Origin of the sequence: Ramlibacter sp., from assembly GCF_035655895.1 — a bacterium.
In the GTDB taxonomy this organism is placed as follows: Bacteria; Pseudomonadota; Gammaproteobacteria; order Burkholderiales; family Burkholderiaceae_C; genus Ramlibacter.
Genome location: NZ_DASRTN010000006.1, coordinates 55002 through 108481, shown reverse-complemented (window position 1 = coordinate 108481; position 53480 = coordinate 55002). Strand labels below are relative to the sequence as shown.

The window sequence follows — 53480 nt, the reverse complement described above, 5'->3', positions numbered from 1 at the left end:
CCGCGACCCGGTCCTGGGACTTGCACAGCTGCCAGGCATCGACCTTGGCTTGCCACGCGGCCTTGGCGGCAGTCTCGGCGGCCTTGGCCTTGGCGGCATCGTCCAGCGGTGCCAGCTTGGCCGACGCGAGGGAGCCGAACGCGGCAAGGATCAGCAGGGAAAGGAGGCGCTTGTTCATGGCGAATCTCTTGTCTCAGGCGGTGCGGACCGGCTCGGCCGTGATGGCCGCGCCCGCCGGCGTGCTGCGCTGGGCGGGGATCTTGCCCGATTGGATGTCGTCGTACCAGTAGGCGTGATGCTCGCGGGCCCAGGTCTCGTCCACGTAGCCGGTGCGCATGGCGCTGTAGGCGCCCTGCATGCCGATCGTGCCGATGTAGATGTGGCCGAGGAACATGGCCATCATCAGCACGGTGGCCGCGGCGTGGACCATGTGCGCGACCTGCATGGTGGCGCGCTCGTAGACCAGGCCCGGCAGCAGCTTGTCGAGCACCAGGCCCGAGGCGACCACCACGATGCCGAGCGCGAACACGCCTCCCCAGAAGACCAGCTTCTCGCCCGCATTGAAGCGGTTCGACGGCGGTTCGTGGCCACCCTTGCCGAACAGGCCGCCGGCGCGCAGCAGCCACTGCAGGTCGCCCTTCTGCGGCCAGTTGTCGCGCACGAAGGCCAGGAACACGATGGCCAGCGACACGACGAACAGCGGGCCGACGAAGTTGTGCACGTTCTTCAGCGCGTAGGTCAGCCAGCCGAACAGCGTCAGCCCCAGCACCGGCTGCAGGAAGAACTTGCCGAACGCCATCACCAGGCCCGACAGCATCAGGGCGACGAAGGCGATCGCATTGGCCCAGTGCGCCGAACGCTCGAACGGCGTGAAGCGCTCGATCTTGCGGCCGGTGTCGGGGCCGTGCTGGGTGATGGCGCCGCGCGTGAAGTAGAAGATCGCGATCGCGCCCAGCACGATGAGCAGCAGCGAACCACCGTAGGGGATCAGCCAGTTGTTGCGCACCTGGCGCCAGGCTTCGCCGGCATTGGTGTGCCGCGATCCGGGGTAGGTCACGAAGGGCTGGACCAGGACGCCGGCCTCGGGCGCCTGGCTGCGGGGCAGGCTGGAGTAGCCCTGCGCGCCGGAGCCGACGGCGCGCCAGAACGGCGCGTTGTTGCCCGGCTGGACCTGGGCCCGTTCGCCGTTGCTCTGCTTGGCGTAGTTGGGATCTGCCGGCGCGTCCGGCTTGACCTCCGGCTTGACGTCCAGGATGTTCTGGCCCTGGATGCCCGGCATGGCCGTGGCGGGGGCGGCCAGTGGTTCATCGTGCCGCTGCGCCTGCGGGGCCTGGGCCCAGGCGCCGCAGGCGGCGGCCAGCGAAAGCGACAACAGCAGCGAGCGGAGCATGGCGACCTCAGTTGACCTTGGTGTAGTCGTTCTGGCCCATCTGGGCACGCGTCCTGAGCTGCTGCTCCCAGCTGGTGCGGTCGCCGGCCTTCCACCCGGCGGCCGAGAACGGCATCGCGGTGCCGGTGCCGCTGTACAGGGCGGCGTCGCTCTTGACGCCGCTGGCGGTCTGCGGCTTTTCGCCGCACGCGGCCAGCGCGGCGGCGGCAGCCAGGAGGAGGACGACACGCATCACGACTTGGCTCCGTTCGGTTGGCCGGCCTGCTTGGAGCCGTAGGCGGTGCCCCAGCCCCAGGCTTCGGCGCCCTTGCCGCGCTTGACCACGCGGTTGCGGAAGATGTCGGCCACGACGTCGCCGTCGCCGGCGAGCAGCGCCTTGGTGGAGCACATCTCGGCGCAGGCGGGCAGCTTGCCTTCGGCCAGGCGGTTGCGGCCGTACTTCTCGAACTCGGCCTGCGAGCCGTGGTCCTCGGGACCGCCGGCGCAGAAGGTGCACTTGTCCATCTTGCCGCGCACGCCGAACGTGCCGGAGGCCGGAAACTGCGGCGCGCCGAACGGGCAGGCGTAGCTGCAGTAGCCGCAGCCGATGCAGACGTCCTTGTCGTGCAGCACCACGCCCTCTTCGGTGCGGTAGAAGCAGTTGACCGGGCACACCGCCATGCAGGGTGCGTCGGAGCAGTGCATGCAGGCCACCGAGATCGACTTCTCGCCGGGCACGCCGTCATTGAGGGTCACCACCCGGCGGCGGTTGACGCCCCAGGGCACTTCGTGCTCGTTCTTGCACGCCGTGACGCAGCCGTTGCACTCGATGCAGCGCTCCGCGTCGCAGATGAATTTCATTCTTGCCATGTCAGTCTCCTACGTCCGCAGCGCCAGGCGGCCCCAGGCGCGGACAGTCCCCTCGGCGGGCACCGAAATACATGAAGTGAGAAGCGTGGGCGCCATGGCGTCAGGCGCGCTCGATGTTGCAGACCGTGGTCTTGGTCTCCTGCATCATCGTCACGCTGTCGTAGCCATACGTGGTCGCGGTGTTGACCGCCTCGCCGCGCACCACCGGCGCGGCGCCGTTCGGGTAATAGGCCAGCATGTCGGCGCCCTGCCACCGGCCGGAGAAGTGGAACGGCATCCAGACCGTGTCGGCCGCCACGCGCTCGGTGACCAGCGCCTGCACGTTCAGGCGCGCGCCGGTCGGGCTGACCAGCCAGACCCGCTCGCCGTTGCGGATGCCGCGGTCGGCGGCCGCCTTCGGGTTGATCTCCACGAAGGCTTCCTGCTGCAGTTCGGCCAGCCACGGGTTGGACCGGGTCTCCTCGCCGCCGCCCTCGTACTCGACCAGGCGGCCCGAGGTGAGGATCAGCGGGAACTTCTCGGCGACCTTGTCGACGAGGTTCTTCTCCTGCACCGTCTTGTACAGCGTTGGCAGGCGCCAGAAGGCCTTCTTGTCGTCGTGCGAGGGGTACTTGGCCACCAGGTCGGGCCGGGTGCTGTACAGGGGCTCGCGGTGCTGCGGGATGGCGTCGGGGAAGTTCCACACCACGGCGCGCGCCTTGGCGTTGCCGAAGGGATGGCAGCCATGGTTCTTCATGACCACGCGGATGATGCCGCCCGAGTTGTCGGTCTTCCAGTTCTTGCCTTCGGCGAGCACCTTCTCGGCGTCGGTCAGCTCGTCCCACCAGCCCAGCTTCTTGAGCAGCACGTGGTCGAACTCGGGGTAGCCGGTGGTGATGTCGGCGCCCATCGAATGCGAGCCATCCTCGGCCAGCAGGTTGACGCCGTCCTTCTCGACGCCGAAGTTGGCGCGGAAGTTGCCGCCGCCGTCCATCACGTGGCGTGTGGTGTCGTACAGGTTGGGCGAGCCCGGGTGCTTGAGGTCCGGCGCGCCCATGCAGGGCCACGGCAGGCCGAAGTAGTCGCCGGCGATGTCGTAGCCCGACTCCTTGTCCTTCCAGCTGCCCTTGGCCTTGAGCGTCTTGACGTCGAACATGTGCATCGCGCGCATGTGGGCCTTCAGGCGCTCCGGGCTCTGGCCGGTGTAGCCGATGGTCCAGACGCTCTTGTTGATCTCGCGCAGGATGTCCTCGGGCACCGGCTCGTCCATGCCGCGGACCTTCTGCATCTTGTAGCCCTTGACCAGTTCCTTGCCGAAGCCGAGCTTCTCGGCCAGCTGGTACATGATCATGTGGTCGGTGCGGCTCTCCCAGAGCGGCTCGATCACCTTCTCGCGCCACTGGAGCGAGCGGTTGGATGCCGTGACCGACCCGCTGGTCTCGAACTGGGTGGCCGCCGGCAGCAGGTAGACGGCGCGGTTCGGGTTGCGGTCTTCCGGCCGGCCCGGCATCGCGGCCATCGCGGCGGTGGCCGACGGATAGGGATCGATCACGACCAGCAGGTCGAGCTTGTCCATCGCCCGCTTCATCTCGACGCCGCGGGTCTGCGAGTTGGGCGCATGGCCCCAGAACACCACGCCCTTGAGGTTGGGGTCCTGGTCGATGTTCTCGTTCTTCTCCAGCACGCCGTCGATCCAGCGCGAGACCGTGATGCCGGGCTTGGTCATCATGCCGGGCGCGGCGAAGCGGCCCTTGAGCCACTCGTAGTCGACACCCCACACCTTGGCGAAATGCCGCCACGAGCCTTCGACGATGCCGTAGTAGCCGGGCAGCGAATCCGGGTTCGGGCCGACGTCGGTGGCGCCCTGCACGTTGTCGTGGCCGCGGAAGATGTTCGCGCCGCCGCCGGACACGCCGATGTTGCCCAGCGCCAGCTGCAGGATGCAGGAGGCGCGGACCATGGCGTTGCCAATGGTGTGCTGGGTCTGGCCCATGCACCACACGATGGTGCCCGGGCGGTTCTCGGCCATCTGCTTGGCCACGCCGAAGACGGTGGCCTCGTCGACGCCGCAGGCCTCCTGGACCTTGTCGGGCGTCCACTTGGCCAGGACTTCCTCGCGCACCTTCTCCATGCCGAACACGCGGTCGTGGAGGTACTTCTTGTCTTCCCAGCCGTTCTTGAAGATGTGGTGCAGCACGCCGAACAGGAACGGGATGTCCGAGCCGGAGCGGATGCGCACGTGCTGGTCGGCCTTGGCGGCGGTGCGGGTGAAGCGCGGGTCGACGACGATGAACTTGGCGCCGTTCTCCTTGGCGTGCAGCATGTGCAGCATCGAGACCGGGTGCGCCTCGGCCGCGTTCGAGCCGATGTACAACGCCAGCTTGGTGTTCTGCATGTCGTTGTACGAATTCGTCATCGCGCCGTAGCCCCAGGTGTTGGCCACACCCGCGACGGTCGTCGAATGGCAGATCCGCGCCTGGTGGTCGCAGTTGTTGCTGCCCCAGTAGCTGACGAACTTGCGCATCAGGTACGCCTGCTCGTTGTTGTGCTTGGACGAGCCCACCCAGTACACCGAATCGGGACCGCTCGCCTTGCGCAGCTCCAGCATCCGGGCGCTGATCTCGTTGAGCGCCTGGTCCCAGCTGATGCGCTGGTACTTGCCGTCCACCAGCTTCATCGGATAGCGCAGCCGGTACTCGCCATGGCCGTGCTCGCGCAGGGCGGCGCCCTTGGCGCAGTGCGCCCCCAGGTTGATCGGCGAGTCGAACACCGGCTCCTGGCGCACCCACACGCCGTTCTCGACCACCGCGTCGACGGCGCAGCCCACCGAGCAGTGCGAGCAGACGGTGCGCTTGACCTCGATGGTGCCCTTGCCGATCGCCGGACCCTCACCGGAGGCCGCGCGGGCCTTCTTCACCAGGGTCAGGCTGCCGGCGGCGATGCCCACGCCCACACCCAGGCCGGAGCGGCGCAGGAACGCGCGGCGATCCATCGTGGGCAGCGCATTGGACAGGCCGCGTTGCAGGCTGTGGACGAAAGGCGAGCGCAAGCCGTCGGCGCGCCCGCGCGCGGCCTGGCCGGCCGCCGGTTTCTTGGTCAGCAACATGATGGTCTCCGGCGTCGGAGTTAAAGGCGGGTGGTCTTGTAGTACTGCTTCACGTGCTCGGAGAGCGCGTAGCCGCCGCCGCGCTCGGGCGGGGCCTTGGGCGTGGGCGCTGCCGCCGTCTGGGCGGCTTCACGGGCGCCGGGCACGAGACTTGCCGCAGCCGCCAGGGCACCGACCGTGCCGGCGCCCGCGAAAAGGGTGCGCCGCGAGAGCTTGTCTTGGGGCTTGCTCATGCTGTCTCCTGCGTACTGCTGCGAACTGGACGTTGGAAGTCACGGCGGAGCATAGTCGTGTGAAAGCGTCCGTGTGAAAGGGAAAACGCGTACCGAACGGCACGCTCGGTTGTAAGGGCCAGGTAAGCTCAGCAGCACCCCCGGTGTTGGCATGCCAACACCGGCACGGCATCACGCCAGCAGGTCGAATCCCTGCTGTTCGATGCTGAAGAACGCGTGGCTGAAATTCGCCAGGGCGGCGTAGAAGCGGGCCGCCGGGTGCGCGGCGACGGCGTCGCACATCGGCAACACCCAGGGCTGCAGGTGGCGGGCGAAGAACTCGCGCTGGCGCGTGAGGTTGGAGACCGCCACATCGTCGCCGGCGATCAGGTAGCGCATCACCTCGCACAGGTAGGAGACGTGGTCCTCGGTCTCCGGCATCGCCTCGTCGCGGCCCAGTCCCAGGGCGGCCAGGTCCTCACGCAACGCGGCCAGCGGCTTCTCGTTCAGGAACCCGGACAGGTAGTGCGACCCGAAGAGGTAGACGTCCGGCTTGCCGACGCCCCCGAACAGCGCGTCGAACTCGGCGGCGATCTGCGCATCGCCCAGGCTGCGGGTGATGCCGACAAAGGCGCGCCAGGGCTCCTCCAGGAAGCCACCCGCGGCCGGTGCCTCGGTGACCGCGACCCGCAGCGACCCCAGCAGGTCGGGCGACGGCGGTGCGTAGTACAGCTGCGCGAGCAGGCCGTAGACCTCCGCGCGCGCGGTCTCCTCGTCCAGGGCGGTGGAGCTCAGCTCAGACATCGGTGATCCTGGTTTCGTTCTGCGCCGAGTAGATGTCGATCACGCGGCAGTCACCGCACATCTTCAGGCGCTCGAGCGCCTCGCCCTGGAACATGGAGTGACCGGCCAGCTTGCCGAGCATCGCTTCCACCGCCTTGAGCGTGCCGAACGCCTTGCCGCAACGCACGCAGCCATAGGGCTGGGTCTCGTTGAGGACGCGCGCCTCGCGCCGCTGCGGCGTGAGGAGCAGCCGCGGCTGCAGCGTGATCGCGTCCTCGGGGCAGGTGGTGGCGCACAGGCCGCACTGGACGCAGTTCTTCTCCAGGAAGCGCAGTTGCGGCAGCTGGGGGTTGTCCTGCAGCGCGTTCGCCGGACAGGCGCTGACGCAGCTCATGCACAGCGTGCAGCGGTCCTTGTCGACCGCGATGGTGCCGAAAGGCGCCCCCTGCGGCGGCAGTTCGATCGCATCGGGCGCGGCCGGGGCAAACGCCACCAGGTGGTCGAGCGCCAGCTCCAGCGTGGTCCGCTTCTCGGCCGCGACGGCAAAGCGCGCGACCTCCTTGGGGCCCTGCTGCCGCGTCTGGCCGAGCGACTGCAGCGCCGCGTCGAGGGCCGGGGCGGACGCGGCGCGCACCAGCTCGAAGTGCGTGCCGGTGTAGCCCAGTCCGCGCAGGATCGCCTGCGCCACCGCCATCTGGGCCTTCAGGCCTTCCAGGTACTGCGGCGCCTCCTCGTCGGTGACCAGCACGACGACCTGCGTGGCGCCGAAGGCGATCGCCGACAGCCACAGGTCCACGCCGGTGCTGGCCGTGTGCCACAGCGCCACGGGAATGACGTGGGCCGGCACCCCCTGCAGCTGCCGCAGCCGTGCGGCCCGGCCCAGGTCTTCGACCAGCAGCTGGCCGTGCTGCTGGCTGTGCAGCAGCAGGGTCGGCGCGCGGCCGCCGCTGCGCAGGTAGGTGGCCAGCAGCGTGCGCAGCTTCAGCCCCTGCTCGCCGGCGCGGGGATACGCATAGGTGAGCGCACCCGTGGGGCACACCGTGGTGCAGGCACCGCAGCCGACGCACAGGTTGGGGTTGACCTTGATCTGCTGGCGGGCGCGCTCGCTGCTGATGGCCGCGGCGGAGCAGATGTCGATGCAGGCGTCGCAGCCGACCTTCTCGTTGCGGCTGTGGGCGCAGAGCTTCTGCTTGTAGACGAAGAACTTGGGCTTCTCGAATTCGCCCACCAGCTCGCGCAGCTTGAGCAGCGTGGGCAGGTCCTGCCCGTCCCAGCGCACATAGCCCTGGGGCGGCGCATGCTGCGGGAAGGCCGGCTCGGCGCGCAGGTCGAGCACCAGATCGAAGCTCTCGGTCTGCGCCTCGGGCGGCCGGCTGAAATCGATGGCGCCGGCGGCCTCGCAGGCCCTGACGCACGCGCGGTGGCCGGTGCAGCGGGCCAGGTCGATCTGGTAGTCCAGGCCGATCGCGCCCTCCGGGCAGGCCGCCACGCAGGCGTTGCAGCGGGTGCACAGGTCCAGGTCGATCGGGTTGGTGGCCGTCCAGGTGAACTGGAAGGCACCGAGCCAGCCGGTCAGCGCGTCGATGCGGCCGCCGAGCACCGGGTAGCGACGCTCCTGCGCGCCCGGCCCGCCGGTGGTGAACAGGGTGACATCCAGCACGTCCTCGAGCATCGCCGCCGCGCGCTCGGCGGCGTCGAGGCGGCCGATCACCAGCACCCGGCCGGCGCTCTTGTAGGTGACGGTGGGCACCGGTTCCGGCTCGGGCAGGCGGGCCGCCGCGAGCAGGGCCGCGATCTTCGGCATGGCCTGGGCCGCGTCGCGGCTCCAGCCGCCGGTCTCGCGGATGTTGACGAAGTGCACGGGCGCCACGGCCCCTTCGGTCTGGGAGCCGACCTCGGCGAACAGCTTCTTCTCCTGCGTGCAGGCGACCACCACCGGCTCGTTGCCGCGGATCGCCTGCTGGAAGGCGCCGGCTTCGCGCCGGCACAGGCTGCTGTGCAGCGTCAGCGACTCATCCAGTGCTGCGCCCAGGCTCTTGGCCTGGAGCGGCATCGTCTTGTTGCAGTCGCAGATCAGGGTGGACATCGGGATCGGGTGCGGCGCTCGCCGCGGCAGGGGTGTCGGATTCGGGCGCGCCAGACTGTGCCACGGATTCGCCCACGAGCTCGTCCGTGGGCCCGGCAGGCCCCAACTGCTGCTCGTCTTTGCGCTCTTCTTCACGGAAGAGTCCGAGGAAGCGCGCACTGGCGAGTTGCTTGAGCATCGACTCGGGAATCGGGTCGGGCTGGGTGTAGTCGCCGATGTAGATGTCCAGGCCGTCCTGCACGTTGAAGCGCGGGTCGGCGAACAGCTTCTTCATGGCGGCGTTCTTCACCTCGGGGGCCACCCCGCGCGCGGCGAAGCGGCGGAAGTCGGATTCCGGGGTGAGCGCCTTCACGTCCTCCAGGGAGGGCGGCGGCTCCGGTGCCGCCGCCGGCTGCCGGTCCGGCGCCGGCGCGGGCGTGCCAGCTCCGGCCACGGGGCTGGCCGCCGTCCCGTTGGCCGCCCCCTGGACATTGCCGGGCGCCGCCTGGGCCGCGGGCGCCGCATCAACCGCGGCGGCCGGCGGCCCGGCCGCCGGCTCGGGCGGCAGCGGCTTGCCGTCCTTCGCATCGAGCTTGCGACGCGACCAGCGGCCGAGGAAGCCGTCAGCCATGGCCGTCTCCGCCGCCCTTCCTGCCGGTCGACACCGAGGCCGGATTGCCGAAGCGGTCCTGCAGCGGACGGAAGCTCTCCGGGCGCTTGCGCTTCTTGGGCTCCGGCACGTAATGCGCCTGCGCGAACGCGTGCATCCAGCCGACCACCTCGGGTGGCGCCGGCACCTGCTCCACCGTCTCCTGGGCATCGAGCCAGCGGCCGGCGTCGTGGTAGCTGAGGCTGACCATGGCGGGGCGCGGGATGGGCTCCGGCGCGACGGTCGGCTGCTCCTCCATCCGCCACAGCACGAACCAGCAGGGCGCCGGCGTGGTGGCATTCAGGTAGTAGCCCTCCGCATCGTCGCGGAACAGTTCGACGGTGAAGCCCGGATGCAGCCAGCGCTCCTCGCGCTCGTCGTTGAAGATGCGGCGCGCCTCGGTGCCGAAGGCCTCCTGGTGCATGACCACGTCGTGCAGGCCCCACCGCCAGGGTTGCCAGCGGTTGTCGATGCGCTCTCGGCGCATGACGACGGCGACTCGGACGCTGGGGCGCTCCATGGCGCGGGCTCAGGTGGTCTTGGAGATCGTGATGGTGGGGAACTTCGCGCTGAAGTCCTTGGCCTTGGCGGCGATCTTGATGGCCACCTGGCGCGCGAGGTCCTTGTAGATCCCGGCGAGCTTGCCGTCCGGATCGGCCACGACGGTGGGCTTGCCGCTGTCGGCCTGCAGCCGGATGCTCATGTCCAGCGGCAGCGCGCCCAGGTAGTCGATCCGGCGCTCGGCCGCATACCGCTTGCCGCCGCCCTCGCCGAAGATGTGTTCGACGTGGCCGCAGTTGCTGCACACGTGCATCGCCATGTTCTCGACCAGCCCGAGGATCGGCACGCCGACCTTCTCGAACATCGCCACCGCCTTGCGGGCATCGAGCAGCGCGATGTCCTGCGGGGTGGTGACGATCACCGCGCCGGTCATCGGCACGCGCTGCGACAGCGTCAGCTGGATGTCGCCGGTGCCGGGCGGCAGGTCCACCACCAGGTAGTCGAGGTCGCGCCAGTTGGTCTGGCGCAGCAGCTGCTCCAGCGCCTGGGTCGCCATCGGGCCGCGCCAGATCATGGCCTCGTCCGGGTTGACCAGGAAGCCGATCGACATGACCTGCACGCCGTAGTTCTCCAGCGGGTCCATGGTCTTGCCGTCCGCGCTGTCGGGGCGGCCGTCGATGCCCATCATCATCGGCTGGCTGGGGCCGTAGATGTCGGCGTCGAGCAGGCCCACCGACGCGCCCTCGGCGGCCAGCGCGAGCGCCAGGTTCACGGCGGTGGTGCTCTTGCCCACCCCGCCCTTGCCGGAGGCCACGGCGATGATGTTCTTCACGTTGGGCATCAGCTGCACGCCGCGCTGCACGGCGTGGGGGATGACCTTGGTGACGAGGTTAACCGAGACGTTGCCCACGCCGGGCACGCCACGGGCGGCTGCCACCAGCGCCTGGCGCAGTGCGGGTGCCTGGCTGCGGGCCGGGTAGCCGAGTTCGACGTCGAACGTGACGTCCGTGCCGGTGACCTGCAGGTTCTTCAGGGCCCGGGTCGAGACGAAATCCTGGCCCGTGTTCGGGTCCTGGACGGCCGCGAGGGCGGCGAGCAGCTGGTCGGGGGTGGCCATGGTGGTGGGACGCTGACTTCGGGACAACAAGGCAGTGTACCCACCGGCGCAAGACCCCCCGCCTGCCGCGCCCTCCCCGCAGCGCTGCCGCCGCCGGAGGCGGGGCTGCCCGGCCGGGCCTGGCGGCCACCCTAGAATGCGCGGTTCCCTGCGGCTCACCTTCCCCGCGGAGCACCCTTTCCCATGGCCCAGCGCAAGCTCTTCGTCACCACCGCCCTGCCGTACGCGAACGGCAAGTTCCACATCGGCCACATCATGGAGTACATCCAGGCCGACATCTGGGTGCGCCACCAGCGCATGGGCGGCCACATGGTGCACTTCGTGGGTGCCGACGACGCGCACGGCGCGCCGATCATGATCGCGGCGGAGAAGGCGGGCAAGACGCCGCAGCAGTTTGTGGGCGAGATCGCCGCCGGCCGCAAGGAATACCTGGACGGCTTCCACATCCGCTTCGACAACTGGCACTCGACCGACAGCCCCGAGAACACCGAGCTGGCGCAGGGCATCTACCGGCGCCTGAAGGCCGGCGGCATGATCTCCACGCGGACCATCGAGCAGTTCTACGACCCGGTCAAGGGCATGTTCCTGCCCGACCGGTACATCAAGGGCGAGTGCCCGGTCTGCCACGCCAAGGACCAGTACGGCGACAGCTGCGAGGTCTGCAGCAGCGTGTACTCGCCCACCGAGCTGATCGAGCCCTACTCCACCCTCACCGGTGCCCGGCCCGAGCTGCGCAGCTCGGAGCACTTCTTCTTCAAGCTGTCCGACGAGAAGGTGGTCGACTTCCTCAAGGCCTGGACGCAGGACGGCAGGCTGCAGCCCGAGATGGCGAAGAAGGCCGGCGAATGGTTCGAGGCCGGGATGGCCGACTGGGACATCAGCCGCGAAGCACCCTACTTCGGCATCGAGATCCCCGATGCGCCGGGCAAGTACTTCTACGTCTGGCTCGACGCGCCGATCGGCTACCTGGCCAGCCTGAAGAACCACTTCGACAAGGGCCAGGCGAAGAACCACTGGCACGAGGCCTCGCGCACCAGCGTGGGCTTCGACGAGTTCGTGGCCGACCCGCAGGTCGAGCAGGTGCACTTCATCGGCAAGGACATCGTGTACTTCCACACGCTGTTCTGGCCGGCGATGCTGCAGTTCTCGGGACGCAAGACGCCCAGCCAGGTCAACGTGCACGGCTTCATCACGGTCAGCGGCGAGAAGATGAGCAAGAGCCGCGGCACCGGCATCGACCCGCTGAAATACCTGTCGCTCGGCATGAACCCCGAGTGGCTGCGCTACTACATCGCCGCCAAGCTCAATGGCCGGGTGGAGGACGTCGACTTCAATCCCGACGACTTCATCGCCCGTGTCAACGCCGACCTGGTGGGCAAGTACGTCAACATCGCCAGCCGCGCGGCCAAGTTCGTGCCGGGCGGCCAGCTGCTCGGGTCGTTCGAGGCCGGGCAGGAACGCGCCGCGCGCCTGCTGGGCGAGGTCCGCAACCTGCTCGAGGGCCGCGAGTATGGCAAGGCAGTGCGCGAGATCATGGCCTATGCCGACGAGGTCAACCTGCGCTTCGACGGCGCCGCGCCCTGGAAGCTCGCCAAGGAAGGCCGGCAGGACGAGGCGGCGCTGGTGTGCTCCGAATGCCTGGAGGCCTTCAAGGTCATGACCGCCTGCCTCAAGCCCATCCTGCCGGTGCTTGCAGCGCAGGCCGAAGCCTTCCTGCAGTGCGCGCCGCTGGACTGGAGCAATGCCGCCCGGCCGCTGGGCGCCGGTCACCGGATCGGCGACTACAAGCACCTGATGCAGCGGGTCGACGCCAAGCAGGTCGACGCCTTGTTCGAGCCGCCGGCCGAAGCGGCGCCGGCGGCCACGGTCCCGGGCGGCGAAGCGCTCGCGCCCACCATCACGATCGACGACTTCGCCAGGATCGACCTGCGCATCGCCAGGATCGTGAACTGCGAGGCCGTGGAAGGCTCGACCAAGCTGCTGCGCCTGACGCTGGATGTCGGCGAAGGCCGGATGCGCAACGTGTTCTCCGGCATCGCCTCGGCCTACAAGCCCGAGCAGCTGGTGGGCAAGCTCACCGTCATGGTCGCCAACCTGGCGCCGCGCAAGATGAAGTTCGGCGTGAGCGAGGGCATGGTGCTGGCCGCCAGCCACGCCGACGACAAGGCCGACGCCGGCATCTACGTGCTGGAGCCGTTTGCCGGGGCGCAACCGGGGATGCGCGTGCGCTGAACGCCCCCGGCACGCGCGCGCCGGGTGCCGGCATCAACACTTCCTTACCAGCGGAAGCGGATGCGGTTACACCTCATCCATAGAATCGCGACGCTCATCCGATGAGCTCCGTCGATGCCCCGTTCCCTCCCACCACCATGTCGCCGCGCCGCCACCGTGTTTCTTCTCGCAGTTTGCGCTGCATCGCTGGGCGGCTGCGCCGTCGTTGCCGCGGCGGACACCGCGGCCGGCCTCGCCGTGTCGGGCGTGGGCCTGGCGGCTGACGCCGCCATCGGCACCGTGCGCATCACCGGCAAGGTGATCGGCGCCACCGCGGACCTCGTGATTCCCGACGGCCCGTCCGACTAGCCGGGCGAGCGCCCGCATGGCAGGCGGCTCTTCGTATGATCCGCCCGATGATTTTCCAAGGAGTCGCCAACCGACCGAGCACGGTCCGGATGCGTCTGGTCGTCCTGGTGATGGCCTGCATGGTGCCCACGGTCGCGGCCGCCGTGGCCGCGATCCTCTACGTCTACCAGCAGGAGCGCAGCGGCTTCGAACGAACGCTCGCAGAGGCCGGCCGGGCACTGTCCCTGGTGGTCGACCGCGAACTGGCACGCCGCGAGGCCACGCTGCGGGCGCTGGCGGAATCGCCGGCACTGACCAAGGGCGACCTGGCCACGTTCTACGACTATGCCCGGCGCATCGCCCCGACCGGCGAGGCGGTCGTGGTGCTGGCGGACTTGAACGGGCAGCAGCTGCTGAACACCCGGCGGCCACTGGGCGGTCCTCTGCCCGGGACCGTGTTCACGGACGCGCGGCGGGAAGGCGGCGAGACGCAGACGCTGGTGTCCAACCTGTATTTCGCTCCGATCGGGCGGCAGTACAGCTTCGCCGTCCAGGTGCCGGTGGTGCGTGCCGGCAAGGTCCTGTATTACCTCAGCATGGGCAGCTACGCCAGCCAGATGCAGAAGGTGATCGCCGACCAGCGCCTGCCGGATGGCTGGATCGCCACCATCCTCGACCGCGAGGGCGCCATCGTGGCCCGCAGCGACGGGCCCGGCGAGTGGATCGGCCGCAAGCCGCCGGCGTCCACGCTGGCGCAACTCCATGCACACCAGGGCGGTGTCGTGCAAGTGCCCTCGATGACCGGCGAGCCGCTCACGGGCAGTTTCAGCCGCACACCCAACTACGGATGGGGCACCTTCATCGGCCTGCCCAAGTCGCACACCACCTCTCCCGGGCGCACGGCGGCCAGCGTGGCGGCGGTCGCCGCGCTGCTGCTCGCGGCAGCGTTCTGGTTCGCCGTGCGCGTCGGCCGCCGGCTGGTGCGCCCGATCACCACCCTGGCTGCGGCGGCCGAGACGCTCGGGCGCGGCGAGCCGGTGACGCTGGTTCCCACCGGGTTGAAGGAGACCGACCAGGTGTCGCGCGCGCTCGCGCGGGCTTCCGATTCGCTCGCGTCGGCCAAGCAGCTCATGGAGCAGCGCGTCCAGGAGGCGCTGATCGACGCCGACAAGGCGCACCGCGCGATGGTGCAGAACCAGCGGCTCGAGGCGATCGGGCAGCTGACCGGCGGCGTCGCGCACGACTTCAACAACCTGTTGATGGTCGTCAACACCAACGTGCATCTGCTGCGCACCCGCCGGCCCGAGCTGGCGGAGGACCCGCAGCTCGCCCGCATCTCCCGCTCCGTCGCGACCGGAAGCAAGCTGACCCGCCAGCTGCTCGCGTTCGCGCGGCGGCAGCCGCTGCGCCCGCGGGTGGTCGACCTCGCAGGCAGCCTGCCCGAGCTGGTCGACCTGGTGCGCCCCACCCTCAGCAGCCGGGTGACGGCGACCTGCGAGGTGGCGCCGGAGACCGGCTGCGTGGAGGTCGACCCCGCGGAACTCGAACTGGCGCTGATCAACCTCGCGGTGAACGCCCGCGATGCCATGCCGGAGGGCGGCACGCTGGCCATCCGCGCCGCCGCGCGCCTGGTGGACGGCCGCCAGATGGTGGCCATCGAGGTCAGCGACACGGGGCACGGCATCGAGCCCGAGGTGCTCGCGCGCGTGTTCGAGCCGTTCTTCACCACCAAGGAGGTCGGTCGCGGAACCGGCCTCGGGCTCAGCCAGGTCTACGGCTTCACGGTGCAGGCGAACGGCACCACCACGGTCCACAGCACGCCGGGAGCAGGCACCACCGTCACGATGCTGCTGCCGCAGGTCCGGTGCGCGCCGCCGGCGGCCGAGTCCGTCGGCGGACTGGAGCGCCTGCCGCAGGGCTGCAGCCTGCTGCTGGTCGAGGACAACGCCGAGCTGGCGCAGTCGACCCGCGAGTTGCTGGTGCAGGCCGGCTGCGCCGTGCAGCACGCGGCCAGCGCGGCCCAGGCGCTGGCGGCGCTGCGCGCCCGCGACACCTTGCCGGACGTCGTGCTCAGTGACGTCCGCATGCCCGGCGAGATGGACGGCATCGGCCTGGCACTGCATCTGCGCGAGCACCACGCGGGCTTGCCGGTGATCCTGATGACCGGGTACACCGGCGAGCTCACAGCGGCCCGGGAGGCGGGCCTGGCGGTGCTGGCCAAGCCGCTGGCGCCGCACCGCCTGCTGGCCGCCGTGGCGGCGGCAATGCGGCCGCCGGCGGCCGCATGAACGCTACTTGCCGCCCTTGATCTCCGGCGAATCGGTGTCCGGCCCGGTGGAGGAGCGCAGCACGTGCAGGTCGCGGTCGAACCAGACGGTGAAGTACATCGAGGTGTTGGGCGGCTGCATGAAGCGCCAGTCCCAGGCTTCCTCGCCCTTGAGCGGATAAGGCGTGCGCTTGGCCGGCTTGCCCAGCATGCGGCGCACCTGCTCCATCGGCATGCCGGGCTGCACCCGCGCGAACGTGACCGGGTTGAGCACCTGCCGCAGCGCGGTCATCTTGCCGGCCGGGCCGATGCTGACCATGTAGTTCTGGTGGCCCTGGGGATTGCGGTTGTATTCGAGGGTGCGGGTGCCGTCCGGCTCGTCCCAGACGTTCTCCGGCTGGCCGAACTGGGCGCGGACATCGGCCTCGGTCGAGACCCCCTCTTCCAGCTGGCTGATGCGCCGCTGGTCGCATCCGGCCAACGCGGCCAGAACGGCCAGGACACCACTGACGAGTCGCATCGACCACCCTGAGTAAAATTGCCGGCTCACCCGATCGAGTCTATGTCCAAGTTGCTCCGCATCTTCCGCCGCCCGGATTACAAATCCGACATCACGCAGTTCATCGACCAGCTGAAGGCGCAGCGTCCGGACATCGAGGCGCAGCAGCGCGCCGGCCGCGCGCTCTGGTGGGACAAGCACCTGGACCGCGAGGCGATGGGCGAATGGAAGCAGGCCCGCGTGCCGCAGAAGCCCTACGTCTACGGCAGCGGCGGCGGCAGCGAAGACTGACGTGGACGGCGACAACGAGACCACGCTGCCGGCGCCCTCCCCGTCCGAGGCGGCGGGGATGCCCGACGTGGTCGACCAGGTCGCCCTGGCCCGGCTGTATGGCGAACCGCTGTTCGCCATGCCGACCGACCTGTACATCCCGCCGGATGCGCTGGAGATCTTCCTGGAGGCCTTCGAGGGCCCGCTGGACCTGCTGCTCTACCTCATCCGCAAGCAGAACTTCAACATCCTCGACATCCCGATGGCGGCGGTGACCCGCCAGTACCTGCAGTACGTCGACGAGATCCGCAGCCGCAACCTGGAGCTGGCGGCCGAGTACCTGCTGATGGCGGCCATGCTCATCGAGATCAAGTCGCGCATGCTGCTGCCGCCCAAGAAGACGGCCGAGGGCGAGGAAGCCGAGGACCCGCGCGCCGAGCTGGTGCGCCGCCTGCTCGAGTACGAGCAGATGAAGCTGGCGGCCGCCCGCCTGAACGCGGTGCCGCAGATGGGCCGCGACGTGTTGCGCGCCCAGGTCTACATCGAGCAGTCGCTGCAGCCGCGCTTTCCCGAGGTCCACGTGGTCGACCTGCAGGAAGCCTGGCGCGACATCCTCAAGCGTGCCAAGCTCGTGCAGCACCACAAGATCACGCGCGAGGAGCTGTCCGTGCGCGAGCACATGAGCATCGTGCTGCGCAAGCTGCAGGGCCGCAAGTTCATCGAGTTCGAGAACCTGTTCGACACCAGCCGCGGCGTCCCCGTGCTCATCGTCACCTTCATCGCGATGCTGGAGCTGGCCAAGGAAACGCTGATCGAGGTGACGCAGGCCGAAGCGTTCGCGCCCATCTACGTGCGGCTGGCCTACCAGCCGGCCTGAGCCACCACCGACCGACATGCCCTCCCTCGACTTCGACGTCCTCATCGTGGGCAGCGGCCTGGCCGGCCTGTCCGCCGCACTGCACCTGGCCGCGACACACCGCGTTGCGGTGATTACCAAGCGATCCATGGCCGATGGGTCCAGCGGCTGGGCCCAGGGCGGCATCGCGGCCGTCATGGACCGCAGCGACAGCTTCGAGTCGCACGTGGACGACACGCTCGTCGCGGGCGCCGGCTTGTCCGACCCCACCGCGACGCGCTTCGTGGTCGAGCACGCCCCCGAGACCATCGACTGGCTCCGCCAGCTGGGCGTTCCCTTCACGCTGGAGCACGGCGACCTGCACCTCACCCGCGAGGGCGGCCACAGCGCGCGCCGCATCGTGCACGTGACCGACGCCACCGGCGCGGCCGTGCAGCAGACGATGATCGAGCACGTGCGGCGCACGCCCAACGTGCAGCTGTTCGAGCACCACACGCTGGTCGACCTGATCACCAGCCGCCGCCTGGGCGACCAGCCGCAGCGCTGCCTCGGCCTGTACGCGCTCGATGAGGAAACGGACGAGGTCGTCACCTTCCGTGCGGCGCAGACCATCCTGGCGACCGGCGGTGCCGGCAAGGTCTACCTCTACACCACGAACCCCGACACCGCGACGGGCGACGGCATCGCCGCCGCCTGGCGCGCGGGCTGCCGGGTGACGAACATGGAGTTCATCCAGTTCCACCCGACCTGCCTGTACCACCCGCTGGTCAAGAGCTTCCTGATCACCGAGGCGGTGCGCGGCGAAGGCGGCCGGCTGCTGCTGCCCGACGGCACCCGCTTCATGCCGCAGCACGACCCGCGGGCCGAGCTGGCGCCGCGCGACGTGGTCGCCCGGGCGATCGACTTCGAGATGAAGAAGCACGGCCTCGACTGCGTGTACCTGGACATCTCGCACCAGCCGGCCGGCTTCATCCGCGAGCACTTCCCGAACATCCACGCGCGCTGCCTGGAACTTGGGATCGACATCACCCGCCAGCCGATCCCGGTGGTGCCGGCCGCGCACTACACCTGCGGCGGCATCCACACCGACCTGGCCGGCCGCACCGACCTGCCCGGCCTGCACGCCATCGGCGAGACGGCGTATACCGGCCTGCACGGCGCCAACCGGCTGGCCAGCAACTCGCTGGTCGAATGCATGGTGTTCGCCCGGGCCGCCTCGCGCGACATCCTCGGCAACCCCCTGCCCGCGGCGCCGGAGCTTCCGGCCTGGGACGAGAGCCAGGTCACCGACGCCGACGAGGCGGTGGTGATCTCGCACAACTGGGACGAGCTGCGCCGCTTCATGTGGGACTACGTCGGCATCGTGCGCACCAACAAGCGCCTGGAGCGCGCGGCGCACCGCATCCGGCTGCTGCAGGGCGAGATCCAGGAGTTCTACGCGAACTTCCACGTCAGCCGCGACCTGCTGGAGCTGCGCAACCTGGTGACCGTCGCCGACCTGATCGTGCGGTCGGCGCAGGCCCGGCGCGAGAGCCGCGGATTGCACTTCAGCCGCGACTACCCGGCCCTGGCGCCAGACCCGAAACCCACCACCCTGGTGCCCGCGTCCTGAGGCGGGCCGCGCGGGCCTGGGACGGATCGTCAGGCTGTGGCGGTCCGGGAACTCGCCAACGGTCTTCCGCGCAGGCACCCGCCCACGGCGTGGCAACGGCGCCACTCAGGGTCCGCCCTGTACGGCGACCGCGACCCCGCCGCCTAGCATCGGCGCTCCCACAACACGAGGAGCGGAAGATGATCACATTGCAATGGACCCGGCGCCTGGCGCTCGGTGCAGCGGTTGCCGCCCTGGCAGGCTGCACGTCGCTGGGCGGCTCGGCGGGCTGGACCACGCTGGTGGGCGACGGGAGGGGCCTGGAGAACTTCAACCAGGTCGGCCAGGCGGACTGGGCGATGGTGGACGGCGTCCTGCAGGCCACGCGGGGCGGCAAGGAAGCGTCCTACCTCGTGACGCGGGTGCCGTACAAGGACTTCATGGTGCGGGCCGAGTTCTGGGCGAGCGACGACGCCAACAGCGGCCTGTACCTGCGCTGCCAGAACCCCGCGCAGATCACCGACGAGAACTGCTACGAGGCCAACATCTTCGACCAGCGGCCCGACCCCACCTACGCCACCGGCGCGCTGGTGAAGGTCGCGCCGGTGCGACAGCCCGCGCCGCGCGCCGGCGGCAAGTGGAACACCTACGAGATCACCATGCAGGGCGACCACCTGGTGCTGGTGCTCAATGGCGAGAAGACCGTGGATGTCCGCAACACCAAGCTGGCCAGCGGCCCGCTGGCCCTGCAATGGGCACGCGGCACCGTGAAGTTCCGGAAGGTCGAGATCAGGCCGCTCTGACGGGGCCGGCCGGGCCCGGCCGGCGAGCGCGTGGCCGTCGGCCGACGCGGCGGCAGCGGCCCTGCTTGTCCATCCAGTTGACCGCGTTGCCGGCCAGGACGAACTGCCGGGCACCGCGGCGCTGGTCACCCGTCGCGCATGGCCGGACGCCCGGCCCCGCGCCTACCTGCGCTCACGCACCGTCTGCGATTCGCGCTGGTACTGCTCGTGCGGGGTGTCCGCGCTTTGCATGCAACGGGCGCGCTCCTGGGCGTCCTGGAGCTTGTTGCACGCGTCGCGCTGCCACCCCCGCCCGGCCTCGTACAGCTGCTGCGACGAACAACCCTGCAGCGCCGCCAGCAAGGCGAGAACGACCAGCCCGCCACGCGGGACCAGCCCCGCGGTCCGGATCTGTTGCATCGGTTCGCTCCTGGCGAATCGGGCCGCCCTCCATTGGTTCATCGTCATCTTGCTCAGCACTTGTTCACCTTCCCGGGACTGGTCCACCTTGCGCGCCCGCGGCGTCATTCGGCAGCCGGCCTGGCGCGCTTCGGCTTGCCCTTGGCACCCGCGGCGTTGGCCGCGACGGCAGCACGGACCAGCGCCTGGAATGCCTCCCCGTCGATCTCCACGCCGTCGTGCAGGTCGATCGCGCGGCGCGTGTTGCCATCCAGGCTGGCATTGAAGAGACCCGCCGGGTCGGGCAGTGACGCCCCCTTGGGGAAGGTCAGCTTCACCTTGGCCTTGTACGTCTCGCCGGTGCAGACGATGCCGCCGTGCGACCACACCGGGACGCCCCACTTCCATTCCTCCACGATGGCCGGCTCCGCCTGCCGGATGAGCCGACGCATCCTGTCCAATGCCCGCCCGCGCCAGTCCGCGAGCTGCGCGATCGCCTGGTCGATGACGGCCGAGGCCGGCTGATCGGGGGTGGAATCCGAAGTGGTCATGGTCACTCCTGGGGGTTGCGGCAGCCCGCCTGCGCGGCCTTGCGTTCAGGTTCGGGCGTCATCCCTCGTGGAACCACTGCAGGCGCCGGTGCAGCAGGCGTTCGAGCACGAAGCACCCCTCGTGGGCCGCGCACTCGCGCGACCAGGGCTCGACCTCGTCGACACGCTGCACGTGCGTGAACCGCAGTTGCTGGCGGGCCGCGTCCAGACGGATCTGGAGCTCGCCCTGCCCTGCGACAACACCCGGCGTTCGCCCGATGAAGAGCGCGTCGCCCGCGATGCGGGGGAAGAGCGACCGCGCGTAGCGCGACGCGGCGAGGAATTCCACCAGTGTCGCCATCGGTTGCAGCGACGGCCCGTTCTCCCGGACCGCGGAGCTGTAGAACGCGACGGTGTCAGACCATGCCAGCGGCAGGGAGGAATTCGACATGAAGGTGATCTGGATTCCGGGGCAGCAGCGGGCACATGGGCCGACGGCGAGCGGCGCCACGTCACAAGGCGCTGCGCCCGTGGCACCGACGGCATGACATCCTACACGCGGGCACCGGCCCCTCGGACCCGCCAGAACAGCGTGTTGCCGAGCCGCCGCCGGTGAACCTGGATCAGTGGCCTTGCAGCGAATGGCGAGCTTTGGCATCGGCGTAGCAGACGACGCAGACGAGCGTCATGCCATTGAACGCGCGGAAGGCCTCGCTCATTCCCTCCTCCCGCTGGAACGTCTCCTCGCATGCATGACACCAAGCCTGGAGATCGTGTGGATCGTCGCAGTTCTCCACGAAGCCAACAGGCCGTGCGCTGGGGCCGATGAGGTGCTGACACACCACGGCCGACACGCGCTTGCCGTGTGGGCCGCAATCGATCATGAGTGGTTCGGTTTCTGCCATGTTCTCGGTATCACGTTCACGTCAGGCAGCAGCTTCATCTTGCGGTCTGACAATGGGGATCACGGCGGCGTGGCGTCAGCGACGCCGCCGTTCAAGATACTGTCGGACCATTCAGGCTTCACGACAAACCCACGCTCGATGTTGCCTCGAAAGCCGAGAGACTCGTACAGCCGATGTGCGTCGACGCGCTGAGCACCAGACAGCAGGACCACCTTGCAGCAATCGTCCGACCAGGCGAGATGCAACGCGTGGCGCAACACCGCGCCAGCAAAGCCTTGACCTCGGAGCGTCGAAAGCGTGACAACGTGCTCGATCAATCCGATTGGGCGGCCGCCGCTCGCAAAGTTCGGAATCAAGGCCAGCATGCAGGTCGATGCGAGTTGATCGCCATGCTCCGCCACGATGAGCTTCACCGTCTGCTGGCCGAGCAGCGCACTCCAGCGCCTTGCGGCTTCGTCGGCCGACGGTTCCGGATCATCCGGTCGCAGCTCCCTGTAGAGACGCTGCACGACCGGGAGATCTTCGACACGCGCCAATCTGGTCAGCATCTGCACACTCTCTTACTGGCTAACGTTGGAGTTGGCGGCGGGAAGCGCGTTTGCCCCGCGAGACGCTTGTTCCCCCGCATCGATTGCCGCGCAATGCCGCTGGGGGGCCGCGTTGAACAACCTGTTAGCTTGCACGCACCATCCTCACCTCGCGGAGCGTCGTTCCCGCGACGTCGATGTCCTTCACCGACCCGGCGTCCATGGTGAAGCCGGCGGCGGAGTAGAAGCCGATCGCTCGAAGGTTGCGTTCCAGCACCCATAACGTGACGGACGAGAACCCCTGCTGCTCCAGGCGATTGCGAGCGGCAAGCCACAGTTCGCGGCCGACCCCCGTCGTCCATGAGCGCGGATGCACGTACAAGGCCATGAGCTCGCCGCATCCCGGCAGCGCATCCGCGTCACGCGAAGCCCCCAGCGACGCGAAGCCAACAGTGCAAGCCCCTTCAAGCCCGACGAGCAGCTCAGAGTTTCCTTCGGCCAGAATCTGCCGCCACGATTGCTCGCGCCGATCGATGGACAGACCGCCCAGAAACGCCGGATCCAGGATGCCGGCGTACGCCGCCTGCCACGATGCGACGTGAACATCTGCCACTGCGCGGCAATCATCGAGAGATGCTGCTCGGACTTTCATGCAAGCCAAGGTCGGAGTTGACCGGCGCGTACCGGCTGGGCGCCGCGAGGCGTCAGCTCACCAGCACGCCTTGCGGCGCCCTGCCGGTACGTGTCGGTGTTGAACGACTTCTTAGGCATCCCCTTGCGTGGTCTTTAGCACTGTGGCGTCAACCTCAACCAGCTGGCCATCGTAGCCAAGCCTTGCGACCCCAAGCAGGGTCGCAGGCGGGACTCTCCCGCTGAAAAACTCCGTCACCGCACCCCAGGCTGCCGAGAGGGCCGCTTGTTCCCCGACAACATAGACGACCAGTCGCCTGACATCGGTGGTGGTGAACCCGTGAACTCCCAAGACTGTGCGCAGATTCAACAGGCATTGAGTCGTTTGGGCTTGCGGATCGCCGTGCGCAACGATGTTCCCAACCGCGTCGTGAGGCACTTGGCCCGCAACGAACAATTGGTCGCCGATCCGCTGCGCATATTGGTACTGGGGAGTCGCAGCAAGGCCGGCAGTGACTTCGGCTTCATTCATCGATCGGATGTTCCAGCGTACGACGTGATGCCTATCGTCAAGGTGACCGGCACGTTGCAGGGAGGGGCCGCACGGTGCACGATTTCCAACGGCGCCATGCGGCCCCTTGCCGCAATGTGTCCGAGCCGGCCATTCTGTTAGGCCACAGTTGCACAAACGACGAACTCATCGACGTCAGTGAACATGTAGTTCCCCACTGGCGCATAACGGGGATCATCGTGCGCGAACGGGTTTTCGCCAAGCCATTGGATCACGATGGCGCCCCGCCGAAGAACTCTGTCGGTTTCCACCCACGACAAGAATCCCTGATCAAGGCTTAAGTGCTCGTACGTGTCCCCGAGCATTACCACACGAGCCCGAGCGGTTCCACTCGGGACTGGAACGTGCACAACGTCGCCCAGCGCGACTGGAGAGCCGTCGTGATAGCGCAAAATCCCCTACGGTCTAACGTTTGACATGAGTGGCATGACCCGCTTGCCCGGGAACGTCCTCTCGATGGAAGGGTTAGGCCGCACGCTCGGCCTCGCTCAGCTGCTTCAGTGACATCAGCGCCTTTGGCCAAGCCTCATTCATGTACTCGACCCATTCACCAGGCACATCCAGTTCGATCAACAACTTCGTGCCTTCGGGAACACTGATGAAGGTGTAGTTCTCGTAAGCGGGTGCCCAGGCAAGGACGGATTCGCTTCTGGTGTCCTCGACTCCGTTGGAGATGAAACCCAGGTGCCGGATAGAGATGAACTCATCCCTCCGGTTCTGAGCGATCTCTGAGAGCATGCCGTCGCCGGCAGGAGGGGAGAGAAACTTGATCTTTGTTCCCTGCTCCCACGAGCCTTCAAAGTAAGTGCCCTCCGCGAAAGCGGCGGCCCAGTGCTTGTAGCTTTCAGGGCTGATCATTAGGCGCCAAACCGTCGAAACAGGCGCATTGATCGTGATGGCGAACTGAATTTGCTTTTTCGATGACATGCGGAACTCCGAATGTGCAGAATTGTCTGCTTCGGGCGGCCTAACGTCTGAGATGAGAGGCGCTGACCGGCTTGCCGGGCAGCGTCCTCTCAGTGGAAGGGTTAGGCGCCAGTTTCCACCCTCTCGAGGATGAAGGCCACCCGCTCTTGCACTGATGCCTTTGGAAGAAGGCAGATCTTGTAGCCAGCCTCTTCATACGCTGCCACGGTCGGCTGGTAGGAGCGCACTGCTCGTTCGAAGCTGGCATGGCGCTCTGCGTCTTGTACATAGATTTGGGGCCAAGGCTCCGCCACAAACACTGTAGAAGCGTAGCGGTACTGCATTGCAGCCGCCAAATGACGAGCTTCCAGCTTTAGGCCCGACAGCTGCAACCAAGCGAGGCATTCTGGTATGCCGCGATCGAAGAAGACTGGGCCCTCATCGTCTGAGCGGCTTGATGGTTGCTAATGTTCCTTGTCAGGACTTCTTCGAAGAATGCCGCTCGATCAACCGAAGGGAGAGCGGTACCTCCGCATTCTTGTTGCTCTCGGAGGACCGCAAGTGCCGCTTCGTGGACGGTGGAGTAACCGAGCTCGCTCAGCGCCGCCACAAGAGTGGACTTTCCGCCTCCAGATGCACCGGTGATCACATAGAAATTCGAACGAAGCAGCACGCGATTCTCTCCTGGCGCCGCACGTCGAAGTTGACCGCCACGGACCGGCAGGGCACCGCAGGGCGTAGGCTTGTCCACACGCCTTGCGGCGCCCTGCCGGTGCGTGTCCGCGGCGAACGACTTGTTAAGTCTCAGCTGCATCTCTCACCTGAATTGACGTGGACAACCCTCTTAAGTATGCGTGTAGCGCCACGAGATACGCAGCATTCACAAGCAGTCCAACCAGGCCGATGGTGCGGTCCAGCAGCGATGCGCTCTCGCCTCTTGAGATGAATCCGGCGAGACCGACGAGTCCCAGCACCAGCGCGACGTACCCGAGAACGAGAAGACCCCACCACACCCACCTCGGCCCAAAGGCACGCCCGGTTGCGAGCCCATACACAGGAACCAGTACCACGGTGGCGATCGCGACAATCATCAGAGCCGCATAAGGGTCGCGAGGGTCGTCAAGAAAACCGAACTCGACGACCAACAACACAGTGAGAGTCGCGCAGAGCGCTAAGTACGCCGCCGACAGCCGCCGAACATTGAGACTGTTCATTCTGAGACCTAACGTTGGAGTTGACCGGCACGCACCGGCATTGCGCCGCAAGACGTAGGCTTCCGCGCATGGCTTGCGGCGCAATGCCGGTGCGCCTCCGCGTCGAACGACCTGTGAGAGCTCACCGGCGCCACGCCACGTATGCCGCACATAGAACGGCAGCGTACAGCGACCAAGCTGCCACAGTCACGAACAGGTTCCGTTCGTTTCCTCTATGCGTCACGAAGAGATGTCCCAACAACCAAATGAGGCCTCTGAAGCCGAAGGCAAATCCGATGGCGGCTGCGACGCCCATGTACGCCGCATGAGTCCACAACGGAACCTCAGACAGGAACTCACGGGCTCCCCTGCGCCCCAGTAGAAGAACCAGGGTAATGAGAAGGGAAACTTCGAAGATCGGTGCAGCGATGAATGCGGCACAGAGCCTCAGCACCAGCGTCTCGCCTTCGTCAGACCCAGCTTCGGCCGAAGTTCTTTGACTTGTGTGTCGCGGCACTGACAGTGAGCTCTAACGTAGAGGTGACCGGCACGTTGCGGCAAGGCGCCGCGAGGTGCAGGATATCGAACGGCGCCTCGCGGCGCCTTGCCGCAACGTGTCCCAGTCGACCGTTCTGTTAGACCTCACCGGACCAACCCCGTCCTTGATAGAGCGGTCAGTGCTCACAAAGCGCAAGAACATTGCGGACCCTCCCATCGCCAAACACGATCTTGCAGCGGCACGCGGCCGGGCCAGGTACGCGAACGACCGTGAGACCGCCGTCCTCGTGCCGCACAAGATGCTCGCCCATTGACTTGAAGCGAGCAAGCGCTTCGTCCAGCGTGCCTCCGACCGGAATTCCTTCGCATACGCGACGAACTGCCAAATTGTTGCTCGCGCTCGAGTACTGACCCCACGCCCAAGCTGCGCACGCGAGTCCAACGACAAGGAACGCGACGACCGTGGCAATTCGTCGAATGCGCATAGTGCGGTCTAACGTCGGAGTTGACCGGCGCGCACCGGCAGTGCGCCGGACGGCATAGGCTCGTCTGCACGCCTTGCGGCGCACTGCCGGTGCGCATCCGTGTCGAACGACCTGTTAGCCCTCATACGCGCTCACCATAGCCTGCAACTTCTCCCGGTCGTCTGCTGAGATGCCAGAGGCTTGATCCACCACTAGCCCATTAACCAGGTAGTACTCCGTCTCGGTCTTAATGGATCCGCGCTTAAGAACTCTCCTGTAGCTGGCGGCGTAGCGCCTTCGCATCGCAGAAAGCGGGATGAGACCAGCCGCGACTAGCGCTTCGTCCGCCACCTTCACGCTTTCCGGCGCTAAGTCAGCAAGTTCCTCCAGAACGTCATTTACGGCCTGTCTTGTGCCTTCCAGCGCCTTGGACCGCCCGTACTCTCCAGCGATACGTTCGACGGTCGCGCGGAGTGTGGACTCTGGCGGCGGACCACTCCGTCGCCTCCGGAGGTGCACCTGATGGAACTCGAGAAACGCGAGCAGTTCGTCCAACTCTTGCTCGCGCTCGGGTGACATGCGGCGGCTCATGAGGGCTAACGTAAAGGTGACCGGCACGTTGCGGCAAGGGGCCGCACGGTGCAGGATGTCCAACGGCACTGTGCGGCCCCTTGCCGCAACGTGTCCGAGTCGACCGACCAGTTAGGCATCAGCGCACCTCCTTACGCGCGGCTGGAAATCCCCTCAGCACCCACCGTGCACACAATGCAATGCCTTCGAGTGCCAGCCACACCGCGATGGGGAAAAACAGCCCGAGTTTTAAGATCCGGAGCCAGTTCAGAACGAGGACCGGCGCGGCCTCTGGCTCCTTTTTCCAGTCAAGTTCCCAAGGTTGGCGCCCCGCAAGATTCTGCGTCAGCTTCGCCACGGAGCCGTCCGGAAGAACAACCTGGTTCTTCAGGACGTCGATCGTGGACCCGGCTGTCAAGGTGCGATAGACAAACACGCCAGTTTGCTTTCCGGACCATTCAACTGTCGCGAGCGCCAGGCAACCCACAAGCCACAACCCCGCGAGTACCAGACCGAGACGTCGCCATCCATTCAGCCCGATCATGATGTCTAACGTCGGAGTTGACCGGGATGCACCGGGAGTGCGCCACACGGCGTAGGCTTGCCAACACGCCTTGCGGCGCGCTGCCGGTGCGTGTCCGTCTCGGACGACCAGTTATGCGTTTCAACCGACATAGCGTCTCCACAGAAGAGTGGCAATGAACAGCGCAAATCCACCAATCAACAGCCTGAGTACTCCCTTGATGCTCCAAGATGTGTTCGTCGAAAGATGACCACTCGGGGCATCAGCAAACCGAACACGCTTCGCTCTCTGACTGAACGGATAGAGAAGAAAAAGGAGGCTTGTTGCCAGAAGGAATAAGCCAAGTCCGAAGTGAAAAGCGAAGGACAGTTTGGCGGCCGTTGGTGCCGAGGCCGCGTCGAAGGTGCCCAGGCCGCGACTGAACGTCCAAGCTTCCCCTTGTTCCCAGAGCAGCAGAATCGAAGCCATCATCCAAATGGTTGGTCCTAGGATCATCACGCCACAAAGGAATATCGCTGTACGGGGCCACCGCTTGCGAAAGACGAATCCAAGCCAACCAAGTAGCAGGCAGATGCCGCTGACGGCGAGCAACACGTTCATCACAGCGTATAACGTTCGACATGAGCGGCGGGAGACCGGCGTAGCCGGTTGCACGTCCGCTCGATGGAGGGGTTAGCTGCCATGTTTTTCCGACGCGACCACTTCGACCCATCGCGTAGCGTCTTATCTCGACTCGCAATCGCAGGAATCCGGCCGGAGAGTTTCCAGCTAAGGATTCCGGCAATCGGTAGCGCGACGAGGAGGACGAGACTGCCAACGAAGAATGCAACCATGCCGAAGCCATGATCCTCCGACAGGTCAAGTCGATTGACGACCCCGTGTTCCCGCATGTACCACCAAACGAACAGTTCCCCCGCAGCAAGTTCGGTGAGCGCAGCGAGCACAAGGGCGATCAGCGTTGCCGCACATGCGCGGATGGTCGCTCGTATGGCGTTCATGGCCGCTAACGTCGAAGTTGACCGGCACGCAACAACATTGCGCCGTAAGGCGTAAGCTCACCAGCACGGCTTGCGGCGCAATGCCGCTGCGTGTCCGTGTCGAACGACCTGTTAGGCCGGGCGCCTGCCTTCATTGGGAGCTCCTCGTTTTAGCTTGCCCCGCATATGACCGATTACTGCCCCCAAAGCAGCACCACCTAGAGATGAAGCCACGCAAAAGGCGACCCCGTGAGGAAGCAGCCATGCTAAGGGAACAAGGAGAGGCCAGGATAACGTCTTAGCGATGAGCCACACCAGGCCGCCCGCAATGCCCAGCGGGATCACTGCGATCCAGAGCATGGAACAAGCAGCACTATTTGCTTCCGAGCACGTGGCGCCCTTAAGCAGCTCAGGAACCAATAGTGTTGCCAAGCCCGAAGCAAGCCCAATTGCCGCGACAACGATACTCCAGAAGTACGTGTTAGTCAGGCGGCCAGGGCACACGGCAAGATTCTTGGGCATCACGGCGGGCTGCTCCGCCAGAGGCGGGGGCCCCGTACCTTCAAGCGCGGCACGAGAGGCGCTTTGCTGCTTCCCAGCGGGCTGCTCCGACAGAACCGGGGAGCCCGTTCCTTCGAGCGCCGCACGATAAGCGCTTTGCTGATTTAGCGACGAAAGTGCCGGGCACCTGCAACGTGAGCACACATTCAGCTGCGCCTCATTGCGCGCGCTGCAAGCTCCACAACGCCAGACGTAGCTTGGCATTTTTGGCCTAACGTCCGAGTTGACCGGCACGCGGCGGCATTGCGCCGCACGGCGTAGGCTCGTCCACACCACTTGCGGCGCAATGCCGCTGCGTGTCCGTGCCGAACGACCTGTTAGACCTCTCAAGCGCGAGGCTGCTCATTGGCTTTGCGCACTTGGCTTCATGATTACCACAACCGGCAGGGGTGTCGTACAGCGCATAAGGGGAACACTGCTCCGCTCGAGCATGCCTTGTCTCGGGCTCATTGACCATCGCACCTCCCCTGTCTTGTCCTGAAACGTCCAAGAGCCCCCCTGGGGCGGACCGACTTGACGAAGGTCCAACCATTTCCCGTCGAAATAGAGCATGACGATTGACGCCGAGCCCATGTGGATCACGTTCATGCGAGTTCTGAGTTCGGGCTCGCATTCCAGAGGAATAAAAGAACTCACTGGAACCTGGGGCTGCGCTTGTGCGGTGGAATCTGCAGAGATGCATAAGCCGAGGACCAGTGCCAGTGAGGCACTTGCCAGCTGTGGAGTCGCGGCGGCTTTGAAGACGGCAGTCAGCGTTCTCATGAGTTCTAACGTCGGAGTTGACCGGCGCGCACCGGCAGGACGCCGCGAGGTCTACGCTCGCCAGCAGGCTTCGCGGCGCCCTGCCGGTGCGTGTCCGTGTCGAACGACTTGTTAGCCGTCAGCTGCATGGCACAAGATGGCCTTCTGCACTGGAACAAGCAACTTCTTCTGCTCGTAACCGACAAAACCAGGGTAGGTGACCGGGTCCAATGAGAGCTCGCGTCCAATGGAAAACGGTGGTGTCGGCAAAAGCTTAGGGTGTCCCATCAGCTTAAGGTGCGCGCCAGTGAGCGACGAACCGGGAGCATCAACCCCGCTCGGCCAACCATCCGTTATGACAACATCCGCGGAAAAGTCAGCTGACTCCGTGAACGTAACGCCGTCCTTGGCTTCATGGAAGCGCGACTCGCACACATGGTGCACTGAAAGTCCGAGGACACCCGCTAGCTCATGCCACGAGCGTAGGACGTTGGTGGGTGGACCCCAAAGGCAAATACGGGCGCGCTCGATAGGCATAAGACGCGAATCGATAAAATGCGCGTCCGTTAGGACTTCGCAAGGATGCCCCTCGCTTGACATCGCGTTGACTACGGGTCGGCTCGATGCGGCAGCGAAATCGGCCAGTCGCCCATGATCTGGCTCACGAATCACATACAGGCGATAGAACGGATCTAGATAGCCAGCAAGGTCTGAGACCCGCTCTCCAGATTTGAGCAAGTCCGGAAGCTCCGTGAAAGAGAGGCCAAGTTCACGAAATGCTTGGACGAACGTGGTGCGGGTGCGGATTCCCTTGCCGTCAAACGACCAAGCCACGGTGCCTTCAAGTGCCCCTGTCGAACTGTCGACGCGACCCCAGATTGCGCGCACGTCGGCAGCATTGAGGTCTGATAGACGGAGAACGTTCATCTGAGGGCTAACGTTCGACATTAGCGGCAGGCGCCGGCTTGCCGGCGACTGTCCCCTCGATGGAGGGGTTAGGAGGCATTGTGAGTACCTTCACCAACGGCTCGCACGATAAGTCCCCGCCTAGGTAGATGATGACCGACGAAACAAAAGGGGCCACAGAATGCGCAATGCAAGGTAGACCAACGATAACGACGCGACTATTCGGGCAGCAATCTCGAGAGGAAGTTGAATGTGGTCAGGAATTGCGCCACCTATCCAATTGCCAATCTCACAGATGAGCCCACTCCTCCCACTGCACCGATCGGGAGAAAACACCACCGATTCAGCCGCTGAAAGCTGGGCAACATCGCTGCCGAACACAAGGGCAAGGGCCACGAGGATTAGAGCCGCCAACAGCCGAAACAGCGGGCGCATTTGGAAATCGTTGTTCTGTTGCGGATAGCGTCGCATACCGAGAATGATGCCTCCTAACGTTGGAGTTGACCGGCACGCACCGGCAAGGCGCCGCGAGACGTATGCTCCCGCGCACGGCTCGCGGCGCCTTGCCAGTGCGTGTCCGCGTCGAACGAGCTGTTATACGTCAGCACCCGCATCTCCACCTTTGGCCCACGACACTCGCGCCAGTTTTCCCTTGCCCTTACCAAGGTCGCGGCGGTCGATCATTTTCGCGTCGAAGCTGAAGTCTTCGGAGATCCTCACCACGAGGAGCTTGCTGAAATTGCCCGCCCTCTTCACGTGCACCTTCGGTGCCGTCTTCTCAGGGGAGATAGTCTTCACCTCGACGAAGTCGTTCCCGAGCGTTCCGTCCGAACCTTGAGTATGCGCACGGTGCCGTTTCAGGCCGAACTTCACCTCGGCGTACAGCTCCCCGAGCTCGCCCCATATCTGGAGGTACTTCCCCGTGACCATCTTGTAGTCAAGGGCCACTTCCACCAGGCGTTCGAAAACCTCTATGACTTCCGGATCAGCCTCGGGGTACTTCTGCGCAAGCTCTTGCCGGTAGATCTGCTCGTTGATCCAGTCCCAGCTAAGCCACTCTCCGTCGTCCCAAACGCCATCGGAGAACTCGGGGTATTCGCGGCCAGTCATTGAGCAACGCATAGGATCTATGACGTATAACGTCGGAGTTGACCGGCACGCAGCGGCATTGCGCCGCGAGCCGCGCGCGGGAGCATACGTCTCGCGGCGCAATGCCGCTGCGTGTCCACGTCGAACGACCTGTTAGACCGCAAGAACGCTAGGCGGCGCATTTCGGCTCCTTCCAAGAATTCCCATGCTGACTCTTGAAGCCTTCAAGCTGCGAGGGCAGCGCCGGATCTCGCTTGGCAAGTTCATCGACTACCCAGGTGCCCTTGTGCTCTCGGTAAAGGGATGAGAGCACGTATAGCTGCGAGTCGATGTCAAAGCGTATCTTCGCAAGCGTTTCCTTGGAGCATCCGCGGGCCAGTTCGGCCTCCAATTGAAGCAGCCGCTGGAGCTTGTTTAAACCGAGGTCAGCTTGCACGGACGCTAGGACAGGCCCGAACGCTTCCTTGGCATGAGCTGCTCCGACATAAAAGCCCAGCCTATAGGAACCAAAGCAAGCCACGATCGCGGCGGTGACTGAAAGGGTGAGCGCGACAGAGCGTTTCATCTGCGGTCTAATGTCGGAGTTGACCGGCGCGCTGCGGCGAGGCGCGGCGAGACGTACGCTCACCTGCACGGCTCGCCGCGCCTCGCCGCAGCGTGTCCGTGTCGAACGACCTGTTAGGCACCTGGCTCGCGACCATAGAGTACATCGGAGCGGAGGACATACTTGATCCCATCGGTTACAGCTGCACCTTCATGCCAGGTGTCATGTACGAACAGAAGCGCGGCCCCCGTCTTTGGAAGAACCTTGAACTGCCGGAAGTCCGTTTCGCCCCCGACGAACGCTTCATTGAGATAGACCAGGAAGGTAAGCCGACTGACGCACCCACGCTCGGTCCATGGACCGTCCTTGTGCATCTTGAAGCGCTGGCCACGCGAGTACTTGTAGAAGCGGAGGTCCTTTGGCAAGCCGACAGGACGCTCGCCGTCAAGCTCGGGCAATCCGGCGGTGGAGAGCCTCTTCCACAAGGTATCCACCCAATCAGGGTTCTCGAACATGGCGCGATCGTTGTTACGAATCGCAGGCATTGCCATCTGGCCTGCGGCGGTCCGTACGCTGGCAGAACTGAAGCCGACAGCTTCAGCAAGCCTTACGAGCTCCAGGCACTCCCCAGCATTCAAGAACGCAGGAATGCCAAACACACGGTCTGAGTGCGATACAAGTTTCATGCTGGTCGGCTGTTCCAGGCGCCTAACGTCGGAGTTGACCGGCGTGCACCGGCATTGCGCCGTGAGGCGTAGGCTCACCAGCACGCCTCGCGGCGCAATGCCGCTGCGTGTCCGTGTCGAACGACCTGTTAGCCCTCATCGAACCCTGGCCACGAGTCGTCCGCTTCGAGAATGAGTGAGAGCGGCCCCGCATGGAAGTGAGTGTGCCCAGTGTCACCCGCACCAGCAAGCTTCGAATACAGCCTCTCCAGGTCCTCAGGCATGGCCGTCAGCTCAAGCCAACGCTCACCCATGATCTCCAAAGCAAGTGGACCGCTCATCGCTTTGTGCACACGCAGTCCGGGCAAGAACTCTGAGTACGGCGCAGGGTCTCCAGTCAATTCGGCATTGAATTTGGCAGAACGGAGGGGGCCATCCAGAAAGGCGCGGAGTTCGAGAGCGAGCGCATGAAGGCCGACCTTGCGGTCAAGCAGCATCGGGTCCCCGTCCTCGGAATAGAAGATGCGCATGCCGTGAGGGCTAACGTCGGAGTTGACCGGCGCGCACCGGCAAGGCGCCGCAAGACGTATGCTCCCGCGCACGGCGTGCGGCGCCTTGCCGGTGCGTGTCCGCGTCGAACGACCTGTTAGGCAGCATGGCTCCGAGTGCTCATAGAGCTTTGCTGCCCCGGAACTCGTTCATGATCCCATCCACGATTGTCTTGGCCCTTTCCTCCGGGTTCTCGTCGTTCTTCCAAGCATTCAGGTGCTTACCGTGCGAGGTTGTCGTCCAAACAATTCTGCCGGTGTTGACGTCTTGTAGCTCCCATCTGACGTCATAGAACTTCCATGCACCGGAAAGCGTCATCTTGCTTGGAAACACAATGAGTCGAAGGTCCGCCGGAAACTCTCGCTCCTCCACTCGGTTGCTAGAAATGGTCTCGCCGACCGGTACCCGGACGCCTGCGTTGGTGCTGGAAAAGTATTTCCCTGGTTCACTCTCCTTGAACCTCAGAGTTCGAACTTGAACTGACTCAGCTGATAGCGCAGCAGCGAGTTGGCGGTCCACCTCATTGAGCATTTGTGGACCAAACTCTACGTCTCTGATATCGAGGAACGAGTAGACCTGCAGCCTCGCGTTCTTCAGGCTTACCCCAGACGATGCAACTTGGGTCCCCGTGAACTGGTTGGTTGCGCACGCTGTAAGAGACAGAACACTGAGCAGCACTAGGAAGCGGCGGCGAACGGGCATCGACATTGCTCCTCCTTTCGAGCAGGGAAAGGACGCTTGATGCGCCCTGCGCAGACGATAGCCGAAGGCTGCACCGCGTCTAATGCGGGAAGCTCCCTCGCGTCTCCCACAAATACGGGTTGCCGCAGCGGCGCTGCATGCTGCCTAACGTTGGAGGTGAGCGGCACGCAACTGCAGGGCGCCGCGCGGCCTTTCATTTCTTGCGAGCTTCGCGGCGCCCTGCAGTTGCGTGTCCGCCTCGACCGACTTGTTAGCTCACGCGCGCCTCTTCCACAGCTCTTCGTATGTGCCAACGAATATCGGTGACTGCTCGTTCAAGGGCTCCAAGGAAGCGGGCGCACCGCGCGCATAAACCGCGATTTCTTGAGCGAACGCGGCCTGCACTTCAGCAACCGTAGAGTGAACCGGCTGTGGCGGTTGGTAGAAAGCTACGCGAGCTCCGAACGGTTCCACTTTGAACTCGAAGAACTCCCCACGGAAATAGAGAAGGTAGCCGCTCCCTTCGAACTCAAGCTGCCCGTCCATCGGAAGAACGTAGGAACGGGAGCTTCTATCCACTGACCACCATAATCCTGGAACGAATTGGCGCTGAAGCCGTGCGAGCACATCCGGGCGAACGACGGCGTCCTCCAGAATCGCGACCACATCACCAAAGGTGGGGGGCTCGTATCGGTAGCTCATTCGTGCGCCCTAACGTGAAGGTGACCGGCACGTTGCGGCAAGGGGCCGCACGGTGAACGAATTCCCACGGCGCCGTGCGGCCCCTTGCCGCAACGTATCCGAGTCGACCGACAAGTTAGACGTCATGGCGCTCGCCTACGAACAACGCTCGCCAAGGCTACCGTGACTTGCCCCACGATTGCCAGCGGCCAGTACACAAGCCAGTGATACGGCAGGCCTGAAGGATCGCCCCGCCCCAGGAGCGGTGACATTGCTACGAAGACCAAGGCGAGCGAACAGGCGACGAAGCCGGCATGCCAAGACGCTTCCCTCAAACGAAGCCCCGGGGCAACAGCAAGCCAAAGCAGGTGAGGCGCGGCGAAGAAAAGGCCTGAGCCGATCAATTGCACGGCAACCAACTCAAGGCTAAGCGGCTCCCGCTGGAGCGACGACCCAAGTGCCCATACGGCAAGAGCGGCCGGGATTGCCAAGTGCATCGAGATCGCGCGGCGCCTATTCATGACGTCTAACGTGAAGGTGACCGGCACGTTGCGGCAAGGGGCCGCACGGTGCAGGATATCCAACAGCACTGTGCGGCCCCTTGCCGCAACGTGTCCGAGCCGACCGTTCTGTTAGATCGCATGCGACCGGACCTCCTGGACGAAATCCTCACGCCCGAAAATTTCCGCTGCACAGATGCGGCCCCGAAGTTGTCCAGGTCGACTGCGACATTGCCGGAAAGGGGCAGAGAAACGGACCCGCCGTAGCGCTGCCCGATGATGTTTTCCTCCACCACGTTCAATTCATCGGGAGGAAAAAGCTGGATCGTCAGAGCGTCTACGTCTGGATCGTACGACCAGTTTCGGAACCCGAGCAGCGGAACCTGTGCAGCCAGGTCGGGGTGACCGGCATCTGACAGCCCACGAGCGAGCTCCTGCGCCAGCTTCGGCGCGACGGCTGAAAGAAGCGTGTCTTCCATGCAATCTAGCGTTGGAGGTGACCGGCACGCATCGGCAGCGCGCCGCGAGGTGCATGATCACCCACGCGCTTCGCGGCGCGCTGCCGGTGCGTGTCCGTGTCGACCGACCTGTTAGACCGCATGACGCCACCACGCATCGGTCTTGTACCTCCCCGGAATGCCCTGATCCGAAGGATCGTCGAAGCCCTGAGCCTCCAGCTCTTCGAACCATCGCTCGCGCAAAGATGCCGGAAGCTTGGTGCCGCACCACGGACAGAAAGCGATGGCGATTGCGCTGGATCCGCCATCGTGGACGATGAGGCCGTACTCGTTGAACTTCGGCGAATAGGCCCACCAGGGCGTCGGGGCAGTCGAAAGGTGAGGCATGGTGCTCGCAGGTGAACTCCAATCGGCTGCGCATCGCGTCGCAACAGTGCTTATTCATGCGGTCTAACATAAAGGTGACCGGCACGTTGCGGCAAGGCGCCGCGAGGTGCAGGATATCCGACGACACCTCGCGGCGCCTTGCCGCAACGTGTCCGTGTCGACCGACAAGTTAGGCATCGCCCCGAGCGCCGCTTTCATCTGCGATAGCAGGCTTCACCTCGACGCCGTGCTCGTAGCGAAAGCGCCGAGATACTCTGTCGCCCCAGTTGACTGAAAACCATCCATGGCGGATGCCGTCTTTGAACGAACCCTCCCAGTCACCAACATCGAAAGTCACGCGTACCGTCCCGGTGTAGGGTCGTCCGTCTGGGTACGAAGCATGCTCAGCGAAAACGAAGTTTGGCGGGTACCTCAACTGCACGTAGCTGGGTTCGACGATGTCCATAGAGCTGCCTAACGTGAAGGTGACCCGCACCTGGCAGTAAGGCGCCGCGAGGTGCAGGATATCCAACCGCGCCTCGCGGCGCCTTGCTGCCAGGTGTCGGCGTCGACCGTTCTGTTAGATCTCACTTCCCCACCTTCGAAGTGGCCGCGGCCTTTGCTGAGGCAAGCAGGCCCTTCACTTCCGGCTCGCTCAGTGCAGACAGATCTGAATAGGCACGATCAGTGACGGAGCGAGCCCCTGTTCCTTCGCCTCCAAGGCTATAGCGGCCATTTTTTCGGAAGAAAGTGAAGTAGAACGGGGCCGCCGGACTACCAGGCGCCGAGACGAGAACAACGGTGGCATTGTCCGAGCAGGCGTATACCAGCCACGGCACCCCGCCGTACGAGCGATTCGCCGGCCCAATGCTGCAGTCCAGAGCCGCCTGGGACGACTGTGCCTGTGCGGCGAGCGCAAGGAAGCAGCACGCAGCAACGATCATGTACTTGGAGCTAAGCATAGGGCGCATGGTGAGATCTAACGCGAAGGTGACCGGCACGTAGCGGCAAGGCGCCGCGAGGTGCAGGATATCCACCGGCGCCTCGCGGCGCCTCGCCGCAACGTGTCCGAGTCGACCGTTCTGTTAGACCGCACTTCTGCCCCCTAGAGCGCCGACTCTCAAGACCCGTTGCCCTGATGTACCACGCCAAAACTGCAAGGGCAAACATCCAGTAGGTGAGGAAGCTTAGAACCAGTCCCGGCACGCGCCCAAGTCCCACTTTCGCTCCTATTACCATCGGGAACACGAGCACCAGCTCTTGCAGGCGCACTCGGACCGGTGACCACGTACCCGATGTCATCCAAGCCACTAACGCCAACGGCAGCAATGCCACAAGCGCTGATACGAGGAACACCACCACGAACTGCGCTCGGTTCACGTGAGGTCTAACGTCGGAGTTGACCGGCACGCAGCGGCATTGCGCCGCGAGACGTAAGCTCACCAGCACGGCTTGCGGCGCAATGCCGGTGCGTGTCCGTGTCGAACGACCTGTTAGGCCGCTTCTTCATTCGCTCTCTTTCACCGGCCAGCGTGCAGGCACGAACCCGTCATCTCGCAAGCCGAGTGAAGAGGATAACTGGGTCCGCAATTCCCGGGCACCTTCCGACTCGACCACTGGCGGAGCGAGATCCCAGAACGATCTAGGATTCCTTGTGAAATCGTAAGAAGCAATGTGCACACCGCGCTTGCCGGCGTGCTCCATCAGACAAACCCAGTTGTCGTGACTCTTGCTGATTGCGTAGTACGAGAGAACCGAGCCAAAGCGGTCTAACAGAAACTCTTTACGTCGCTTGGCAAGAAGAATGTTGCGCCACTCAATGATGATCCGCCGGCTGTCCGAGTCCAAATAGACCTGTCTCGAGCGCCCAGCGATAAACATCAGAGCTACCAGGGTCGTCCACCCCGCCAATGCCGCGAGTGCGGTCGCAACTGACACTACGGGCCACGCCACTGCGAGCATTCCGGCAGCAAAGAGGGCCGCAGCGCCAATTCCGATTACAGGAGTGGCGAGGCTACGCGGCTGTGACAACTGCACGAGACCCATGCGGCCTAACGTCGGAGTTGACCGGCACGCGCCGGCAGGGCGCCGCAAGGCCTACGATCACCCGCGGGCCTTGCGGCGCCCTGCCGGCGCGTGTCCGTGTCGAACGACCTGTTAGGGCGCATCTTGCACAGTCCTCTAGTGCTTCCGACGAAGCCACCCCATTCGCCAAGCTATTCCAAGGGAAATGGGTGAAGCCAACAAGAGCGAAAGGATCCCGCCCAAAAGGAGTGCTCGGCCCACAGTCTCCTGCTTATCGCGGAGGTCATAGTACCGCTTCAGGCTTGCGACGGACGGGTTTCTTCTGTCATAAGCGACTTCCAGGTTGGGTTGGGAGGTGTACCAACGAGCACCTTCTTGATCCGTGGAGGTACTCCTCGTTTCGTAGGTGACGCCGTTCACCTCGTACTTGAAGCGAACCTGGTAAGAGTCGCTCTTCTTTCCAACCTTGGTAACGCCATCCACTCTGGCCGGCGCGAAGCCCGGTGAGCTGGCGATTGACTGAAGGTTTTGCACACGCGCCTTCTCGTCCCATCCGAACAAGTAGAACATCCCGGAAAAGACGACGGCAAGGACTAGAAGGAATTTCATTTCTGGTGATGCAAGGGCTCGGGCTGTCGATGCGCTCTAACGTGAAGGTGACCGGCACGTTGCGGCAATGCGCCGCGAGGTGCAGGATATCCAAAGGCGCCTCGCGGCGCATTGCTGCAACGTGTCCGAGTCGACCGACCTGTTAGACCGCAGCTCACGGCCACGGGCAGGCACCGGCGCAGCCTTCCTCGAGGCAATTGCGACCCCGCTTCGATGCGAGAGGACATGCTTCATTCTTCTCCCCTTCGTTGGGCTTGGCGGCCGCAAGAGCCAGTGCCGCAGCGGCGCATTCTCGAAAACGACCGCGGAGCAACGCCAGGCCAGCCCTCAGACCGTGACGCGATATTGCACGGCGCCCAAACTCAGAGCAAGCGACGCGACCAGTGTGCGCCCGATACGCGCAACAGAAGCCTTTGTGCGGGGACACGTAGCGCTGGTACGTGCCGATCGCGGCGATAGCAGTTGCCCGAAACATGCGGTCTAACGTTGGAGGTGAGCCGCACACAACGGCAAGGCGCCGCGAGGCGTACGATCATCGACACGCTTCGCGGCGCCTTGCCGTTGTGTGTCGGTCTCGACCGACCTGTTATGTGGCATGCCAGCCGCACGCCACGCCGTTGATGGCGACGACAACGAATCCGGAACACTCTCGATTGGTCGCACGAATCTGCCCTTCTCCGATGTGGCTGGCGATAAACGAGGCCGCTTCCACTGTCGGAAGTTCACTTCCCAGCTTTCGGTGCACTTCCACCATGGTCTCGGCAGATCCAATGTACTCGGCCAAGAGCGCCGAGATCTCCGACACGCGCGGGCCATCGGTGTCCGCCACATTCTTCCAGGCTTTTCCCGCGACTTCCAAGGCTGGGAAGTGCTCGCGCATGAACTGGTGTACGCGACGGGAGTTCATGCCATATAACGTAAAGGTGACCGGCACGTTGCGGCAAGGCGCCGCGAGGTGCAGGATATCCAACGGCGCCTCGCGGCGGCTTGCCGCAACGTGTCCGAGTCGACCGGTCTGTTAGGACTCATAGGCTCAGAGTGAAAGGTCTGACTTGCGCAGGTACTCAGGCGTGAGTTCCTCGCTCGTTCGCTCTGAGCCGTCTGCCGCGGGCGGCAAGACAGAAATATCCAACACATAGCCCTCTTCGGGGTTCTTTGCCAGTTCGGAGAACCGCTCGCGCCAGCCCGCCGGCGCCTCGGCTAGCTTTGGCTCGGCTCTCCGAGTAACCAAGAACTTGCCGCAGTGAGGGCATTTGAAGTACTTCCGCTCTTCGTAGTCCACAAAGTAGAACACCGCGCCGGCGCCACAAAGAGGACAGTTCTGGGACAGCGTTGGTTTCACAGGCGCTCCTCGCGATGAGTTCTAACGTAGAAGTGACCGGCGGACAGTAGGCTGGCGAAAGCCAGCCGTTAGGACGTCCGCGTCGACTGCCATGTTAGACATCAGCGCGCTTCTTAGCTAGTCCAGTCACTGCGACATGTCGAAAGGCCGCGACGGCCAACGCAACTCCTGCGACGGCTTCGAACCAGATCGTCAGGTTCATAAGGAAGGTGTGCTCCGAGCACAAGGCCAACGTGTAGTGCGCCAGCCCAGCCAGACCCGAAGCGCCATAAGCGCCAAGGGCCACACCAGCGGCAACCCGCCACCCGCGCGCCAACATCAGCCCGCCCGCGATCGCGAAGGACGTGATCGCCGTCCAAGCGAGGTACACGTCCTCTCGGCTAAGCCAAGCGGGCATGTTCGGATACAGCGCGATGTACTCGGCGTTGTGCGAGAAGTGCGCCAGGCTGGCCAAGAAGTAGACAACTATCAGCCACCACAAATGGCTCGGAAGAAGGCCTGTGATCGGCACCGCGCTCATTCTGATGTCTAACGTCGGAGTTGACCGGCACGCACCGGCACGCACCGGCACGCACCGGCAAGGCGCCGCAAGACGCATGCTCTCGCGCACGGCTTGCGGCGCCTTGCCGGTGCATGTCCGCGTCGAACGACCTGTTAGATTGCATCGCGCTTCTCCTCCCACTCAAAGTAGCCGACAGGAAACAGCGTCGACAGGTCGAGTTCAGTCTCTGGGTCGAAGAAGTCTCTGGGAATGTTCTGAACAAGGCGGTACCTCAGCATATATCCATTCTTCCACCAGTTTTCACCGACTGGCGTCAGAGAATTGAGAAGGAGCAACGCCTGCTCGTGATTTGAGAGTTGCGCGCGAATGGTCTTCACGTACTGGTACTTATCGATCGACAGCTTCTGCTCGTCGACGTAGCGGATGGCCTGATACAAGTGCCGGTAATAGTGGCCCAACCGAGATTGATGTCCTTCAAACGGTACATAGGCAAGCTTCTTCTCTGCTTGAACTGTGTCCTTGGTATCGCTGCGCTCCATTTCTTCAGCAAAGGCATTTACAAAGCTTTCGTCGTACTCTGACAATGAGAGGCGCAGCATGCGCGAGGAATTCGGCCCGGTCCCGTAGAAGACACAGTAGTACGCTATGTGCGCTACTTGTTCGGGCGTTAGTTTCTGCTGCGTTGTCACGGCCGCCCGGCGCACCACTGCTGTGGCAGACCGGTACTCTCGAACGAGCACGACAAATAACTTCCGCCCGGTCACGCCCTGAACCTCCAATTCGGCGACGTTGTCGCGATGAAGACGTAGCAGCTCGAAGTACTTCCCCTCGAAGTTCAAGACTTGTGCCGACTTCCGTTGGCTTCTCAGAGTGGCGCTTAGCAGAACGACGCTAGCCAGGGCCAAGAACGTTCCCACATAACCACCCACGAAGTCGCCGAGCTGACCGGCGCTCGTCGGGTTGAGGGTATCCGTTGCGCGGAACGCTTTAGCGATGAAGACCAGGTTGATGGCTGCGAGCCCGAGAACTAGAACCAGGATCTCGACCCAGTACTCGCGCAGCCAACTTTGCTCGCGGTAGGGAAGTCCGAATTTCTCTTTGCGGTCGTGCGCCACTCGGCCTCCTGTGCAATCTAACGTAATGTCTCGAGCACACAGCGCCCGATAAGCACTGCGCTGCACGATAAAACTGTCGAGAAACCGCTCGTAGGTCCTCGCGGCTCTTGAAGAATTTCCAATTCGCTCCCCCACTCACGTTAACGCACCAGCCTCCGAACTGCGTCGCGGGCCTTTGCACGATAAAGGTGCCGGATATGACTTGTCCAGCCTACGTTGACTTGGCGCAACACCCCAATATTGCTGGTCCTGCGCGCACAACTGTTGTTTTGAACAGTATATTTCGCTGATGCAATCGAGCACGCCGCACGGAGGCCGTCCGCAGCCCCGCCTGCTGGACCAGGTGCGAGAACGCGCGCGCTATCTGCACTACAGCCTGAGCACCGAAAAAGCGTACCTGCATTGGGTTCGTTTCTTCATCCGCTGGCATGGCTTGAAGCATCCGGCAGACATGGGGGCCCGCGAAGTGGAAGCCTTCCTGTCGATGTTGGCCGCCGAGCGAAAGGTGTCCAGCTCCACCCACAACCAGGCGCTGAGCGCGCTGCTGTTTCTCTACCGGGAAGTGCTGGCCATCCAGTTGCCCTGGATGCAGGAGGTGCGGCGCCCCGCCTACTCGCGTCGCATCCCCGCTGTGTTGACGCGTGAAGAAGTGGCGCAGCTGCTGGCCGCGATGCCCACCGACATGGCGCTGGTGGCGCGGCTCTTGTACGGCACCGGCATGCGCCTGATGGAGGCACTGCGCCTGCGCGTGAAAGACGTGGATTTCGCCCGCCACGTCATCGTGGTGCGCGAAGCCAAGGGGAACAAGGACAGGGTCGTGATGCTTCCACGCAGTCTGTCGGTGACCTTGCACGCCCAGGTGCTGGCCGCCCGTCGGCAATGGGAGAGCGACCGCGGTGCCGGCCGCGGCGGCGTCGCGGTGCCGCACGCGCTGGAGGCGAAGTACCCGCACGTGGGCGCGAGCTGGGGCTGGTTCTGGATCTTCCCCTCGCCGTCCCTGGCCGTTGACCCGCGCACGGGGGTCGAGCGGCGACATCATTTGTACGAGGATCGTCTCAAGCGCGCCCTGCGCAAGGCTGTCGCCGCCGCCGGCCCGTGCGGCCGCGAGTGGTTAGGACGGCAGGCAGCTGGGGCCCAGTCCGGTCGGCCAGGACACCGAAAGCAAGCGGACCACTGTGCCGCGCCCCGCCAGCCCCGCCAACACGTCCGGCGCCTAGGCCTGGACGCGCCGCACTTCCATCACACCCTGCTGCGTCACCTGCTCGTACACGCCCGCGTTCGTGCTGGCCAGGTGCAGCAGGATGCGCGGGGCCTGCCACAGCACGCCGCGGTTCAGTACCACACCGGCCACCACCAGGGCGCCGCCCAGCCAGGTGCGGCCGGTCAGCGCCAGCGCGGCCCCCGCGCCGATGACGGGCATCACGATCACCAGCAGCATCAGTCGCTGCGCCACGAAGCGGCGCGCCAGCTTGGGGTTGACGATCACGCGGAAGCGGCCGGCCGGCAGCCCGGTGCGGAAGTCGTCGAAGGTGACATGCTCGGCCAGATTGGCGTCGTTCGGCTGGGGCATGGGTCCGGTCACTTGGCCGCCACGTCGGCGAAGGCTTCGGGCTCGGCGCTGCGTTGCAGCGCCCACATGTCCGCGTAGCGGCCGCCCCGGGCCAGCAGTTGCGGGTGGGTGCCGCGCTCGACGATGCGGCCGGCGTCCATCACCAGGATCTCGTGCGCATCGATCACCGTCGACAGCCGGTGCGCGATCAGCAGCGTGGTCTTGTTCTGCGCCGCGCTCCTGAGCTCGGCCTGGATCGCCCGTTCGTTGGCTGAATCCAGGGCCGAGGTCGCCTCGTCGAAGATCAGGATGGGCGGGTTCTTCAGCAGGGTGCGCGCAATGGCCACGCGCTGCTTCTCGCCGCCCGAGAGCTTCAGGCCGCGCTCGCCCACCATCGTCTGGTAGCCGCGCGGCGTCGAGGCGATGAAGCCGTGGATGCGCGCCGCGCGGGCGGCCTCCTCCACCTCGACGCGGCTGGCACCAGGCCGGCCGTACGCGATGTTGTATTCGACGGTGTCGTTGAACAGCACGGTGTCCTGCGGCACGATGCCGATCGCCTGCCGCACGCTGGCCTGCGCGACGTCGCGGATGTCCAGCCCGCCGATGGTGATGCGCCCCGCGTGGACGGCCGGCTCGCCCGGCACGCCCACGTCGTAGAAGCGGTACAGCAGGCGCGCGAGCGTCGACTTGCCCGAGCCGGAAGGCCCGACCACGGCCACGGTCCTGCCGGCGGGGATCTCGAAGCTCACGTCGCGCAGGATCACCCGCGAGGCCTCGTAGGCGAAGGTCACGTGCTCGAAGCGCACCGTCCAGTCCCTCACGGGCATTGCGGCGACGGGCGCCTCGGCCGCGGGCGCGGCTTCCGTGGGCCCGGGAACGGCGCGCCCCGGGATCGCCAGCACCGGCGCGCCCGGCTTGTCGGCGATCTCGCGCTCGCGCTCCATCAGCGTGAACATCTTGTCCAGATCGGTCAGGTTCTGCTTGATCTCGCGGTACAGCACGCCCAGGAAGTTGAGCGGGATGTACAGCTGGATCATGAACGCATTGACCATCACCAGGTCGCCCAGCGTCATGCGGCCGTCCACCACGCCGAGCGTGGCGCGCCACAACATGGCCACCAGGCCGACAGCGATGATCAGCTGCTGCCCGGTGTTGAGCATCGACAGCGTCGTCTGCGCCTTCAGCCGCGCCTTGCGCAGCCGCTCCAGGCTGTCGGCGTAGCGCCGTGCCTCGAAGTGCTCGTTGTTGAAGTACTTGACGGTCTCGTAATTGAGCAGCGAATCGATCGCGCGCGTGTGCGCGGCCGAGTCGTACTCGTTGGCCTCGCGGCGGAACTTGGTGCGCCACTCGGTCACCGTGACGGTGAAGGCGATGTAGACGGCCAGCGCGGCCAGCGTGATCCAGGCGAACCAGGCATCGAACTTCACCGCCAGGATGCCCAGCACCAGCCCCACCTCGACCAGGGTCGGGACGATGCTGTAGAGCGAGTACGAGATCAGCGACTCGATGCCGCGCACGCCGCGCTCGATGTCGCGCGTCATGCCGCCGGTCTGCCGCTCCAGGTGGAAGCGCAGCGACAGGGCATGCAGGTGCTCGAAGGTCTGCAGCGCGATGCTGCGCGCCGCGCCCTGTGTGGCCTTGGCGAACACCAGTTCCCGCAGTTCCGTGAAGAGCGACGTCGACAGCCGCAGCAGGCCGTAGGCCAGCAGCAGCCCGGTCGGCACGACCAGCACCGCGGTGGCCGCGCCCGGCTTGAAGCTCATGGCGTCCACCAGGTTCTTCAGCAGGATGGGCACGCCGACGTTGGCGACCTTGGCGGCCACCATGAACGCCAGGGCCGCGAGCACACGCCACTTGTAGTCCCACAGGTAGGGCAGCAGGCGCTTGAGCGTGGCCCAGTCGGCGCCGCGCTGCGCGGGCTGCGGGGCGGCGGTGTTGTGGGGGGCGTGGGAGGTGGGGGCGGCTTCGCCGGCTCGGCGCATCGGGGACAATCCAGGATCAGCGAGGAGAGATTGTGCCCATGTCGACGAGTTCAAGTTCCGGCCCCCTGGCCCCCCGGCAGCCGCCCAGCGACAAGGAGCTGGTGCTCAAGGTGATCCCGATGCCCGCCGACACCAACGGCAACGGCGACATCTTCGGCGGCTGGGTCATGGCGCAGGTCGACCTGGCCGGCTCGGTCATCCCGGCGCGCCACGTCAACGGCCGCATGGCCACGGTGGCCGTCAACCAGTTCGTGTTCAAGCAGCCGGTGCGGGTGGGCGACATCCTGTCGTTCTACGCGGTGGTCACGCGCATCGGCCGCACGTCCATCACGGTGCAGGTGGAGGTGTTCGCCGAGCGCTTCGGCGCGCAGGGCCAGTTCGTCAAGGTGACCGAAGCTTCGCTGACGTACGTCGCGATCGACGACCAGGGCAAGCCCCGCCCCATCCGCAACAACCCGACCGGCCAGGACACCTGAGGCACAGGGTCCGGCGGGCACCAGCGCCCCGGCGGACGCCGCCCGGCATCACGACAGGGGACCTGCCTACACGCACCGGATGCTAATCTCGCGCGCATGACCCAACCGCCCGATCCGCTGCGCTCCCCGGCGCTCGAACACAAGACCCTGCTGTGGCTGGTGGTCGGGTTCAGCGCCGCCTTCCTGCTGGTGCTGTGGCCGCTCGCCGGCGCCGTGCTCTGGGCGCTGTTCCTGGCACTGGTGTTCTGGCCGATGCACCTGCGCACGCGCCGCCTCGTGCGCCGTCCGTCGGTGGCGGCGCTGCTGACCGTCATGTCGATCGTGCTCATCGTGATCGTGCCGCTGTTCCTGGTCAGCGCTTCGGTGGTCGACCAGACCTCGGTGCTGGTGGAAAAGGTGCGTGGCGGCGAGATCCAGCCCACCGAATACCTGCAGCGGATGATGCACGCCCTGCCGCAGTGGGCCACCGGCATCCTGCAGCGCCTGGGCCTGGACGAACTGCCGGCCCTGCTGCAGCGCGCGAGCGAGGTGCTGCAGCGCAGCGGCCAGGCCATCACCACCGGGTTGCTGGGCATCGGCCAGTTCACGCTCGATTTCGTGGTGTCGTTCTTCATCATGCTGTACGTGCTGTTCTTCCTGCTGCGCGACGGCACCGCCCTGTCCAACACCATCGCCGACGCGGTGCCGCTGCAGCCGGCGCAGACGCGCAAGCTCCTCGGCCAGTTCGTCACGGTGGTGCGGGCCACGGTGAAGGGCAACGTGGTGGTGGCCGTGATCCAGGGCACGCTGGGCGGGTTGGCGTTCTGGGTGCTCGACGTGCCGGGGCCGGCGCTGTGGGGCGCCTTGATGGCGCTGCTGTCGCTGCTGCCGGCCGTGGGTGCGGCGCTGGTGTGGGGCCCGGTCGCGCTCTACAAGCTCTTCACCGGCGACCTGGTCGGCGGCATCGGCCTGACGGTGTGGGGCGTGCTGGTCATCGGGCTGGTCGACAACGTGCTGCGCCCGGTGCTGGTGGGCCGCGACACCCGCATGCCCGACTACCTGGTGCTGGTCGCCACGGTCGGCGGCATCAGCCTGTTCGGGCTGAACGGCTTCGTCATCGGCCCGGTGATCGCGGCCATGTTCCTGGTCTGCTGGAAGCTGCTGACCGAAGTCCGGCAGCAGCTGGGCCACAGCAGCCAGCGCGACTCAGCCGGCTGAGCCCCGGCGCAGCACCGCCAGCGCGGCCCGCAAGCCGTCCACCGGCATCTGCCCGGGCGCCGACGCCGCCTGCCCCACGGCAAAGGTCAGGGCCGAGCCGAATTCGCCACCGGCCAGCCGCGACACCGCCCCCAGCGCGCCCATCGACATCCCTGCCACCGCGATCGGCAGCTCCTCGCTGGCCTGCAGCGTGGCCTCCAGCAGGGCCAGCACGTCGCGCTTGCGGCGCGGCATCACCGCCACCTTGGCCAGGTCGGCGCCCAGCCGGTGGGCCAGGCGGAACCGCTCCAGCAGCTCGGCGGCCGGCGGCGTGCGGTCGAAGTCGTGGAACGAGAGCACCAGCCCCAGCCCCTGCGCGCGGCACGCGTCGCGGGCGGCTGCGATGTGCACGGGGTCGCTCGCCATCTCGATGTCCACCAGGTCGGCGGCACCGGCTGCGGCGACGGCGTGCACCAGCGCGAGCACCTGCGCCTCGTCCAGCGGGATCGGCTGGCCGCCCTCGCGCACCGAACGGCGGGTGAACAGCAGGGGCAGGCGGCCGGACAGGCGGCGCAGCTCGGCCGCAAGTGCCACGACCTCGGCCGTGCGGCCGATGCCGTCGAAGAAGTCGACCCGCCACTCCAGCAGGTCCGGGCCGCGGGCGCCGGCCGCGGCCGCTTCGGCACGCAGGGCGTCCGCCTGGCGCGCCACCAGCGGAATGCACACCGCGGGCATGGGCAGGGCACGACCGTGGACGTGCAGCGGGCGCATGGTCACGAGACGATGTAGGCCGCCGAGCCGGTGCTCAGCAACTTGCCGTCGGCGCCGAGGAACTCCATCCGCGTGGAGGCGACGCGCGAGCCCAGCCGCAGGACCTCGGCACGCAGCTCGAACTGCTCGCCCATGGCCGGGCGCAGGTAGTCCACGCGCAGGTCGATGGTGCCGAGCTTGGCGAAGCGCTGCAGCCGGTCGGCCGGCGGCTCGTCCAGGTGGCGCGCGCCGATCGCCGCCATGCACGCCAGCCCGCCCATCGCGTCCAGCCCGGCGGAGATGACGCCGCCGTGCAGCCGGTTGTAGGCGTAGTGGCCCACCAGCTGCGGCTTCATGGCGATGCGGCCGGACACGCCGTCGGGCCGCAGGCTGGCGATGGTCAGCCCGAGCACGCTGTTGAAGACGATGCGTTGCTCGAAGATGGCCTTCAGGCCCGCCACGAAGTCGGGCTCTAACTCGGTCAGGGCGGCCGGCGGGTTCTTGCTCATGCCGCCATTGTCCCGCAGACGGCGGCGCCCTCTTCCGACCGCCAGGCGCCCTGCCGGGCTGCCGGCTCGTTCATACTGGAACTGATCGCTGTGTGAAAGGAAGGACCGTGGCCAGGAAGACCTACAGCCAGATGCTGGCGGAGATCGAGCAGCTGAAGACGCAGGCGGAAGAGGTGCGTCGCAAGGAAGTGGAAGAGGTCATCGCACGGATCAAGTCCGCCATCGCCTTCTACGGGCTCACCGAAGAGGACCTGGGGTTCCGCAAGCGCGCCGAGAAGGCCGCACCGGCGCCGCCCGCGCCGGCCCCCGCCAAGAAGAAGAAGCGCAAGTCGCGCTACACCGAACGGCCGCTGGCGGGCCCCAAGAACTGATCAGGCATCCGCCGCGCGCTGCAGAAGCAGATCCTTCTCGCGCTGGTTGCCGGCCAGCGCGGCCGCCGCGAGGAACGCCTCGCGGGCCTCGTCCCGGCGGCCCAGCCTGGCCAGCAGGTCGCCGCGGACGCTCGGCAGCAGGTGGTAGCGCGCCAGCGCCTTGTCCTGCAACAGTCCCTCGACGATGGCGAGCCCGGCCGCAGGGCCCTCGGCCATGCCCACCGCCACGGCGCGATTGAGCTCCACCACCGGCGAGGGCGCCAGCGCTGCGAGCTCGCCGTACAGCGCGGCGATCCGCCACCACTCGGTCTCCGCTGGCGTCCGGGCCCGCGCGTGGCAGGCCGCGATGGCCGCCTGCAGCGTGTAGGGCCCGCGCCGGTCCCCCAGCGCTTCGGCCCGCTCCAGCGCCAGCAGGCCGCGGCGGATCAGCAACCGGTCCCAGCGCGAACGGTCCTGGTCGGGCAGCAGCACCGGCCGGCCCTGCGCGTCGGTGCGCGCCTTCATGCGCGAGGCCTGCAGTTCCATCAGCGCCGCCAGGCCGTGCACCTCGGCGTGCTGCGGCGCGATCTCCACCAGCATGCGCCCCAGGCGCAGGGCCTCGTCGGCGAGGGCAGGCCGCATCCAGTCCTCGCCCGCCGTCGCGGTGTAGCCCTCGTTGAACACCAGGTAGACCACCTCCAGCACCGAGGCCAGCCGCGCCTGCAGCTGCGCGCCGCGCGGTGCCTCGAAGGGTACGCCGGCGTCGCGCAGCTTCTGCTTGGCGCGCACGATGCGCTGCGCGATGGTCGGCTCGGGGACCAGGAAGGCGCGCGCGATCTCGTGGGTGCCCAGTCCACCCAGCAGCTTGAGCGTGAGCGCCACCCGGCCCTCGGTCGGAAGCACCGGGTGGCAGGCGGTGAACATCAGGCGCAGCAGGTCGTCGCCGATCTCGTCCTGGCGCGCGGCGTCGAGTGCATCGGTGAAATCGGGCACGGTCAGGGCCTCCTGCGCCTCGAGGTCGTGGCCGATCTCCTCGTGCTTGCGCGCCTGCATCTGCAGCCGCCGCAGGTGGTCCAGCGCGCGGTTCTTCGCGGTCGCCATGAGCCACGCGCCCGGCTTGTCCGGCAGCCCGTCGACCGGCCAGCGCTCCAGGGCGGCGACCAGCGCCTCCTGGGCCAGCTCCTCGGCGACCGCGACGTCGCGCACCATGCGCGCGACGGTGGCCACCACCTTGGCGGCATCGATGCGCCAGACGGCCGCGATGGCCTGGTGCGTGGCCGCGTGCATCGTGCGCTTCGCCTCAGGCCTGCGGGGCGGCGGCCGCCGGGTCCATCCACATCAGCTCCCAGATGTGGCCGTCCAGGTCTTCCAGGCTGCGCCCATACATGAAGCCGTGGTCCTGCGGCGCGCGCGGCTCCTTGCCGCCGGCGCCGACGCCGCGGGCGACCAGATCGTCGACCTCGGCGCGGCTCTCGCACGAGAGGCACACCAGCACCTCGATGCTCCTGGTCGCGTCGGCCACGGGCTTGTGGGTGAAGGTCTGGAAGAACGGCTCGACCAGCAGCATCGCGTAGATGTCCTCGGTGATCACCATGCAGGCACCCTGCTCGTTGGTGAACTGCGGGTTGAACGAGAAGCCGAGCGCCTCGAAGAAGGCGCGCGAGCGCGCCATGTCGCGGATCGGGAGATTGACGAAGATCTTGCGTGCCATGTTCCGGGTTCCTGAAGGTGGGGTGGGAGTGGTGTCGTGGGCCGGCCCTGGGCGTCACAGTGTGCCCAATTGCCGGAAGCGGTCGGGGGCGGCGAGGCCACGGTCGTCGAGATCGTCCAGTTCGTACAGCGGCCGCACCTCGATCTCGGCGGCCCGTCCTTCGCCCATCGGGTTGGGGAAGCGGCGCGCCCATTCCATGGCTTCTTCGCGGCTGCGCACCTGGATGAGGGTGTAGCCGGCGATCAGCTCCTTGCTGTCGGCGCAGGGGCCGTCCACGACCTGCTGGCCGCCGCCGCTCCAGCGCACGCGCCAGCCCCTGGCCGAGGGCTGCAGTCCGGCGGTATCGAGCAGCGCGCCGGCCCGGGCGAGCTCCTCGTGGAACGCCGCCATCTGCGCCATCAGCGTGTCCATGTTCGGGGGACAGCGGCCGGCTTCCGTGTCCGCATTGGCGCGGACCATGAGCATGAAGCGCATCGGATCCTCCTCACCGGGCACCCATGGGCAGGGGCTGCAGCATGCTGGAGCGGTTGCCCTCGGTGTCCAGGAACGCCACGTAGGCGCCGACGCCGGGGATGTCCATCGGCTCGCCCAGCACCTGGCCGCCGGCGGCGCCCACGCGTTGCATGGCAGCGCGGATGTCCTCCACCGCGATCACGATGCCCGGATGCTGCTCGGGCATCGACGGCGTGCGGGTGAAGAAGCCGCCGTTGATCGCGCCGCGCGGCCCGTCGGGGCGCGCGTCGGTCTCGGCGGTGGTCACCACCACGTAGTGGCCCATCTCGGGGCCGAGCATCTGGGTGTTCCAGCCGAACGCCTGGCGGAAGAAGCGGCTGATGCGTTCGCGGTCGTCGCAGGGCAGTTCGAAGTGGATGACGGCGTCCATGGTGGTCTCCTTGGCGATCGGGTCACATGAAGGCCCGCTGCGGGCCGGCGAGGTCGAGCTTCTTCATGCCCATGAGGGCGTCCATCACGCGTTGGCGGCGGGCGGCGTCGGGGTGCTGCAGCATGTCGAACAGCTGCTCCGGGCCGATCTGCGACGACAGGCCGAAGCGGTCCTGCAGCCAGCCGCACTGCTCGGCCTCGCGCTGCGGCGCGCCGGCCGAGTGGTGCGTGCTCGCGGTGGTGCGGGCGTCGGGGAAGACACTGACGTCCTGCCGGGCCGCTTCCTCGGCCTGGTTGTCGAACCAGAGGCAGGTGCTGGTCTGGGGCATGGCGGGTCCTTTCGTCTGCGGCCGGTGCGGCCGTCTGGAGCACGACGAAGAAGCAGACCGGGAATCGACAACGGCGAACGCCCGGGAAAACCCGGCCTCGCGGCCGCGCGCGTCCGCCGCCGGCGCCCTGCCTCGGCGCCGCTGGACGCGCGGACTAGGTGAAACAGGGCCCCAGCGACCGGACCTCGACGGTGGCCCAGGCCGCCGCCGGGCACTCCAGCGCCAGCGCGACCGCTTCGTCGCGGGTGGGGACATCCACGACGAAGAAGCCGCCGACCATTTCCTTGGCCTCCGCGAAGGGACCGTCGACGACCCGGGGGTCGCTGGCGCGCACCTGGACCCGCGCCGACTCCGGGCCGGCCGAACTGAGCGACTCGACCGCCTGCAGCACGCCTCGACGCTTGAGGTCGGCGGCATAGCGCAGCATCCGGTCGTAGACCTCGCGTCCTTGCGCTTCGCTGCGCGTGGCGCGCTGGCCGGGCTCCTCGAGGATCAGCAGCATGTAGGGCATGGCCGGATGATAGGCGGCGGCCGCGCAGATGGCACCTGCCGTCGGGCAGCCTGGGGAACCGGGTGTCCGTCCTGCCCAGGCCGGGCGCATGCTCAGGGACAGGTCGGCTGCGTGATCGGCAGCAGCGAGGCCAGCCGGCGGTCGGGTTCGGCAAGGCGCCGGCTCAGCTGCGGGGCGTCCTTGCCGAGCGGCCGTGCCAGCGCGTCGTCCAGTTCACTCACGCGCAGGCACAGCGCCTGCACCTGGTGGGCCTGCGTCATCCGCGCCGACAGGGCGCCGGCGTTGGCACGCGCGCGTTGCTGCTCCGACGGGTCGCGGTGGAAGGCGGAGGCCATCACGAACGCCGCCAGCGCGACCGGTGCGTCCTTGTCCACGCCGAGGCCGTCGCGGTACAGCACGCCCAGGCCGTTCAGCCCCGCGAGGTCGCCCATCGCATAGGCCTTGTGGAACCAGCGATACGCCTGCGCCGGGTCGCGCGGCAGGAAGTCGCCCCGGAAATAGAGCCCGCCCAGCGTCTGGGCGGCGCGTGCATCGCCGCGCTCGACCATCGAGGCATACGCCTTGACCGCGCCGGCCACATCGCCCGCCTCCCGGGCCTTGTCGGCGGCGTCGAGGCTGGCGGCCAGGCCGAAGCCGGCGCTGGGCACCTGGACCTCGAACGTGCGCAGGCGCTCTTCCGGCAGCTGGAAGCCCGGTTCGGCCCGGATGCGACCCAGCGTCTGTGCGAACTCGGCGAACTGCTCGAACCCGGGCTGTCGCGCCAGCGCGGCGATGTCGAGCGCGGGAGAGTCGTAGCGGCGCAGCGCGGCCGCGCAGCTGGCTGCATCGGGCAGCGCCCGGTGGAACATCGTGCGCAGGCTCTCCAGCATGCCGCGCGTGGACGCCTGCACCAGCGACGCGGCGACGGTGCGATGCACCCGGGCGTCGGCCGCCTGCAGGTGCTTCAGGTAGCGCTGCAGCCAGGCGTTGGAGGTGTCCAGTGCCTCGCGGTTGCGCACCCACCAGCGCTGGGCGACGGCGTCGGCGCCCTGCTCGCCTGGCGCGAACGGCCGGCATTCGTGGCGCACGACCGACAGCGCCATCGCCTGCGGAAGCACGAAGCCGACGGCCGCATTGCGCTGCTCGATGTCCGCTTGCGACAGGCCCTCGAGTGTCTGGGCGAAGGCTGGCAGGGCCGCCAGCAGCATGCCGGCAGCCAGCAGGCGGGTGGGACGGGACAGGCAGGAGATCATGGCGCGGGCAGGTGGATGGGCGAGCCGCGATCATTCCATGCGCCGCACGCCGCTCCAACCGGAACGTTGTCCGGCCGCATCAGCCCCCGGCAGGGACGGCCTGTGCACCGGCCGCTGGCAGCGGCACCCGCGCTGCCCCGGGGTGCCCCGCGGTGCACGATCAGAGCTTGGAGAAATCGGGCTTGCGCTTGTCCATGAAGGCGCCGAACGCCTCGCGCGCCGCCGGTTCGCGCAGCATGCGGCCGAAGCTCTCGGCTTCGTGGTCCATCTGCTGGTGCACCAGATCGCGCTGGCCCTTCTTCATCAGCCGCTTGGTCTCCACCAGCGAGGTGGTCGGCTTGGCGGCGAGCTTGCGCGCCTGCGCATTCGCATAGGCGTTGGCCTCGGTCGGCGGCAGGACCCGGTTGACCAGCCCGGCCTCGAGTGCGGCCTCCGCCATGAACGGCTCGCCCAGCAGCAACGCCTCGGCCGCGCGGTGGTAGCCGAACATCTGCGGCACCAGCAGGCTGGAGGCGGCTTCGG

64 protein-coding genes (2 of these 64 cut by a window edge) are annotated in these 53480 nt (G+C 66.3%); 11 read left to right on the top strand and 53 right to left on the bottom strand.

Going from position 1 to position 53480, the window contains the following annotated elements; genetic code table 11:
- From VFE82_RS03710 to apbC, 11 genes are all read right to left on the bottom strand, one after another.
- Positions 1-178, bottom strand: the 5' portion of a protein-coding gene (locus tag VFE82_RS03710) for a hypothetical protein (protein ID WP_324998892.1). 302 nt of this gene lie to the left of the window's left edge; only the first 178 of its 480 coding nucleotides appear in the window; the start codon lies at positions 176-178; the stop codon falls past the left edge of the window.
- A 15-nt stretch (positions 179-193) separates the two neighbouring features.
- Positions 194-1390 (bottom strand): formate dehydrogenase subunit gamma, encoded by a 1197-nt coding sequence (locus VFE82_RS03705; RefSeq protein ID WP_324998891.1) that lies wholly within the window; start codon positions 1388-1390, stop codon positions 194-196.
- A gap of 7 nt (positions 1391-1397) precedes the next feature.
- A complete protein-coding gene (locus VFE82_RS03700; RefSeq protein WP_324998890.1) occupies positions 1398-1622 on the bottom strand; it encodes a hypothetical protein in 225 nt (74 codons plus the stop codon).
- Positions 1622-2239, bottom strand: a complete 618-nt coding sequence (gene fdh3B / locus VFE82_RS03695; RefSeq protein ID WP_324998889.1) for a formate dehydrogenase FDH3 subunit beta — start codon at positions 2237-2239, stop codon at positions 1622-1624. The genes VFE82_RS03700 and fdh3B overlap by 1 nt, the downstream gene beginning before the upstream one ends.
- Positions 2240-2339: 100 nt before the next feature.
- On the bottom strand, positions 2340-5324 hold the full coding sequence (locus tag VFE82_RS03690; RefSeq protein WP_324998888.1) for a formate dehydrogenase subunit alpha: 2985 nt from the start codon (positions 5322-5324) through the stop codon (positions 2340-2342).
- A 20-nt stretch (positions 5325-5344) separates the two neighbouring features.
- Positions 5345-5557, bottom strand: a complete 213-nt coding sequence (locus VFE82_RS03685) for a formate dehydrogenase (protein ID WP_324998887.1) — start codon at positions 5555-5557, stop codon at positions 5345-5347.
- 171 nt (positions 5558-5728) lie between these two features.
- Entirely contained in the window at positions 5729-6340 is a 612-nt protein-coding gene (locus VFE82_RS03680) for a TorD/DmsD family molecular chaperone (RefSeq protein ID WP_324998886.1), read from the bottom strand.
- Positions 6333-8405 carry a 4Fe-4S binding protein gene (locus tag VFE82_RS03675; protein WP_324998885.1) on the bottom strand — a complete coding sequence of 691 codons (2073 nt, stop codon included), beginning with the start codon at positions 8403-8405 and terminating at the stop codon, positions 6333-6335. The genes VFE82_RS03680 and VFE82_RS03675 overlap by 8 nt, the downstream gene beginning before the upstream one ends.
- Positions 8332-9015, bottom strand: a complete 684-nt coding sequence (locus VFE82_RS03670) for a DUF3306 domain-containing protein (protein ID WP_324998884.1) — start codon at positions 9013-9015, stop codon at positions 8332-8334. The genes VFE82_RS03675 and VFE82_RS03670 overlap by 74 nt, the downstream gene beginning before the upstream one ends.
- Positions 9008-9553 (bottom strand): DUF3305 domain-containing protein, encoded by a 546-nt coding sequence (locus VFE82_RS03665; protein ID WP_324998883.1) that lies wholly within the window; start codon positions 9551-9553, stop codon positions 9008-9010. Before VFE82_RS03665 ends, VFE82_RS03670 begins: the two co-directional genes overlap by 8 nt.
- Positions 9554-9562: 9 nt before the next feature.
- Positions 9563-10651 carry an iron-sulfur cluster carrier protein ApbC gene (gene apbC, locus VFE82_RS03660; protein WP_324999898.1) on the bottom strand — a complete coding sequence of 363 codons (1089 nt, stop codon included), beginning with the start codon at positions 10649-10651 and terminating at the stop codon, positions 9563-9565.
- A gap of 183 nt (positions 10652-10834) precedes the next feature.
- Here apbC and metG point away from each other — a divergent pair, with 183 nt between their 5' ends.
- The 3 genes from metG to VFE82_RS03645 all read left to right on the top strand — a co-directional run bounded on the left by metG (position 10835) and on the right by VFE82_RS03645 (position 15498).
- The gene (gene metG, locus VFE82_RS03655) at positions 10835-12883 is read left to right on the top strand and encodes a methionine--tRNA ligase (RefSeq protein ID WP_324998882.1); all 2049 of its coding nucleotides are present in this window, start codon (positions 10835-10837) and stop codon (positions 12881-12883) included.
- Positions 12884-12997: 114 nt separating this feature from the next.
- Entirely contained in the window at positions 12998-13231 is a 234-nt protein-coding gene (locus VFE82_RS03650; protein WP_324998881.1) for a hypothetical protein, read from the top strand.
- Positions 13232-13278: 47 nt separating this feature from the next.
- Entirely contained in the window at positions 13279-15498 is a 2220-nt protein-coding gene (locus tag VFE82_RS03645; protein WP_324998880.1) for a hybrid sensor histidine kinase/response regulator, read from the top strand.
- Between the two features lie 3 nt (positions 15499-15501).
- Here the strand turns inward: VFE82_RS03645 and VFE82_RS03640 are convergent, their stop codons facing one another.
- On the bottom strand, positions 15502-15996 hold the full coding sequence (locus VFE82_RS03640) for an outer membrane protein assembly factor BamE (RefSeq protein ID WP_324998879.1): 495 nt from the start codon (positions 15994-15996) through the stop codon (positions 15502-15504).
- A gap of 42 nt (positions 15997-16038) precedes the next feature.
- On the opposite strand from VFE82_RS03640, the gene VFE82_RS03635 reads away from it, so the two are divergent.
- The 4 genes from VFE82_RS03635 (at position 16039) to VFE82_RS03620 (ending at position 19495) form a co-directional block, all read left to right on the top strand.
- Positions 16039-16266: a DUF3460 family protein gene (locus VFE82_RS03635; protein WP_324998878.1), complete on the top strand. Its 228-nt coding sequence runs from the start codon at positions 16039-16041 to the stop codon at positions 16264-16266.
- A gap of 58 nt (positions 16267-16324) precedes the next feature.
- On the top strand, positions 16325-17122 hold the full coding sequence (locus VFE82_RS03630; RefSeq protein WP_324999897.1) for a ScpA family protein: 798 nt from the start codon (positions 16325-16327) through the stop codon (positions 17120-17122).
- 16 nt (positions 17123-17138) lie between these two features.
- The gene (gene nadB, locus VFE82_RS03625) at positions 17139-18713 is read left to right on the top strand and encodes an L-aspartate oxidase (RefSeq protein WP_324998877.1); all 1575 of its coding nucleotides are present in this window, start codon (positions 17139-17141) and stop codon (positions 18711-18713) included.
- Between the two features lie 179 nt (positions 18714-18892).
- Positions 18893-19495, top strand: coding sequence for a DUF1080 domain-containing protein (locus VFE82_RS03620; protein ID WP_324998876.1), 603 nt, complete (start codon positions 18893-18895; stop codon positions 19493-19495).
- Positions 19496-19657: 162 nt separating this feature from the next.
- Here the strand turns inward: VFE82_RS03620 and VFE82_RS03615 are convergent, their stop codons facing one another.
- From VFE82_RS03615 to VFE82_RS03475, 30 genes are all read right to left on the bottom strand, one after another.
- Positions 19658-19894: a hypothetical protein gene (locus VFE82_RS03615; RefSeq protein ID WP_324998875.1), complete on the bottom strand. Its 237-nt coding sequence runs from the start codon at positions 19892-19894 to the stop codon at positions 19658-19660.
- A gap of 104 nt (positions 19895-19998) precedes the next feature.
- Positions 19999-20424 (bottom strand): DUF1801 domain-containing protein, encoded by a 426-nt coding sequence (locus tag VFE82_RS03610; RefSeq protein ID WP_324998874.1) that lies wholly within the window; start codon positions 20422-20424, stop codon positions 19999-20001.
- A 58-nt stretch (positions 20425-20482) separates the two neighbouring features.
- On the bottom strand, positions 20483-20854 hold the full coding sequence (locus VFE82_RS03605; protein ID WP_324998873.1) for a hypothetical protein: 372 nt from the start codon (positions 20852-20854) through the stop codon (positions 20483-20485).
- 172 nt (positions 20855-21026) lie between these two features.
- The gene (locus VFE82_RS03600; RefSeq protein WP_324998872.1) at positions 21027-21308 is read right to left on the bottom strand and encodes a hypothetical protein; all 282 of its coding nucleotides are present in this window, start codon (positions 21306-21308) and stop codon (positions 21027-21029) included.
- Positions 21309-21367: 59 nt separating this feature from the next.
- Positions 21368-21856 carry a GNAT family N-acetyltransferase gene (locus VFE82_RS03595; RefSeq protein WP_324998871.1) on the bottom strand — a complete coding sequence of 163 codons (489 nt, stop codon included), beginning with the start codon at positions 21854-21856 and terminating at the stop codon, positions 21368-21370.
- A gap of 124 nt (positions 21857-21980) precedes the next feature.
- Positions 21981-22487, bottom strand: coding sequence for a GNAT family N-acetyltransferase (locus VFE82_RS03590; protein ID WP_324998870.1), 507 nt, complete (start codon positions 22485-22487; stop codon positions 21981-21983).
- 111 nt (positions 22488-22598) lie between these two features.
- On the bottom strand, positions 22599-22997 hold the full coding sequence (locus VFE82_RS03585) for a RidA family protein (protein WP_324998869.1): 399 nt from the start codon (positions 22995-22997) through the stop codon (positions 22599-22601).
- 504 nt (positions 22998-23501) lie between these two features.
- Entirely contained in the window at positions 23502-23963 is a 462-nt protein-coding gene (locus VFE82_RS03580; RefSeq protein WP_324998868.1) for an SRPBCC domain-containing protein, read from the bottom strand.
- A 101-nt stretch (positions 23964-24064) separates the two neighbouring features.
- Positions 24065-24334, bottom strand: a complete 270-nt coding sequence (locus VFE82_RS03575; protein ID WP_324998867.1) for an AAA family ATPase — start codon at positions 24332-24334, stop codon at positions 24065-24067.
- Complete coding sequence (locus VFE82_RS03570) at positions 24316-24756, bottom strand: AAA family ATPase (protein WP_324998866.1); 441 nt, start codon at positions 24754-24756, stop codon at positions 24316-24318. The genes VFE82_RS03575 and VFE82_RS03570 overlap by 19 nt, the downstream gene beginning before the upstream one ends.
- Complete coding sequence (locus VFE82_RS03565; protein ID WP_324998865.1) at positions 24740-25156, bottom strand: hypothetical protein; 417 nt, start codon at positions 25154-25156, stop codon at positions 24740-24742. Before VFE82_RS03565 ends, VFE82_RS03570 begins: the two co-directional genes overlap by 17 nt.
- 1076 nt (positions 25157-26232) lie before the next feature.
- A complete protein-coding gene (locus VFE82_RS03560; RefSeq protein WP_324998864.1) occupies positions 26233-26688 on the bottom strand; it encodes a hypothetical protein in 456 nt (151 codons plus the stop codon).
- A 118-nt stretch (positions 26689-26806) separates the two neighbouring features.
- Positions 26807-27211: a hypothetical protein gene (locus tag VFE82_RS03555; RefSeq protein ID WP_324998863.1), complete on the bottom strand. Its 405-nt coding sequence runs from the start codon at positions 27209-27211 to the stop codon at positions 26807-26809.
- A gap of 120 nt (positions 27212-27331) precedes the next feature.
- Positions 27332-27790: a hypothetical protein gene (locus VFE82_RS03550; RefSeq protein WP_324998862.1), complete on the bottom strand. Its 459-nt coding sequence runs from the start codon at positions 27788-27790 to the stop codon at positions 27332-27334.
- Positions 27790-28188, bottom strand: coding sequence for a hypothetical protein (locus VFE82_RS03545; RefSeq protein WP_324998861.1), 399 nt, complete (start codon positions 28186-28188; stop codon positions 27790-27792). The genes VFE82_RS03550 and VFE82_RS03545 overlap by 1 nt, the downstream gene beginning before the upstream one ends.
- Before the next feature lie 1413 nt (positions 28189-29601).
- Positions 29602-30396: an ornithine carbamoyltransferase gene (locus VFE82_RS03540; RefSeq protein ID WP_324998860.1), complete on the bottom strand. Its 795-nt coding sequence runs from the start codon at positions 30394-30396 to the stop codon at positions 29602-29604.
- A gap of 573 nt (positions 30397-30969) precedes the next feature.
- Positions 30970-31485: a hypothetical protein gene (locus VFE82_RS03535; protein WP_324998859.1), complete on the bottom strand. Its 516-nt coding sequence runs from the start codon at positions 31483-31485 to the stop codon at positions 30970-30972.
- Positions 31486-31633: 148 nt separating this feature from the next.
- Positions 31634-32029 (bottom strand): hypothetical protein, encoded by a 396-nt coding sequence (locus VFE82_RS03530; protein WP_324998858.1) that lies wholly within the window; start codon positions 32027-32029, stop codon positions 31634-31636.
- 113 nt (positions 32030-32142) lie between these two features.
- Positions 32143-32382 carry a 2OG-Fe(II) oxygenase gene (locus VFE82_RS03525; protein WP_324999896.1) on the bottom strand — a complete coding sequence of 80 codons (240 nt, stop codon included), beginning with the start codon at positions 32380-32382 and terminating at the stop codon, positions 32143-32145.
- A 440-nt stretch (positions 32383-32822) separates the two neighbouring features.
- Positions 32823-33203, bottom strand: a complete 381-nt coding sequence (locus VFE82_RS03520) for a hypothetical protein (RefSeq protein WP_324998857.1) — start codon at positions 33201-33203, stop codon at positions 32823-32825.
- A gap of 139 nt (positions 33204-33342) precedes the next feature.
- Positions 33343-33930, bottom strand: coding sequence for a hypothetical protein (locus tag VFE82_RS03515; RefSeq protein ID WP_324998856.1), 588 nt, complete (start codon positions 33928-33930; stop codon positions 33343-33345).
- Between the two features lie 249 nt (positions 33931-34179).
- Positions 34180-34605, bottom strand: coding sequence for a hypothetical protein (locus VFE82_RS03510; protein WP_324998855.1), 426 nt, complete (start codon positions 34603-34605; stop codon positions 34180-34182).
- Between the two features lie 1069 nt (positions 34606-35674).
- Positions 35675-35929 carry a DUF6980 family protein gene (locus VFE82_RS03505; RefSeq protein WP_324998854.1) on the bottom strand — a complete coding sequence of 85 codons (255 nt, stop codon included), beginning with the start codon at positions 35927-35929 and terminating at the stop codon, positions 35675-35677.
- A gap of 566 nt (positions 35930-36495) precedes the next feature.
- Positions 36496-36945, bottom strand: a complete 450-nt coding sequence (locus VFE82_RS03500; protein WP_324998852.1) for a hypothetical protein — start codon at positions 36943-36945, stop codon at positions 36496-36498.
- A 469-nt stretch (positions 36946-37414) separates the two neighbouring features.
- Complete coding sequence (locus VFE82_RS03495) at positions 37415-37954, bottom strand: hypothetical protein (RefSeq protein WP_324998851.1); 540 nt, start codon at positions 37952-37954, stop codon at positions 37415-37417.
- A 742-nt stretch (positions 37955-38696) separates the two neighbouring features.
- Complete coding sequence (gene yidD / locus VFE82_RS20015) at positions 38697-39017, bottom strand: membrane protein insertion efficiency factor YidD (RefSeq protein ID WP_414708718.1); 321 nt, start codon at positions 39015-39017, stop codon at positions 38697-38699.
- A gap of 111 nt (positions 39018-39128) precedes the next feature.
- A complete protein-coding gene (locus VFE82_RS03490; RefSeq protein ID WP_324998850.1) occupies positions 39129-39512 on the bottom strand; it encodes a hypothetical protein in 384 nt (127 codons plus the stop codon).
- Positions 39513-39575: 63 nt separating this feature from the next.
- Positions 39576-39884: a hypothetical protein gene (locus VFE82_RS03485; RefSeq protein ID WP_324998849.1), complete on the bottom strand. Its 309-nt coding sequence runs from the start codon at positions 39882-39884 to the stop codon at positions 39576-39578.
- A gap of 94 nt (positions 39885-39978) precedes the next feature.
- Positions 39979-40404, bottom strand: coding sequence for a hypothetical protein (locus VFE82_RS03480; protein ID WP_324998848.1), 426 nt, complete (start codon positions 40402-40404; stop codon positions 39979-39981).
- A gap of 134 nt (positions 40405-40538) precedes the next feature.
- Complete coding sequence (locus VFE82_RS03475) at positions 40539-41501, bottom strand: putative phage abortive infection protein (RefSeq protein WP_324998847.1); 963 nt, start codon at positions 41499-41501, stop codon at positions 40539-40541.
- Positions 41502-41790: 289 nt separating this feature from the next.
- Here VFE82_RS03475 and VFE82_RS03470 point away from each other — a divergent pair, with 289 nt between their 5' ends.
- Entirely contained in the window at positions 41791-43149 is a 1359-nt protein-coding gene (locus VFE82_RS03470) for an integron integrase (RefSeq protein WP_324998846.1), read from the top strand.
- On the opposite strand, the gene VFE82_RS03465 is transcribed toward VFE82_RS03470, so the two are convergent.
- Positions 43080-45032 carry an ABC transporter ATP-binding protein/permease gene (locus VFE82_RS03465; RefSeq protein WP_324998845.1) on the bottom strand — a complete coding sequence of 651 codons (1953 nt, stop codon included), beginning with the start codon at positions 45030-45032 and terminating at the stop codon, positions 43080-43082. The genes VFE82_RS03470 and VFE82_RS03465 overlap by 70 nt on opposite strands.
- Positions 45033-45070: 38 nt before the next feature.
- Between VFE82_RS03465 and VFE82_RS03460 the strand changes: the two genes are divergently transcribed.
- Positions 45071-45508 (top strand): acyl-CoA thioesterase, encoded by a 438-nt coding sequence (locus tag VFE82_RS03460; RefSeq protein ID WP_324998844.1) that lies wholly within the window; start codon positions 45071-45073, stop codon positions 45506-45508.
- Positions 45509-45604: 96 nt separating this feature from the next.
- Entirely contained in the window at positions 45605-46705 is a 1101-nt protein-coding gene (locus VFE82_RS03455; protein WP_324998843.1) for an AI-2E family transporter, read from the top strand.
- Here VFE82_RS03455 and aroD read toward each other — a convergent pair.
- Both aroD and VFE82_RS03445 read right to left on the bottom strand, forming a co-directional pair.
- The gene (gene aroD, locus VFE82_RS03450) at positions 46694-47455 is read right to left on the bottom strand and encodes a type I 3-dehydroquinate dehydratase (RefSeq protein ID WP_324998842.1); all 762 of its coding nucleotides are present in this window, start codon (positions 47453-47455) and stop codon (positions 46694-46696) included. The two genes, VFE82_RS03455 and aroD, sit on opposite strands and share 12 nt — an antisense overlap.
- 2 nt (positions 47456-47457) lie before the next feature.
- Positions 47458-47943, bottom strand: a complete 486-nt coding sequence (locus VFE82_RS03445; protein ID WP_324998841.1) for a thioesterase family protein — start codon at positions 47941-47943, stop codon at positions 47458-47460.
- A 107-nt stretch (positions 47944-48050) separates the two neighbouring features.
- Between VFE82_RS03445 and VFE82_RS03440 the strand changes: the two genes are divergently transcribed.
- On the top strand, positions 48051-48314 hold the full coding sequence (locus VFE82_RS03440) for an H-NS family nucleoid-associated regulatory protein (RefSeq protein ID WP_324998840.1): 264 nt from the start codon (positions 48051-48053) through the stop codon (positions 48312-48314).
- On the opposite strand, the gene VFE82_RS03435 is transcribed toward VFE82_RS03440, so the two are convergent.
- The 8 genes from VFE82_RS03435 to VFE82_RS03400 all read right to left on the bottom strand — a co-directional run.
- Complete coding sequence (locus VFE82_RS03435) at positions 48315-49580, bottom strand: RNA polymerase sigma factor (RefSeq protein ID WP_324998839.1); 1266 nt, start codon at positions 49578-49580, stop codon at positions 48315-48317.
- Between the two features lie 13 nt (positions 49581-49593).
- The gene (locus VFE82_RS03430; protein ID WP_324998838.1) at positions 49594-50004 is read right to left on the bottom strand and encodes a VOC family protein; all 411 of its coding nucleotides are present in this window, start codon (positions 50002-50004) and stop codon (positions 49594-49596) included.
- A gap of 54 nt (positions 50005-50058) precedes the next feature.
- Positions 50059-50478, bottom strand: coding sequence for a YciI family protein (locus VFE82_RS03425; protein ID WP_324998837.1), 420 nt, complete (start codon positions 50476-50478; stop codon positions 50059-50061).
- Between the two features lie 10 nt (positions 50479-50488).
- The gene (locus VFE82_RS03420; RefSeq protein ID WP_324998836.1) at positions 50489-50887 is read right to left on the bottom strand and encodes a VOC family protein; all 399 of its coding nucleotides are present in this window, start codon (positions 50885-50887) and stop codon (positions 50489-50491) included.
- Between the two features lie 22 nt (positions 50888-50909).
- Positions 50910-51215: a VOC family protein gene (locus tag VFE82_RS03415; protein ID WP_324998835.1), complete on the bottom strand. Its 306-nt coding sequence runs from the start codon at positions 51213-51215 to the stop codon at positions 50910-50912.
- 154 nt (positions 51216-51369) lie between these two features.
- Positions 51370-51726, bottom strand: a complete 357-nt coding sequence (locus tag VFE82_RS03410) for a YciI family protein (protein WP_324998834.1) — start codon at positions 51724-51726, stop codon at positions 51370-51372.
- Between the two features lie 92 nt (positions 51727-51818).
- Positions 51819-52958 carry a hypothetical protein gene (locus VFE82_RS03405; RefSeq protein ID WP_324998833.1) on the bottom strand — a complete coding sequence of 380 codons (1140 nt, stop codon included), beginning with the start codon at positions 52956-52958 and terminating at the stop codon, positions 51819-51821.
- Positions 52959-53118: 160 nt separating this feature from the next.
- Positions 53119-53480, bottom strand: the final stretch of a protein-coding gene (locus VFE82_RS03400) for an enoyl-CoA hydratase (protein ID WP_324998832.1). Its footprint extends 409 nt past the window's final position; the window shows 362 of its 771 coding nt (coding positions 410-771); its start codon lies off the right edge, out of view; the stop codon is at positions 53119-53121.

Excerpts from the sequence above, each read along its gene's own strand:
- VFE82_RS03705 (WP_324998891.1), bottom strand. The coding sequence starts at position 1,390 with ATGCTCCGCTCGCTGCTGTTGTCGCTTTCGCTGGCCGCCGCCTGCGGC.
- VFE82_RS03700 (WP_324998890.1), bottom strand. The coding sequence starts at position 1,622 with ATGCGTGTCGTCCTCCTCCTGGCTGCCGCCGCCGCGCTGGCCGCGTGC.
- fdh3B (WP_324998889.1), bottom strand. The coding sequence starts at position 2,239 with ATGGCAAGAATGAAATTCATCTGCGACGCGGAGCGCTGCATCGAGTGC.
- VFE82_RS03690 (WP_324998888.1), bottom strand. The coding sequence starts at position 5,324 with ATGTTGCTGACCAAGAAACCGGCGGCCGGCCAGGCCGCGCGCGGGCGC.
- VFE82_RS03685 (WP_324998887.1), bottom strand. The coding sequence starts at position 5,557 with ATGAGCAAGCCCCAAGACAAGCTCTCGCGGCGCACCCTTTTCGCGGGC.
- VFE82_RS03680 (WP_324998886.1), bottom strand. The coding sequence starts at position 6,340 with ATGTCTGAGCTGAGCTCCACCGCCCTGGACGAGGAGACCGCGCGCGCG.
- VFE82_RS03675 (WP_324998885.1), bottom strand. The coding sequence starts at position 8,405 with ATGTCCACCCTGATCTGCGACTGCAACAAGACGATGCCGCTCCAGGCC.
- VFE82_RS03670 (WP_324998884.1), bottom strand. The coding sequence starts at position 9,015 with ATGGCTGACGGCTTCCTCGGCCGCTGGTCGCGTCGCAAGCTCGATGCG.
- VFE82_RS03665 (WP_324998883.1), bottom strand. The coding sequence starts at position 9,553 with ATGGAGCGCCCCAGCGTCCGAGTCGCCGTCGTCATGCGCCGAGAGCGC.
- apbC (WP_324999898.1), bottom strand. The coding sequence starts at position 10,651 with ATGGCCACCCCCGACCAGCTGCTCGCCGCCCTCGCGGCCGTCCAGGAC.
- metG (WP_324998882.1), top strand. The coding sequence starts at position 10,835 with ATGGCCCAGCGCAAGCTCTTCGTCACCACCGCCCTGCCGTACGCGAAC.
- VFE82_RS03650 (WP_324998881.1), top strand. The coding sequence starts at position 12,998 with ATGCCCCGTTCCCTCCCACCACCATGTCGCCGCGCCGCCACCGTGTTT.
- VFE82_RS03645 (WP_324998880.1), top strand. The coding sequence starts at position 13,279 with ATGATTTTCCAAGGAGTCGCCAACCGACCGAGCACGGTCCGGATGCGT.
- VFE82_RS03640 (WP_324998879.1), bottom strand. The coding sequence starts at position 15,996 with ATGCGACTCGTCAGTGGTGTCCTGGCCGTTCTGGCCGCGTTGGCCGGA.
- VFE82_RS03635 (WP_324998878.1), top strand. The coding sequence starts at position 16,039 with ATGTCCAAGTTGCTCCGCATCTTCCGCCGCCCGGATTACAAATCCGAC.
- VFE82_RS03630 (WP_324999897.1), top strand. The coding sequence starts at position 16,325 with ATGCCCGACGTGGTCGACCAGGTCGCCCTGGCCCGGCTGTATGGCGAA.
- nadB (WP_324998877.1), top strand. The coding sequence starts at position 17,139 with ATGCCCTCCCTCGACTTCGACGTCCTCATCGTGGGCAGCGGCCTGGCC.
- VFE82_RS03620 (WP_324998876.1), top strand. The coding sequence starts at position 18,893 with ATGATCACATTGCAATGGACCCGGCGCCTGGCGCTCGGTGCAGCGGTT.
- VFE82_RS03615 (WP_324998875.1), bottom strand. The coding sequence starts at position 19,894 with ATGCAACAGATCCGGACCGCGGGGCTGGTCCCGCGTGGCGGGCTGGTC.
- VFE82_RS03610 (WP_324998874.1), bottom strand. The coding sequence starts at position 20,424 with ATGACCACTTCGGATTCCACCCCCGATCAGCCGGCCTCGGCCGTCATC.
- VFE82_RS03605 (WP_324998873.1), bottom strand. The coding sequence starts at position 20,854 with ATGTCGAATTCCTCCCTGCCGCTGGCATGGTCTGACACCGTCGCGTTC.
- VFE82_RS03600 (WP_324998872.1), bottom strand. The coding sequence starts at position 21,308 with ATGGCAGAAACCGAACCACTCATGATCGATTGCGGCCCACACGGCAAG.
- VFE82_RS03595 (WP_324998871.1), bottom strand. The coding sequence starts at position 21,856 with ATGCTGACCAGATTGGCGCGTGTCGAAGATCTCCCGGTCGTGCAGCGT.
- VFE82_RS03590 (WP_324998870.1), bottom strand. The coding sequence starts at position 22,487 with ATGAAAGTCCGAGCAGCATCTCTCGATGATTGCCGCGCAGTGGCAGAT.
- VFE82_RS03585 (WP_324998869.1), bottom strand. The coding sequence starts at position 22,997 with ATGAATGAAGCCGAAGTCACTGCCGGCCTTGCTGCGACTCCCCAGTAC.
- VFE82_RS03580 (WP_324998868.1), bottom strand. The coding sequence starts at position 23,963 with ATGTCATCGAAAAAGCAAATTCAGTTCGCCATCACGATCAATGCGCCT.
- VFE82_RS03570 (WP_324998866.1), bottom strand. The coding sequence starts at position 24,756 with ATGCAGCTGAGACTTAACAAGTCGTTCGCCGCGGACACGCACCGGCAG.
- VFE82_RS03565 (WP_324998865.1), bottom strand. The coding sequence starts at position 25,156 with ATGAACAGTCTCAATGTTCGGCGGCTGTCGGCGGCGTACTTAGCGCTC.
- VFE82_RS03560 (WP_324998864.1), bottom strand. The coding sequence starts at position 26,688 with ATGAGCCGCCGCATGTCACCCGAGCGCGAGCAAGAGTTGGACGAACTG.
- VFE82_RS03555 (WP_324998863.1), bottom strand. The coding sequence starts at position 27,211 with ATGATCGGGCTGAATGGATGGCGACGTCTCGGTCTGGTACTCGCGGGG.
- VFE82_RS03550 (WP_324998862.1), bottom strand. The coding sequence starts at position 27,790 with ATGAACGTGTTGCTCGCCGTCAGCGGCATCTGCCTGCTACTTGGTTGG.
- VFE82_RS03545 (WP_324998861.1), bottom strand. The coding sequence starts at position 28,188 with ATGAACGCCATACGAGCGACCATCCGCGCATGTGCGGCAACGCTGATC.
- VFE82_RS03540 (WP_324998860.1), bottom strand. The coding sequence starts at position 30,396 with ATGAACGTTCTCCGTCTATCAGACCTCAATGCTGCCGACGTGCGCGCA.
- VFE82_RS03535 (WP_324998859.1), bottom strand. The coding sequence starts at position 31,485 with ATGACTGGCCGCGAATACCCCGAGTTCTCCGATGGCGTTTGGGACGAC.
- VFE82_RS03530 (WP_324998858.1), bottom strand. The coding sequence starts at position 32,029 with ATGAAACGCTCTGTCGCGCTCACCCTTTCAGTCACCGCCGCGATCGTG.
- VFE82_RS03525 (WP_324999896.1), bottom strand. The coding sequence starts at position 32,382 with ATGCACAAGGACGGTCCATGGACCGAGCGTGGGTGCGTCAGTCGGCTT.
- VFE82_RS03520 (WP_324998857.1), bottom strand. The coding sequence starts at position 33,203 with ATGCGCATCTTCTATTCCGAGGACGGGGACCCGATGCTGCTTGACCGC.
- VFE82_RS03515 (WP_324998856.1), bottom strand. The coding sequence starts at position 33,930 with ATGTCGATGCCCGTTCGCCGCCGCTTCCTAGTGCTGCTCAGTGTTCTG.
- VFE82_RS03510 (WP_324998855.1), bottom strand. The coding sequence starts at position 34,605 with ATGAGCTACCGATACGAGCCCCCCACCTTTGGTGATGTGGTCGCGATT.
- VFE82_RS03505 (WP_324998854.1), bottom strand. The coding sequence starts at position 35,929 with ATGCCTCACCTTTCGACTGCCCCGACGCCCTGGTGGGCCTATTCGCCG.
- VFE82_RS03495 (WP_324998851.1), bottom strand. The coding sequence starts at position 37,954 with ATGGGTCTCGTGCAGTTGTCACAGCCGCGTAGCCTCGCCACTCCTGTA.
- yidD (WP_414708718.1), bottom strand. The coding sequence starts at position 39,017 with ATGTTTCGGGCAACTGCTATCGCCGCGATCGGCACGTACCAGCGCTAC.
- VFE82_RS03480 (WP_324998848.1), bottom strand. The coding sequence starts at position 40,404 with ATGAGCGCGGTGCCGATCACAGGCCTTCTTCCGAGCCATTTGTGGTGG.
- VFE82_RS03470 (WP_324998846.1), top strand. The coding sequence starts at position 41,791 with ATGCAATCGAGCACGCCGCACGGAGGCCGTCCGCAGCCCCGCCTGCTG.
- VFE82_RS03465 (WP_324998845.1), bottom strand. The coding sequence starts at position 45,032 with ATGCGCCGAGCCGGCGAAGCCGCCCCCACCTCCCACGCCCCCCACAAC.
- VFE82_RS03460 (WP_324998844.1), top strand. The coding sequence starts at position 45,071 with ATGTCGACGAGTTCAAGTTCCGGCCCCCTGGCCCCCCGGCAGCCGCCC.
- VFE82_RS03455 (WP_324998843.1), top strand. The coding sequence starts at position 45,605 with ATGACCCAACCGCCCGATCCGCTGCGCTCCCCGGCGCTCGAACACAAG.
- aroD (WP_324998842.1), bottom strand. The coding sequence starts at position 47,455 with ATGCGCCCGCTGCACGTCCACGGTCGTGCCCTGCCCATGCCCGCGGTG.
- VFE82_RS03445 (WP_324998841.1), bottom strand. The coding sequence starts at position 47,943 with ATGAGCAAGAACCCGCCGGCCGCCCTGACCGAGTTAGAGCCCGACTTC.
- VFE82_RS03435 (WP_324998839.1), bottom strand. The coding sequence starts at position 49,580 with ATGCACGCGGCCACGCACCAGGCCATCGCGGCCGTCTGGCGCATCGAT.
- VFE82_RS03430 (WP_324998838.1), bottom strand. The coding sequence starts at position 50,004 with ATGGCACGCAAGATCTTCGTCAATCTCCCGATCCGCGACATGGCGCGC.
- VFE82_RS03425 (WP_324998837.1), bottom strand. The coding sequence starts at position 50,478 with ATGCGCTTCATGCTCATGGTCCGCGCCAATGCGGACACGGAAGCCGGC.
- VFE82_RS03420 (WP_324998836.1), bottom strand. The coding sequence starts at position 50,887 with ATGGACGCCGTCATCCACTTCGAACTGCCCTGCGACGACCGCGAACGC.
- VFE82_RS03415 (WP_324998835.1), bottom strand. The coding sequence starts at position 51,215 with ATGCCCCAGACCAGCACCTGCCTCTGGTTCGACAACCAGGCCGAGGAA.
- VFE82_RS03410 (WP_324998834.1), bottom strand. The coding sequence starts at position 51,726 with ATGCCCTACATGCTGCTGATCCTCGAGGAGCCCGGCCAGCGCGCCACG.
- VFE82_RS03405 (WP_324998833.1), bottom strand. The coding sequence starts at position 52,958 with ATGATCTCCTGCCTGTCCCGTCCCACCCGCCTGCTGGCTGCCGGCATG.